General features: G+C 68.5%; 63 protein-coding genes and 1 pseudogene. 54 read left to right on the forward strand and 10 right to left on the reverse strand.

Annotated features, from left to right (window positions below):
* Positions 1 to 154 precede the first annotated feature (154 nt).
* The gene (locus ACFWYS_RS01045) at positions 155 to 1,540 is read right to left on the reverse strand and encodes a S41 family peptidase (protein ID WP_384761839.1); all 1,386 of its coding nucleotides are present in this window, start codon (positions 1,538 to 1,540) and stop codon (positions 155 to 157) included.
* A 560-nt stretch (positions 1,541 to 2,100) separates the two neighbouring features.
* Between ACFWYS_RS01045 and rpsJ the strand changes: the two genes are divergently transcribed.
* From rpsJ to ACFWYS_RS01220, 35 genes are all read left to right on the forward strand, one after another.
* Positions 2,101 to 2,409, forward strand: a complete 309-nt coding sequence (rpsJ, locus tag ACFWYS_RS01050; RefSeq protein WP_003948644.1) for a 30S ribosomal protein S10 — start codon at positions 2,101 to 2,103, stop codon at positions 2,407 to 2,409.
* Positions 2,410 to 2,426: 17 nt separating this feature from the next.
* Positions 2,427 to 3,071: a 50S ribosomal protein L3 gene (gene rplC / locus ACFWYS_RS01055; RefSeq protein WP_384761841.1), complete on the forward strand. Its 645-nt coding sequence runs from the start codon at positions 2,427 to 2,429 to the stop codon at positions 3,069 to 3,071.
* An 8-nt stretch (positions 3,072 to 3,079) separates the two neighbouring features.
* The gene (rplD, locus tag ACFWYS_RS01060; protein ID WP_384761843.1) at positions 3,080 to 3,736 is read left to right on the forward strand and encodes a 50S ribosomal protein L4; all 657 of its coding nucleotides are present in this window, start codon (positions 3,080 to 3,082) and stop codon (positions 3,734 to 3,736) included.
* A complete protein-coding gene (rplW, locus tag ACFWYS_RS01065; protein ID WP_384761845.1) occupies positions 3,736 to 4,155 on the forward strand; it encodes a 50S ribosomal protein L23 in 420 nt (139 codons plus the stop codon). The genes rplD and rplW overlap by 1 nt, the downstream gene beginning before the upstream one ends.
* 40 nt (positions 4,156 to 4,195) lie before the next feature.
* Positions 4,196 to 5,032 (forward strand): 50S ribosomal protein L2, encoded by an 837-nt coding sequence (rplB, locus tag ACFWYS_RS01070; RefSeq protein ID WP_059192905.1) that lies wholly within the window; start codon positions 4,196 to 4,198, stop codon positions 5,030 to 5,032.
* A gap of 12 nt (positions 5,033 to 5,044) precedes the next feature.
* Positions 5,045 to 5,326 (forward strand): 30S ribosomal protein S19, encoded by a 282-nt coding sequence (gene rpsS, locus ACFWYS_RS01075; RefSeq protein WP_019753092.1) that lies wholly within the window; start codon positions 5,045 to 5,047, stop codon positions 5,324 to 5,326.
* A gap of 44 nt (positions 5,327 to 5,370) precedes the next feature.
* Positions 5,371 to 5,718 carry a 50S ribosomal protein L22 gene (gene rplV, locus ACFWYS_RS01080; protein WP_030046377.1) on the forward strand — a complete coding sequence of 116 codons (348 nt, stop codon included), beginning with the start codon at positions 5,371 to 5,373 and terminating at the stop codon, positions 5,716 to 5,718.
* Complete coding sequence (gene rpsC, locus ACFWYS_RS01085) at positions 5,718 to 6,539, forward strand: 30S ribosomal protein S3 (protein ID WP_031477835.1); 822 nt, start codon at positions 5,718 to 5,720, stop codon at positions 6,537 to 6,539. The genes rplV and rpsC overlap by 1 nt, the downstream gene beginning before the upstream one ends.
* Before the next feature lie 5 nt (positions 6,540 to 6,544).
* Positions 6,545 to 6,964, forward strand: a complete 420-nt coding sequence (gene rplP, locus ACFWYS_RS01090; protein WP_030967307.1) for a 50S ribosomal protein L16 — start codon at positions 6,545 to 6,547, stop codon at positions 6,962 to 6,964.
* Entirely contained in the window at positions 6,964 to 7,188 is a 225-nt protein-coding gene (gene rpmC, locus ACFWYS_RS01095) for a 50S ribosomal protein L29 (RefSeq protein ID WP_003974259.1), read from the forward strand. The genes rplP and rpmC overlap by 1 nt, the downstream gene beginning before the upstream one ends.
* A complete protein-coding gene (rpsQ, locus tag ACFWYS_RS01100; RefSeq protein ID WP_007384073.1) occupies positions 7,188 to 7,475 on the forward strand; it encodes a 30S ribosomal protein S17 in 288 nt (95 codons plus the stop codon). Before rpmC ends, rpsQ begins: the two co-directional genes overlap by 1 nt.
* Positions 7,476 to 7,577: 102 nt before the next feature.
* Positions 7,578 to 7,946, forward strand: a complete 369-nt coding sequence (rplN, locus tag ACFWYS_RS01105) for a 50S ribosomal protein L14 (protein WP_003998823.1) — start codon at positions 7,578 to 7,580, stop codon at positions 7,944 to 7,946.
* Positions 7,947 to 7,948: 2 nt separating this feature from the next.
* A complete protein-coding gene (rplX, locus tag ACFWYS_RS01110; RefSeq protein WP_053674523.1) occupies positions 7,949 to 8,272 on the forward strand; it encodes a 50S ribosomal protein L24 in 324 nt (107 codons plus the stop codon).
* A complete protein-coding gene (rplE, locus tag ACFWYS_RS01115) occupies positions 8,272 to 8,829 on the forward strand; it encodes a 50S ribosomal protein L5 (protein WP_272112662.1) in 558 nt (185 codons plus the stop codon). The genes rplX and rplE overlap by 1 nt, the downstream gene beginning before the upstream one ends.
* A 5-nt stretch (positions 8,830 to 8,834) precedes the next feature.
* On the forward strand, positions 8,835 to 9,020 hold the full coding sequence (locus ACFWYS_RS01120; protein WP_003948630.1) for a type Z 30S ribosomal protein S14: 186 nt from the start codon (positions 8,835 to 8,837) through the stop codon (positions 9,018 to 9,020).
* Positions 9,021 to 9,233: 213 nt separating this feature from the next.
* The gene (rpsH, locus tag ACFWYS_RS01125) at positions 9,234 to 9,632 is read left to right on the forward strand and encodes a 30S ribosomal protein S8 (RefSeq protein ID WP_007384075.1); all 399 of its coding nucleotides are present in this window, start codon (positions 9,234 to 9,236) and stop codon (positions 9,630 to 9,632) included.
* Between the two features lie 24 nt (positions 9,633 to 9,656).
* Positions 9,657 to 10,196 (forward strand): 50S ribosomal protein L6, encoded by a 540-nt coding sequence (rplF, locus tag ACFWYS_RS01130; RefSeq protein ID WP_384761850.1) that lies wholly within the window; start codon positions 9,657 to 9,659, stop codon positions 10,194 to 10,196.
* Between the two features lie 3 nt (positions 10,197 to 10,199).
* Positions 10,200 to 10,583, forward strand: a complete 384-nt coding sequence (gene rplR, locus ACFWYS_RS01135; protein ID WP_007494754.1) for a 50S ribosomal protein L18 — start codon at positions 10,200 to 10,202, stop codon at positions 10,581 to 10,583.
* A 38-nt stretch (positions 10,584 to 10,621) separates the two neighbouring features.
* Positions 10,622 to 11,227, forward strand: coding sequence for a 30S ribosomal protein S5 (gene rpsE / locus ACFWYS_RS01140; RefSeq protein WP_016434633.1), 606 nt, complete (start codon positions 10,622 to 10,624; stop codon positions 11,225 to 11,227).
* Positions 11,227 to 11,409: a 50S ribosomal protein L30 gene (gene rpmD, locus ACFWYS_RS01145; protein ID WP_005481207.1), complete on the forward strand. Its 183-nt coding sequence runs from the start codon at positions 11,227 to 11,229 to the stop codon at positions 11,407 to 11,409. Before rpsE ends, rpmD begins: the two co-directional genes overlap by 1 nt.
* Before the next feature lie 2 nt (positions 11,410 to 11,411).
* Entirely contained in the window at positions 11,412 to 11,867 is a 456-nt protein-coding gene (rplO, locus tag ACFWYS_RS01150; RefSeq protein ID WP_003974249.1) for a 50S ribosomal protein L15, read from the forward strand.
* Positions 11,868 to 12,112: 245 nt separating this feature from the next.
* Positions 12,113 to 13,426 (forward strand): preprotein translocase subunit SecY, encoded by a 1,314-nt coding sequence (secY, locus tag ACFWYS_RS01155; protein ID WP_384761853.1) that lies wholly within the window; start codon positions 12,113 to 12,115, stop codon positions 13,424 to 13,426.
* Positions 13,426 to 14,088 (forward strand): adenylate kinase, encoded by a 663-nt coding sequence (locus ACFWYS_RS01160; protein ID WP_384761855.1) that lies wholly within the window; start codon positions 13,426 to 13,428, stop codon positions 14,086 to 14,088. The genes secY and ACFWYS_RS01160 overlap by 1 nt, the downstream gene beginning before the upstream one ends.
* A gap of 154 nt (positions 14,089 to 14,242) precedes the next feature.
* Positions 14,243 to 15,079: a type I methionyl aminopeptidase gene (map, locus tag ACFWYS_RS01165; RefSeq protein ID WP_384761857.1), complete on the forward strand. Its 837-nt coding sequence runs from the start codon at positions 14,243 to 14,245 to the stop codon at positions 15,077 to 15,079.
* Positions 15,080 to 15,328: 249 nt separating this feature from the next.
* Positions 15,329 to 15,550: a translation initiation factor IF-1 gene (infA, locus tag ACFWYS_RS01170; protein ID WP_003948620.1), complete on the forward strand. Its 222-nt coding sequence runs from the start codon at positions 15,329 to 15,331 to the stop codon at positions 15,548 to 15,550.
* A 59-nt stretch (positions 15,551 to 15,609) separates the two neighbouring features.
* Positions 15,610 to 15,723, forward strand: a complete 114-nt coding sequence (rpmJ, locus tag ACFWYS_RS01175) for a 50S ribosomal protein L36 (protein WP_003974245.1) — start codon at positions 15,610 to 15,612, stop codon at positions 15,721 to 15,723.
* Between the two features lie 191 nt (positions 15,724 to 15,914).
* A complete protein-coding gene (gene rpsM / locus ACFWYS_RS01180) occupies positions 15,915 to 16,295 on the forward strand; it encodes a 30S ribosomal protein S13 (RefSeq protein ID WP_062721749.1) in 381 nt (126 codons plus the stop codon).
* 66 nt (positions 16,296 to 16,361) lie between these two features.
* Entirely contained in the window at positions 16,362 to 16,766 is a 405-nt protein-coding gene (rpsK, locus tag ACFWYS_RS01185) for a 30S ribosomal protein S11 (protein WP_003956432.1), read from the forward strand.
* A gap of 148 nt (positions 16,767 to 16,914) precedes the next feature.
* A complete protein-coding gene (locus ACFWYS_RS01190) occupies positions 16,915 to 17,937 on the forward strand; it encodes a DNA-directed RNA polymerase subunit alpha (RefSeq protein ID WP_003966937.1) in 1,023 nt (340 codons plus the stop codon).
* A gap of 104 nt (positions 17,938 to 18,041) precedes the next feature.
* Entirely contained in the window at positions 18,042 to 18,536 is a 495-nt protein-coding gene (gene rplQ / locus ACFWYS_RS01195; RefSeq protein ID WP_384761859.1) for a 50S ribosomal protein L17, read from the forward strand.
* A gap of 141 nt (positions 18,537 to 18,677) precedes the next feature.
* Positions 18,678 to 19,544: a tRNA pseudouridine(38-40) synthase TruA gene (gene truA, locus ACFWYS_RS01200; RefSeq protein WP_384761861.1), complete on the forward strand. Its 867-nt coding sequence runs from the start codon at positions 18,678 to 18,680 to the stop codon at positions 19,542 to 19,544.
* Positions 19,545 to 19,776: 232 nt separating this feature from the next.
* Positions 19,777 to 21,399, forward strand: a complete 1,623-nt coding sequence (locus ACFWYS_RS01205; protein WP_384761863.1) for a glycosyltransferase family 2 protein — start codon at positions 19,777 to 19,779, stop codon at positions 21,397 to 21,399.
* Positions 21,399 to 22,424: a glycoside hydrolase family 26 protein gene (locus ACFWYS_RS01210; RefSeq protein WP_384761865.1), complete on the forward strand. Its 1,026-nt coding sequence runs from the start codon at positions 21,399 to 21,401 to the stop codon at positions 22,422 to 22,424. The genes ACFWYS_RS01205 and ACFWYS_RS01210 overlap by 1 nt, the downstream gene beginning before the upstream one ends.
* On the forward strand, positions 22,424 to 24,193 hold the full coding sequence (locus tag ACFWYS_RS01215) for a glycosyltransferase family 39 protein (RefSeq protein WP_384761867.1): 1,770 nt from the start codon (positions 22,424 to 22,426) through the stop codon (positions 24,191 to 24,193). Before ACFWYS_RS01210 ends, ACFWYS_RS01215 begins: the two co-directional genes overlap by 1 nt.
* Before the next feature lie 78 nt (positions 24,194 to 24,271).
* On the forward strand, positions 24,272 to 25,048 hold the full coding sequence (locus ACFWYS_RS01220) for a polyprenol monophosphomannose synthase (RefSeq protein WP_384761869.1): 777 nt from the start codon (positions 24,272 to 24,274) through the stop codon (positions 25,046 to 25,048).
* A gap of 108 nt (positions 25,049 to 25,156) precedes the next feature.
* Here ACFWYS_RS01220 and ACFWYS_RS01225 read toward each other — a convergent pair whose 3' ends face one another.
* Positions 25,157 to 26,044, reverse strand: coding sequence for a hypothetical protein (locus tag ACFWYS_RS01225; protein WP_384761871.1), 888 nt, complete (start codon positions 26,042 to 26,044; stop codon positions 25,157 to 25,159).
* A 73-nt stretch (positions 26,045 to 26,117) separates the two neighbouring features.
* Here ACFWYS_RS01225 and ACFWYS_RS01230 point away from each other — a divergent pair, with 73 nt between their 5' ends.
* From ACFWYS_RS01230 to ACFWYS_RS01250, 5 genes are all read left to right on the forward strand, one after another.
* Entirely contained in the window at positions 26,118 to 27,374 is a 1,257-nt protein-coding gene (locus ACFWYS_RS01230) for a glycosyltransferase 87 family protein (protein ID WP_384761873.1), read from the forward strand.
* Positions 27,375 to 27,580: 206 nt separating this feature from the next.
* The gene (gene rplM / locus ACFWYS_RS01235) at positions 27,581 to 28,024 is read left to right on the forward strand and encodes a 50S ribosomal protein L13 (protein ID WP_030046395.1); all 444 of its coding nucleotides are present in this window, start codon (positions 27,581 to 27,583) and stop codon (positions 28,022 to 28,024) included.
* Positions 28,025 to 28,066: 42 nt separating this feature from the next.
* Entirely contained in the window at positions 28,067 to 28,588 is a 522-nt protein-coding gene (gene rpsI, locus ACFWYS_RS01240; protein ID WP_030950653.1) for a 30S ribosomal protein S9, read from the forward strand.
* Between the two features lie 232 nt (positions 28,589 to 28,820).
* On the forward strand, positions 28,821 to 30,179 hold the full coding sequence (gene glmM / locus ACFWYS_RS01245; RefSeq protein ID WP_384761876.1) for a phosphoglucosamine mutase: 1,359 nt from the start codon (positions 28,821 to 28,823) through the stop codon (positions 30,177 to 30,179).
* A gap of 137 nt (positions 30,180 to 30,316) precedes the next feature.
* Positions 30,317 to 30,844 (forward strand): hypothetical protein, encoded by a 528-nt coding sequence (locus tag ACFWYS_RS01250; protein ID WP_384761877.1) that lies wholly within the window; start codon positions 30,317 to 30,319, stop codon positions 30,842 to 30,844.
* Here ACFWYS_RS01250 and ACFWYS_RS01255 read toward each other — a convergent pair.
* Positions 30,841 to 31,788 carry a DUF389 domain-containing protein gene (locus ACFWYS_RS01255; RefSeq protein ID WP_384761879.1) on the reverse strand — a complete coding sequence of 316 codons (948 nt, stop codon included), beginning with the start codon at positions 31,786 to 31,788 and terminating at the stop codon, positions 30,841 to 30,843. The genes ACFWYS_RS01250 and ACFWYS_RS01255 overlap by 4 nt on opposite strands.
* A gap of 31 nt (positions 31,789 to 31,819) precedes the next feature.
* Complete coding sequence (gene coaA / locus ACFWYS_RS01260; protein ID WP_384761881.1) at positions 31,820 to 32,788, reverse strand: type I pantothenate kinase; 969 nt, start codon at positions 32,786 to 32,788, stop codon at positions 31,820 to 31,822.
* Between the two features lie 201 nt (positions 32,789 to 32,989).
* On the opposite strand from coaA, the gene ACFWYS_RS01265 reads away from it, so the two are divergent.
* The 3 genes from ACFWYS_RS01265 (at position 32,990) to glmS (ending at position 36,783) form a co-directional block, all read left to right on the forward strand.
* Positions 32,990 to 34,018: an ATP-binding cassette domain-containing protein gene (locus tag ACFWYS_RS01265; protein WP_384761883.1), complete on the forward strand. Its 1,029-nt coding sequence runs from the start codon at positions 32,990 to 32,992 to the stop codon at positions 34,016 to 34,018.
* A complete protein-coding gene (locus tag ACFWYS_RS01270; RefSeq protein ID WP_384761885.1) occupies positions 34,015 to 34,830 on the forward strand; it encodes an ABC transporter permease in 816 nt (271 codons plus the stop codon). The genes ACFWYS_RS01265 and ACFWYS_RS01270 overlap by 4 nt, the downstream gene beginning before the upstream one ends.
* Before the next feature lie 105 nt (positions 34,831 to 34,935).
* Positions 34,936 to 36,783 carry a glutamine--fructose-6-phosphate transaminase (isomerizing) gene (gene glmS, locus ACFWYS_RS01275; protein WP_384761887.1) on the forward strand — a complete coding sequence of 616 codons (1,848 nt, stop codon included), beginning with the start codon at positions 34,936 to 34,938 and terminating at the stop codon, positions 36,781 to 36,783.
* On the opposite strand, the gene ACFWYS_RS01280 is transcribed toward glmS, so the two are convergent.
* Together ACFWYS_RS01280 and ACFWYS_RS01285 are read right to left on the reverse strand one after the other, a co-directional pair.
* Complete coding sequence (locus ACFWYS_RS01280) at positions 36,744 to 36,956, reverse strand: DUF397 domain-containing protein (RefSeq protein WP_384761889.1); 213 nt, start codon at positions 36,954 to 36,956, stop codon at positions 36,744 to 36,746. The genes glmS and ACFWYS_RS01280 overlap by 40 nt on opposite strands.
* Before the next feature lie 8 nt (positions 36,957 to 36,964).
* On the reverse strand, positions 36,965 to 37,801 hold the full coding sequence (locus tag ACFWYS_RS01285) for a helix-turn-helix domain-containing protein (RefSeq protein ID WP_384761891.1): 837 nt from the start codon (positions 37,799 to 37,801) through the stop codon (positions 36,965 to 36,967).
* Between the two features lie 199 nt (positions 37,802 to 38,000).
* Between ACFWYS_RS01285 and ACFWYS_RS01290 the strand changes: the two genes are divergently transcribed.
* Positions 38,001 to 38,411: an ATP-binding protein gene (locus ACFWYS_RS01290; protein WP_384761893.1), complete on the forward strand. Its 411-nt coding sequence runs from the start codon at positions 38,001 to 38,003 to the stop codon at positions 38,409 to 38,411.
* 80 nt (positions 38,412 to 38,491) lie between these two features.
* The gene (locus ACFWYS_RS01295; RefSeq protein ID WP_384761895.1) at positions 38,492 to 39,436 is read left to right on the forward strand and encodes a hypothetical protein; all 945 of its coding nucleotides are present in this window, start codon (positions 38,492 to 38,494) and stop codon (positions 39,434 to 39,436) included.
* A 10-nt stretch (positions 39,437 to 39,446) separates the two neighbouring features.
* On the opposite strand, the gene ACFWYS_RS01300 is transcribed toward ACFWYS_RS01295, so the two are convergent.
* From ACFWYS_RS01300 to ACFWYS_RS01310, 3 genes are all read right to left on the reverse strand, one after another.
* The gene (locus tag ACFWYS_RS01300) at positions 39,447 to 40,628 is read right to left on the reverse strand and encodes an FAD-dependent monooxygenase (RefSeq protein ID WP_384762220.1); all 1,182 of its coding nucleotides are present in this window, start codon (positions 40,626 to 40,628) and stop codon (positions 39,447 to 39,449) included.
* A 51-nt stretch (positions 40,629 to 40,679) separates the two neighbouring features.
* Positions 40,680 to 42,116 (reverse strand): NAD(P)H-hydrate dehydratase, encoded by a 1,437-nt coding sequence (locus ACFWYS_RS01305; protein WP_384761897.1) that lies wholly within the window; start codon positions 42,114 to 42,116, stop codon positions 40,680 to 40,682.
* Between the two features lie 93 nt (positions 42,117 to 42,209).
* A complete protein-coding gene (locus ACFWYS_RS01310; RefSeq protein WP_384761899.1) occupies positions 42,210 to 42,581 on the reverse strand; it encodes a holo-ACP synthase in 372 nt (123 codons plus the stop codon).
* A 99-nt stretch (positions 42,582 to 42,680) separates the two neighbouring features.
* Here ACFWYS_RS01310 and ACFWYS_RS01315 point away from each other — a divergent pair, with 99 nt between their 5' ends.
* From ACFWYS_RS01315 to ACFWYS_RS01335, 5 genes are all read left to right on the forward strand, one after another.
* Positions 42,681 to 43,751, forward strand: a complete 1,071-nt coding sequence (locus ACFWYS_RS01315) for a L,D-transpeptidase family protein (RefSeq protein WP_384761901.1) — start codon at positions 42,681 to 42,683, stop codon at positions 43,749 to 43,751.
* 72 nt (positions 43,752 to 43,823) lie between these two features.
* Positions 43,824 to 44,990, forward strand: a complete 1,167-nt coding sequence (gene alr, locus ACFWYS_RS01320) for an alanine racemase (protein WP_384761903.1) — start codon at positions 43,824 to 43,826, stop codon at positions 44,988 to 44,990.
* Between the two features lie 201 nt (positions 44,991 to 45,191).
* Positions 45,192 to 46,433: an alpha/beta fold hydrolase gene (locus ACFWYS_RS01325; protein ID WP_384761905.1), complete on the forward strand. Its 1,242-nt coding sequence runs from the start codon at positions 45,192 to 45,194 to the stop codon at positions 46,431 to 46,433.
* Positions 46,399 to 46,911, forward strand: a complete 513-nt coding sequence (tsaE, locus tag ACFWYS_RS01330) for a tRNA (adenosine(37)-N6)-threonylcarbamoyltransferase complex ATPase subunit type 1 TsaE (protein WP_272112692.1) — start codon at positions 46,399 to 46,401, stop codon at positions 46,909 to 46,911. The genes ACFWYS_RS01325 and tsaE overlap by 35 nt, the downstream gene beginning before the upstream one ends.
* Before the next feature lie 175 nt (positions 46,912 to 47,086).
* Entirely contained in the window at positions 47,087 to 47,275 is a 189-nt protein-coding gene (locus ACFWYS_RS01335; protein WP_384761908.1) for a hypothetical protein, read from the forward strand.
* Between the two features lie 88 nt (positions 47,276 to 47,363).
* Here the strand turns inward: ACFWYS_RS01335 and ACFWYS_RS01340 are convergent, their stop codons facing one another.
* The gene (locus ACFWYS_RS01340; RefSeq protein WP_384761910.1) at positions 47,364 to 47,918 is read right to left on the reverse strand and encodes a hypothetical protein; all 555 of its coding nucleotides are present in this window, start codon (positions 47,916 to 47,918) and stop codon (positions 47,364 to 47,366) included.
* Between the two features lie 125 nt (positions 47,919 to 48,043).
* Between ACFWYS_RS01340 and tsaB the strand changes: the two genes are divergently transcribed.
* The 4 genes and pseudogenes from tsaB to ACFWYS_RS01360 form a co-directional block, all read left to right on the forward strand.
* Complete coding sequence (tsaB, locus tag ACFWYS_RS01345; protein WP_384761912.1) at positions 48,044 to 48,700, forward strand: tRNA (adenosine(37)-N6)-threonylcarbamoyltransferase complex dimerization subunit type 1 TsaB; 657 nt, start codon at positions 48,044 to 48,046, stop codon at positions 48,698 to 48,700.
* Positions 48,701 to 48,726: 26 nt separating this feature from the next.
* On the forward strand, positions 48,727 to 49,224 hold the full coding sequence (rimI, locus tag ACFWYS_RS01350) for a ribosomal protein S18-alanine N-acetyltransferase (protein ID WP_384762222.1): 498 nt from the start codon (positions 48,727 to 48,729) through the stop codon (positions 49,222 to 49,224).
* Positions 49,217 to 50,323 carry a tRNA (adenosine(37)-N6)-threonylcarbamoyltransferase complex transferase subunit TsaD gene (tsaD, locus tag ACFWYS_RS01355; RefSeq protein WP_384761914.1) on the forward strand — a complete coding sequence of 369 codons (1,107 nt, stop codon included), beginning with the start codon at positions 49,217 to 49,219 and terminating at the stop codon, positions 50,321 to 50,323. The genes rimI and tsaD overlap by 8 nt, the downstream gene beginning before the upstream one ends.
* Positions 50,320 to 50,515 (forward strand): annotated as a pseudogene (locus ACFWYS_RS01360) (hypothetical protein); the annotation flags it as partial. The gene tsaD and the pseudogene ACFWYS_RS01360, both read left to right, overlap by 4 nt.

Here is a 50,515-nt window from a genome sequence, read left to right on the forward strand (position 1 = left end):
GTGCGCTTTTTTTTTGTATTATACCCAACAAAAAAAAAAAAATATTTTTTTTTTTTTTGTCCTTGTGCCCCCCCCGGCCCGCCCGGGGGGGGCCCCCTATCTTTTTGGGCGCCCCGGCCCCCCTTTGCCATGTGCCGGCCCGCCCTGTGCCGCCCTAGTGGCCGCGCAGGATGTTCACCGCCCGGTCGAAGGCCGAGTCCCGCTTCTTGGCGAACTCCTCCTTGGTGAAGACCGGTTCGGACAGGTGGGGCGGGATCCCCGTGCCGTCGAAGGTGCGGCCGGTGCGGGTCAGGTACTCCTCGTTCGGGAGCCAGGCGGCCATGCCGTTCGGGAGCCCCCGCTGCATGACGTCCGAGAAGACGCCCTGGGTGGGCTGTCCGATGCGGATCGTGCGGCCGGGGCGGTCCATGAGGGCCTGGGTGAAGGTCTCGCCGGCGCTCACGGTCGAACCGCCGGTCAGTACGGCGACGGGGCCGGTGTAGCGGGGTGCGGCGGCCGGCCTGACGGGGACGGGCTCCGGGCGGGTGTGCCGGGCCGGGTCGGCGGGGTCGTTGCGGGCGCGCTTGGCGTAGGCGATGTACGGGGTGTCGGTGAGGCGCTCGGCGATACGCAGGGCGAGGGCGTCGGAGCCGCCGCCGTTGACCCGGAGATCGATGATCAGGCCGGTGAGGCGCCGGGTGCGCTCCGGGGTGAGGACGGTGTCCAACGCCCGGTCGAGTACGGCGAGTTGGGTGGCGTACGACGCCGGCTCGGCCGTATAGCCGTCGAAGCCGGAGATCCGGAGGTAGCCCTGGCCGCCGTGCCGGAGGTCCGCATAGGTGATGCGGCCATTGGCGAAGTCCCGACGGTAGGGGGCGTCCTTCAGATCGCGGGCGGTGATGTACTTCTTGACCTTGGCGTCCAGTTCCTCGGTGGGGACCTCGGTGCCGGGGCGGACCTGGGCGAAGACGCGCTCGCCGTCCTGGACGGCGACATGGGCGTCGTGGAGCGGGCGCACCATGTCACTGAAGAGGGCGAAGAGCTCCTGGCGGGTGGTGTCCCGGTGCACCTTGGGGCGGTACTGCTCCCGCACGGCGTGCCAGTCGACGCCCTTCGCGGCGAAGAACGGGTAGTTCTCCTCGAACGACTGCCAGAACACATCGAACGCGGTGCGCGGGTCCTTGGGCGCCGGGCGGGTGCACTCGTCCGGCAGCGCCGGGACGCGCCGCAGATTCCGGTGACCCACGGAGCTGTCCGCGCTCAGCGTGGCGTTGCCGCCGTCGGGGCCGGGGCGGAGGGTGAAGACGATGCCGTCGGCCGTGTAGGTGTGGGGGCCCGACTGGCGTGCGGTGCCGCCCTCCAGACAGCTCACGGACGTCGTTTGGTACTCCCGCAACACACCGTCGTCGAGGCTGAGGACAGTGCCGTAGCCGTCCGTGCGCCAGACGCCGTCGGTACTCGCCCCGCCGGCGGGTACGGCGGCCATCGCACCCCCTGCGGCGCCCGCGGCGAAGGCCAGGGCCACAGCGGTGGCGGTGACGATACGGACGGTCCTGTCCATGGGGTTGCCCTCCCGTTGCGTGACTGCACAGAGCTGCACGTGCCACCACGGTGACCGGTCGGGCGGGGCTCGGACCATCCGGCAGGCCGGTGCTTCGGGGCGGGGGAGAGCACCAGTTCCGCTCAACATGCTCTGGCCCACGGACGCCCGGGTTTGACCTACGTCACGCTCGGGGTATTCTCTCCGGCTCGATTGGCCAGGCCCCTGCCCCGTATGGCAGACTAGCGGGGTTGCTCGGTCGAGTGTTGATGCTGCGCGCCTCCCGCCGGGAGGACCGGAAGCGAGTCCCACAGTACTCGTCGCCCTAACTGCCACAAGGCAGCGCTGGGGCGGACGTACGGGAATCTTTCGGGAAGTGTCAGTGCGGCGCCGGCCAGGCACCCGGTGGGCCTCCAGCCCCCGGCTTGCGGTTCCGGAAGGGCCGTGCTCCCAGGCAGGGGATGTTCGAACAAGGGGCATCTATGTCAGCGAGAGCGCGACACGCCCGACCGCGTGGGTCGGAGGATGACAAGGGAACACCGGGTTCCGGAGCGTAAGAGAGACAGGACTACTGAGTAGCCATGGCGGGACAGAAGATCCGCATCCGGCTCAAGGCCTACGACCACGAGGTCATCGACTCCTCGGCGAAGAAGATCGTCGAGACGGTGACTCGCACTGGTGCGTCGGTCGCGGGCCCGGTGCCGCTGCCCACTGAGAAGAACGTGTACTGCGTCATCAAGTCGCCGCACAAGTACAAGGACTCGCGCGAGCACTTCGAGATGCGCACGCACAAGCGCCTGATCGACATTCTCGACCCGACGCCCAAGACCGTTGACTCTCTGATGCGACTCGACCTCCCGGCCGGTGTCGACATCGAGATCAAGCTCTGAGGGTCGGTGATCTGAGAATGGCTAAGCAGATCAAGGGCATCCTGGGCGAGAAGCTCGGCATGACGCAGGTGTGGGACGAGAACAACCGTGTTGTTCCGGTCACCGTCGTCAAGGCCGGCCCCAACGTCGTCACCCAGGTCCGTACCAACGACGTCGACGGTTACGAGTCCGTCCAGCTCGCCTTCGGCGAGATCGACCCGCGCAAGGTGAACAAGCCCCTCAAGGGCCACTTCGCGAAGGCCGACGTCACCCCCCGTCGTCACCTCGTCGAGATCCGCACCGCTGACGCCTCCGAGTACACGCTCGGCCAGGAAGTCACGGCCGAGGTCTTCGAGGCCGGCGTGAAGGTCGACGTCACCGGCAAGAGCAAGGGCAAGGGCTTCGCCGGTGTCATGAAGCGTCACAACTTCAAGGGCCTCGGCGCCGGTCACGGCACCCAGCGCAAGCACCGCTCTCCCGGTTCCATCGGTGGCTGCGCCACCCCGGGCCGTGTGTTCAAGGGCCTCCGCATGGCGGGTCGCATGGGCAACGAGCGGGTCACCACCCAGAACCTGACCGTCCACGCCGTTGACGCGGAGAAGGGTCTGCTGCTCATCAAGGGCGCGGTTCCCGGTCCGAACGGCGGCCTCGTCCTGGTCCGCACCGCGGCCAAGGGGGCCTGAGGTAACCGATGAGCACTGTTGACATCCTTTCGCCTGCCGGCGACAAGGCCGGTTCCGTCGAGCTCCCCGCGGAGATCTTCGACGTAGAGAAGATCAGCGTTCCGCTGCTTCACCAGGTCGTTGTCGCCCAGCTGGCCGCTGCCCGCCAGGGCACGCACAAGACCAAGCGCCGCGGTGAAGTCCGTGGTGGTGGCAAGAAGCCTTACCGCCAGAAGGGCACCGGTCGCGCCCGTCAGGGTTCGACCCGCGCGCCGCAGTTCGCCGGTGGTGGCGTCGTGCACGGTCCCGTGCCGCGTGACTACTCGCAGCGGACCCCGAAGAAGATGAAGGCCGCGGCCCTGCGCCACGCCCTCACCGACCGGGCCCGCAACAACCGCATCCACGTCGTCTCCGGCGTCATCGAGGGCGAGACCCCGTCCACGAAGGCCGCCAAGACGCTGTTCGGCAAGATCTCGGAGCGCAAGAACCTGCTCCTGATCGTCGAGCGCGCCGACGAGGCCGCGTGGCTGTCCGCCCGCAACCTGCCCCAGGTCCACATCCTGGAGCCGGGCCAGCTGAACACGTACGACGTTCTCGTCTCGGACGACGTGGTCTTCACCCAGGCCGCTTTCGAGTCCTTCGTGTCTGGCCCCAAGGCCGCTGACACCGAAGGGAGCGAGGCCTGATGGCTACGCGTCACCCGAGCATTGCCTCGAAGGCTGCGAAGGCCGCCAAGGCCGCGCGCGTCGCCAAGGCGCGTCGCCACGCCGCCGAAGGCAAGAACACCGTCGTCACCCCGGCCAGCAAGGCGTACACGGACCCCCGTGACGTGCTGCTGAAGCCGGTCGTGTCGGAGAAGAGCTACGCGCTCCTCGACGAGAACAAGTACACGTTCATCGTCGACCCGAACGCCAACAAGACCCAGATCAAGCAGGCCGTCCAGGCGGTCTTCGACGTCAAGGTCACTGGGGTCAACACGATCAACCGCGCCGGCAAGCGCAAGCGGACCCGCACCGGGTTCGGTCAGCGTGCCGCCACCAAGCGCGCGATCGTGACCCTCGCCGAGGGCGACCGTATCGACATCTTCGGCGGTCCGACCGCCTAAGGGCGGTCCGGATCGTCCGATATCGGACGAGGACTGAGAAATGGGAATCCGCAAGTACAAGCCGACTACGCCGGGCCGTCGTGGTTCCAGCGTTGCCGACTTCGTCGAGGTCACGCGGTCCACGCCGGAGAAGTCGCTGGTCCGCCCGCTGCACAGCAAGGGCGGCCGTAACAACGCCGGTCGTGTGACCGTTCGCCACCAGGGTGGCGGACACAAGCGCGCCTACCGAGTGATCGACTTCCGTCGTCACGACAAGGACGGCGTGCCGGCGAAGGTCGCGCACATCGAGTACGACCCCAACCGCACCGCGCGCATCGCGCTGCTGCACTACGCCGACGGCGAGAAGCGCTACATCCTCGCCCCGCGCAACCTGCAGCAGGGTGACCGCGTCGAGAACGGTCCCGGGGCCGACATCAAGCCGGGCAACAACCTGGCGCTCCGCAACATCCCGGTCGGTACCACGATCCACGCGATCGAGCTCCGTCCCGGTGGCGGTGCCAAGTTCGCCCGCTCCGCCGGTGCCTCCGTGCAGCTGCTCGCGAAGGAGGGCCAGATGGCCCACCTCCGCATGCCGTCCGGTGAGATCCGCCTGGTCGACGTGCGCTGCCGCGCCACCGTCGGCGAGGTCGGCAACGCCGAGCAGAGCAACATCAACTGGGGCAAGGCCGGCCGTAAGCGCTGGCTGGGCGTGCGCCCGACCGTTCGCGGTGTGGCGATGAACCCGGTTGACCACCCGCACGGTGGTGGTGAGGGCAAGACCTCCGGTGGTCGCCACCCGGTCTCCCCGTGGGGTCAGAAGGAGGGTCGTACTCGTTCGCCGAAGAAGGCTTCGAACAAGTACATCGTCCGCCGCCGCAAGACGAACAAGAAGCGCTAGGAGCGGGTTTAGATGCCGCGCAGTCTCAAGAAGGGGCCCTTCGTCGACGACCACCTGATCAAGAAGGTGGAAGCCCAGAACGAAGCCGGCACCAAGAACGTCATCAAGACCTGGTCCCGTCGCTCCATGATCGTGCCGGCCATGCTCGGCCACACGCTCGCGGTGCACAACGGCAAGACCCACATCCCGGTGTTCGTCACCGAGTCGATGGTCGGCCACAAGCTCGGCGAGTTCTCGCCGACGCGCACCTTCCGGGGCCACGTCAAGGACGACCGGAAGTCGAAGCGCCGCTAGTAGCGGATCGCATTCAGACACGTAAGTAACTGAGAGGGACAACCATGGAAGCCAGGGCCCAGGCGCGGTACATCCGCGTTACGCCCATGAAGGCCCGCCGCGTGGTGGACCTTATCCGTGGCATGGATGCCACGGAGGCTCAGGCTGTTCTGCGATTCGCTCCGCAGGCAGCCTCCGTGCCCGTCGGCAAGGTGCTCGACAGCGCCATCGCCAACGCCGCGCACAACTACGACCACCCGGACGCCACCTCGCTGTTCATCAGCGAGGCGTACGTCGACGAGGGCCCGACCCTGAAGCGGTTCCGTCCGCGTGCCCAGGGCCGTGCCTACCGGATCCGCAAGCGGACCAGCCACATCACCGTGGTCGTCAGCAGCAAGGAAGGAACCCGGTAATGGGCCAGAAGGTTAACCCGCATGGGTTCCGGCTCGGTGTCACGACCGACTTCAAGTCGCGTTGGTACGCCGACAAGCTGTACAAGGACTACGTCAAGGAAGACGTCGCCATCCGTCGGATGATGACGTCCGGCATGGAGCGCGCCGGTATCTCGAAGGTTGAGATCGAGCGCACCCGTGACCGCGTGCGGGTGGACATCCACACCGCTCGTCCGGGCATCGTCATCGGCCGCCGTGGCGCCGAGGCCGACCGCATCCGCGGCGACCTTGAGAAGCTCACGGGCAAGCAGGTCCAGCTGAACATTCTTGAGGTCAAGAACCCCGAGACGGACGCTCAGCTGGTTGCTCAGGCCGTTGCCGAGCAGCTCTCCTCCCGCGTCTCCTTCCGTCGGGCCATGCGTAAGAGCATGCAGTCCGCCATGAAGGCCGGCGCCAAGGGCATCAAGATCCAGTGCGGTGGCCGCCTCGGTGGCGCCGAGATGTCCCGCTCGGAGTTCTACCGCGAGGGCCGTGTGCCCCTGCACACGCTCCGCGCGAACGTGGACTACGGCTTCTTCGAGGCCAAGACGACCTTCGGCCGCATCGGTGTGAAGGTCTGGATCTACAAGGGCGACGTCAAGAACATCGCCGAGGTCCGCGCCGAGAACGCCGCTGCCCGTGCGGGTAACCGCCCGGCGCGCGGTGGTGCCGACCGCCCGGCCCGTGGTGGCCGCGGTGGCGAGCGGCGCGGTCGCAAGCCGCAGCAGGCTGCCGGTTCCGAGGCCCCCAAGGCCGAGGCTCCCGCGTCCGCTCCGGCTGAGAGCACCGGAACGGAGGCCTGACCGAAATGCTGATCCCCCGTAGGGTCAAGCACCGCAAGCAGCACCACCCGAAGCGCTCCGGCGCGGCCAAGGGTGGCACGACGGTTGCGTTCGGCGAGTACGGCATCCAGGCGCTGACCCCGGCGTACGTGACGAACCGTCAGATCGAGGCCGCTCGTATCGCCATGACGCGTCACATCAAGCGTGGTGGCAAGGTCTGGATCAACATCTACCCGGACCGTCCCCTCACCAAGAAGCCTGCCGAGACCCGCATGGGTTCCGGTAAGGGTTCTCCGGAGTGGTGGATCGCCAACGTCAAGCCCGGACGCGTGATGTTCGAGCTGTCGTACCCCAATGAGAAGATCGCCCGTGAGGCGCTGACTCGTGCGGCCCACAAGCTGCCGATGAAGTGCCGGATCGTCAAGCGCGAGGCAGGTGAAGCGTGATGTCGGCCGGTACCAAGGCGTCCGAGCTGCGCGAGCTGGGCAACGAGGAGCTTCTTGCGAAGCTTCGCGAGGCCAAGGAAGAGCTGTTCAACCTCCGCTTCCAGGCGGCGACCGGTCAGCTCGAGAACCACGGTCGGCTCAAGGCCGTCCGTAAGGACATCGCGCGGATCTACACCCTGATGCGTGAGCGCGAGCTGGGCATCGAGACGGTGGAGAGCGCCTGATGAGTGAGAGCAACGTGACTGAGCAGACTGCAGAGGCCCGCGGCTTCCGCAAGACCCGTGAGGGTCTCGTCGTCAGCGACAAGATGGACAAGACCGTCGTCGTCGCTGTCGAGGACCGCGTCAAGCACGCGCTGTACGGCAAGGTCATCCGCCGTACGAACAAGCTCAAGGCGCACGACGAGCAGAACGCTGCGGGCGTCGGCGACCGTGTCCTCCTCGCGGAGACCCGGCCGCTGTCCGCGACGAAGCGCTGGCGCGTCGTCGAGATCCTCGAAAAGGCCAAGTAATTTCCTGCGGGGCAAATCCCGCAGGTCAGTTCCGCCAGGCTCCGGGTGGGTGTGTAACTTGCACACCCGCCCGGGGAACCGGCAGACAAACAGGAGATAGACGTGATCCAGCAGGAGTCGCGACTGCGCGTCGCCGACAACACTGGTGCGAAGGAAATCCTTTGCATCCGTGTGCTCGGTGGCTCCGGTCGCCGCTACGCGGGCATCGGTGACGTCATCGTCGCCACCGTCAAGGACGCGATCCCCGGTGGCAACGTGAAGAAGGGTGACGTCGTCAAGGCGGTCATCGTTCGCACCGTCAAGGAGCGCCGCCGTCCGGACGGCTCGTACATCCGCTTCGACGAGAACGCCGCCGTCATTCTGAAGAACGACGGCGACCCTCGCGGCACCCGCATCTTCGGCCCGGTCGGCCGTGAGCTGCGCGAGAAGAAGTTCATGAAGATCATCTCGCTCGCGCCGGAGGTGCTGTAAGCATGAAGATCAAGAAGGGCGACCTGGTCCAGGTCATCACCGGTAAGGACAAGGGCAAGCAGGGCAAGGTCATTGCCGCTTACCCGCGCGACGAGCGTGTCCTGGTCGAGGGTGTCAACCGGGTCAAGAAGCACACCAAGGCCGGCCCGACCGCTCGCGGTTCGCAGGCCGGTGGCATCGTCACGACCGAGGCGCCGATCCACGTCTCCAACGTCCAGCTGGTCGTTGAGAAGGACGGCAACAAGGTCGTCACGCGTGTCGGTTACCGCTTCGACGACGAAGGCAACAAGATCCGCGTTGCCAAGCGGACGGGTGAGGACATCTGATGACGACCACCACCAGCCCGCGTCTGAAGCAGAAGTACCGCGAGGAGATCGCGGGCAAGCTGCGTGACGAGTTCAAGTACGAGAACGTCATGCAGATCCCCGGCCTCGTCAAGATCGTGGTCAACATGGGTGTGGGCGACGCCGCCCGCGACTCCAAGCTGATCGAGGGCGCCATCCGCGACCTCACCACGATCACCGGTCAGAAGCCGGCCGTCACCAAGGCCCGCAAGTCCATCGCGCAGTTCAAGCTGCGTGAGGGTCAGCCGATCGGTGCCCACGTCACGCTCCGTGGTGACCGCATGTGGGAGTTCCTGGACCGCACCCTGTCGCTCGCGCTGCCGCGCATCCGCGACTTCCGTGGTCTGTCCCCCAAGCAGTTCGACGGCCGTGGCAACTACACCTTCGGTCTCACGGAGCAGGTCATGTTCCACGAGATCGACCAGGACAAGATCGACCGTACCCGGGGTATGGACATCACCGTGGTCACCACGGCGACCAACGACGCTGAGGGCCGCGCGCTCCTTCGTCACCTCGGCTTCCCGTTCAAGGAGGCGTGAGCGAGATGGCGAAGAAGGCTCTGATTGCCAAGGCTGCTCGCAAGCCCAAGTTCGGTGTGCGTGGCTACACGCGCTGCCAGCGCTGCGGCCGTCCGCACTCCGTGTACCGCAAGTTCGGCCTGTGCCGCGTGTGCCTTCGTGAGATGGCTCACCGTGGCGAGCTGCCGGGCGTGACCAAGAGCTCCTGGTAATCCCTGTTTTTTAGGGATTCCTGAAGCTCTCGGTAAGCATCTGGGTGGACAGGGGCCCACCCCCGCATGGCTTAGGCTTGTGGGGTTGGGCGCCTGTCGCGCCCGTACGACTTACTACGCCGTAGGTCCACCGCGCCGCACCCGTCCCGTCTCGGATCGGGGAGAGGGATGGCGCACCAGGAAACCCCGGCGAGAGAGGCCGAAGGCCAATTCATGACCATGACTGATCCGATCGCAGACATGCTTACGCGTCTGCGGAACGCGAACTCGGCATACCACGACTCCGTGACGATGCCGGCGTCCAAGATCAAGTCTCACATCGCGGAGATCCTCCAGCAGGAGGGCTTCATCACGGGCTGGAAGGTCGAGGACGCCGAGGTCGGCAAGAACCTCGTCCTGGAGCTGAAGTTCGGCCCCAACCGTGAGCGCTCCATCGCGGGCATCAAGCGGATCTCCAAGCCCGGTCTCCGGGTGTACGCGAAGTCCACCAACCTGCCCAAGGTCCTCGGTGGCCTCGGCGTGGCGATCATCTCCACGTCGCACGGTCTCCTGACCGACAAGCAGGCCGGCAAGAAGGGCGTGGGTGGGGAAGTCCTCGCCTACGTCTGGTAGCGGAAGGGAACGGAGGAAACAGCTATGTCGCGTATTGGCAAGCTCCCCATCACGGTTCCCGCCGGCGTGGACGTCACCATCGACGGCCAGACGGTCTCGGTCAAGGGCCCCAAGGGCACGCTGACCCACACCGTCGTGGCGCCGATCGAGATCGCCAAGGGTGAGGACGGCGTCCTGAACGTCACCCGCCCCAACGACGAGCGTCAGAGCAAGGCCCTGCACGGCCTGTCCCGCACGCTGGTGGCGAACATGATCACCGGCGTGACCCAGGGTTACGTGAAGAAGCTCGAAATCAGTGGTGTCGGTTACCGCGTGACCGCCAAGGGTTCGAACCTTGAGTTCGCCCTCGGTTACAGCCACCCGATTCTGGTCGAGGCCCCCGAAGGCATCACCTTCAAGGTCGAGGCGCCCACGCGTTTCTCGGTCGAGGGCATCGACAAGCAGAAGGTCGGCGAGGTTGCGGCCAACATCCGCAAGCTGCGCAAGCCCGACCCGTACAAGGCCAAGGGCGTCAAGTACGAGGGCGAAGTCATCCGCCGCAAGGTCGGAAAGGCGGGTAAGTAAGCCATGGCATACGGACAGAAGATCCTCAAGGGCGACGCCTACAAGCGCGCCGCGATCAAGCGCCGCCACATCCGGATCCGTAAGCACATCAACGGAACGGCGGAGCGTCCGCGTCTGGTCGTTACCCGCTCGAACCGCCACATCGTGGCCCAGGTGATCGACGACATCAAGGGTCACACCCTTGCGTCGGCGTCCACCCTGGACACCTCGATCCGTGGTGGCGAGGGCGACAAGTCCGCGCAGGCCAAGCAGGTCGGCGCCCTGGTCGCCGAGCGCGCCAAGGCCGCGGGCGTCGAGGCCGTCGTATTCGACCGTGGTGGCAACCAGTACGCCGGGCGCATCGCCGCCCTGGCGGACGCCGCCCGCGAAGCCGGGCTCAAGTTCTGAGCCGCTTCCGTAGCTAGCGGAAAGAGAGAGGTAATCCAATGGCTGGACCCCAGCGCCGTGGAAGCGGTGCCGGTGGCGGCGAGCGGCGGGACCGGAAGGGCCGTGACGGCGGCGCTGCTGCCGCCGAGAAGACCGCGTACGTTGAGCGCGTCGTCGCGATCAACCGCGTCGCCAAGGTTGTGAAGGGTGGTCGTCGCTTCAGCTTCACCGCGCTGGTCGTGGTGGGCGATGGTGACGGCACCGTGGGTGTCGGTTACGGCAAGGCCAAGGAGGTGCCGGCCGCCATCGCCAAGGGTGTTGAGGAGGCCAAGAAGCACTTCTTCAAGGTCCCCCGTATCCAGGGCACCATCCCGCACCCGATCCAGGGTGAGAAGGCTGCCGGCGTCGTGCTGCTCAAGCCCGCGTCCCCCGGTACCGGTGTTATCGCCGGTGGCCCGGTGCGTGCCGTGCTTGAGTGCGCCGGTATCCACGACATCCTGTCGAAGTCGCTCGGCTCCGACAACGCGATCAACATCGTGCACGCGACCGTGGAGGCCCTCAAGGGCCTGCAGCGTCCTGAGGAGGTCGCGGCCCGCCGCGGTCTGCCGCTTGAGGACGTCGCCCCCGCGGCTCTCCTGCGTGCGCGTGCCGGGGCTGGTGCGTAATGGCGCAGCTCAAGATCACGCAGACGAAGTCGTACATCGGCAGCAAGCAGAACCACCGTGACACCCTGCGTTCCCTTGGTCTCAAGGGCATCAACACGCAGGTCGTCAAGGAGGACCGCCCCGAGTTCCGCGGCATGGTGCACACCGTCCGCCACCTCGTGACGGTCGAGGAGGTCGACTGATCATGGCGGAGAACAACCCGCTCAAGATCCACAACCTCCGTCCCGCCCCGGGCGCCAAGACCGCCAAGACCCGTGTGGGTCGTGGTGAGGCGTCGAAGGGTAAGACGGCCGGTCGTGGTACCAAGGGTACGAAGGCCCGTTACCAGGTTCCGGAGCGCTTCGAGGGTGGGCAGATGCCCCTCCACATGCGTCTTCCGAAGCTGAAGGGCTTCAAGAACCCGTTCAAGACCGAGTTCCAGGTCGTGAACCTCGACAAGCTGGCCGCTCTCTACCCCGAGGGTGGCGAGGTCACCGTCGAGGGTCTGGTGGCCAAGGGTGCCGTTCGCAAGAACAGCCTCGTCAAGGTCCTCGGCCAGGGCGAGATCTCCGTGGCGCTGCAGGTGACGGTCGACGCCGTCTCCGGCTCCGCCAAGGAGAAGATCACCGCCGCCGGCGGCACCGTCACCGAGCTCGTCTGAACGCAACAGGCGTCTCGATGACTTGAACGATCCCGACCGGGGATACCCCACAAATGGGGTATCCCCGGTTGGTCGTTCCAAGGGGGGCAGTCTCGCCGGTATGGTGGCCTGCACTGCCCACTTTTACTGAGTGCTTCTTGTGGGGCACTCTGAGCGGCAGTTGACCGTTAGCTAAGTCGTTCCTATTAGTCGAACCTCAAGACCGTCACCCTTGACGCAGTAGCGCGGGGGTCGCAGGAGGCACCGTGCTCACCGCGTTCGCCCGGGCGTTCAAGACGCCCGACCTGCGCAAGAAGCTGCTCTTCACGCTCGGCATCGTCGTGATCTATCGGGTCGGCACACATGTTCCGATCCCCGGTGTCGACTACAGGGCCGTCCAGACCTGCATCGACCAGGCGAGCACCAACACAGGCCTGTTCGGTCTGGTCAACATGTTCAGCGGCGGCGCACTGCTCCAGATCACGATCTTCGCGCTCGGCATCATGCCGTACATCACGGCGAGCATCATCCTTCAGCTGCTGACCGTGGTGATCCCCCGCCTGGAAGCCCTCAAGAAGGAGGGCCAGGCCGGTACGGCGAAGATCACCCAGTACACCCGTTACCTGACCGTGGCGCTCGCCATCCTGCAGGGCACCGGCCTGGTGGCCACCGCCCGCAGCGGCTCGCTCTTCCAGAACTGCCAGGTGGCCAGCCAGATCGTGCCGGACCGCTCGATCTTCACCACCATCGTCATGGTGATCACCATGACCGCCGGTACGGCCGTCGTCATGTGGCTCGGTGAGCTGATCACCGACCGCGGTATCGGCAACGGCATGTCGATCCTGATGTTCATCTCGATCGCCGCGACCTTCCCGTCCGCACTGTGGGCCATCAAGCAGCAGGGCTCGCTGGCCGACGGCTGGATCGAGTTCGGCACCGTCATCGCCGTCGGCCTGGTCATGGTCGGCTTGGTGGTCTTCGTCGAGCAGGCCCAGCGCCGTATTCCGGTGCAGTACGCAAAGCGCATGATCGGCCGTCGTTCCTACGGCGGTACGTCGACGTACATCCCGCTCAAGGTGAACCAGGCGGGTGTGATCCCCGTCATTTTCGCGTCGTCGCTGCTCTACATCCCCGCATTGATCGTGCAGTTCACCAACTCGAACGCGTCATGGGCCACTTGGATCAAGGACAACCTGGCTTCCACCTCGGCGCCCGTTCACATCGCTCTCTACTTCTTCCTGATTGTCTTCTTCGCGTTCTTCTACGTGGCCATCTCGTTCAACCCCGAGGAAGTCGCGGACAACATGAAGAAGTATGGTGGCTTCATCCCGGGCATCCGGGCTGGCCGACCGACCGCTGAGTATCTTTCCTATGTGCTCAACCGGATCACCTGGCCGGGCTCGCTGTACTTGGGTCTGATCGCTCTCGTGCCGACGATGGCGTTGGCTGGTTTTGGGGCAGACCAAAACTTCCCGTTCGGCGGGACCAGCATCCTGATCATCGTGGGTGTGGGTCTTGAGACGGTGAAGCAGATCGAGAGCCAGCTCCAGCAGCGCAATTACGAAGGGTTCCTCCGCTGATGCGTATCGTCCTCGTCGGGCCGCCGGGTGCCGGCAAGGGAACGCAGGCCGCGTTCCTCGCCAAGAACCTGTCGATCCCGCACATCTCCACGGGCGACCTGTTCCGCGCCAACATCAGCCAGCAGACGGAGCTCGGGAAGCTCGCGAAGTCCTACATGGACGCGGGCAACCTGGTGCCGGACGAGGTCACCATCGCGATGGCCAAGGACCGCATGGAGAAGCCGGACGCCGCGGGTGGCTTCCTGCTGGACGGCTTTCCGCGCAATGTGTCCCAGGCCGAGGCGCTCGACGAGATGCTTCAGAGCGAGGGCATGAAGCTCGACGCGGTGCTGGACCTTGAGGTCCCCGAGGAAGAGGTCGTCAAGCGGATCGCCGGGCGGCGGGTCTGCCGCAGGGACTCCAGCCACGTCTTCCACGTCACGTACAGCCAGCCGAAGAAGGAAGGCGTCTGCGACGTCTGCGGCGGCGAGCTGTACCAGCGGGACGACGACTCCGAGGAGACCGTGCGCAAGCGGCTGGAGGTCTACCACACGCAGACCGAGCCGATCATCGACTACTACAAGGCGCAGGGACTGGTGGTCACCATCTCCGCGCTCGGCAAGGTCGAAGAGGTCACGGCGCGCGCCATGGAGGCGCTCCAGCGCGACGAGGACGCCAAGTAGGAGCTTTCACAGCTCGTACGTAGCTCAGGCCGCGGTTCCCGATCAGGGGGCCGCGGCTGCTGCGTGGGGTGGGGCGTACAGGCTCCGCCCTTATGGTTGATGCAGTCCCCTCATATCCAGCCCGATATCCAGCCCGAGAAAGGCGCTCGTCCCCATGGTGCAGATCAAGTCCCCCGAGCAGATCGCCAAGATGCGTGAGGCGGGGCTGGTCGTCGCCGCCATTCACGCGGCCACGCGTGAGGCCGCGGTGCCCGGGGCCAGCACCAAGGATCTGGACGAGGTCGCCCGCAAGGTGCTCGCGGAGCACGGCGCCAAGTCGAACTTCCTCGGGTACGGCGGGTTCCCGGCGACGATCTGCACCTCCGTGAACGAGGTCGTGGTCCACGGCATCCCGTCCGACGACGTCGTCCTCAAGGATGGCGACATCATCTCCATCGACGCCGGCGCCATCATCGACGGCTGGCACGGCGACGCCGCGTACACCGCCTTCGTGGGCTCCGGTCACGCTCCGGAGCTGGTCGAGCTCTCCCGGGTGACCGAGGAGTCGATGTGGGCCGGTATCGCGGCCATGAAGCAGGGGAGCCGTCTGGTCGACGTCTCCCGGGCCATCGAGACGTACATCCGCCGGCAGCCGAAGCCGGGCGGCGGTCGCTACGGGATCATCGAGGACTACGGCGGCCACGGCATCGGCACCGAGATGCACATGGACCCGCATCTGCTGAACTATGTCGAGCGGCGGCGGGGCAAGGGGCCGAAGCTGGTCCCGGGGTTCTGCCTCGCGATCGAGCCGATGGTTTCGCTGGGGACGCCGAAGACGGAGGTCCTGTCGGACGACTGGACCGTCATCACCACCGATGGCACGTGGTCGTCGCACTGGGAGCACTCGGTTGCGTTGACCGAGGAGGGGCCGTTGGTGCTCACGTCTCCCGACGGGGGGGCGGCGAAGCTGGCGGAGTACGGGATCGTCGCTGCTCCGGATCCGTTGGCCTGAGTGCCCACCGGGGAGCGGCTCGCGGTTGTGCGGCGGCTGCGGGTCGGTGGGGGCTGGTCGCGCAGTTCCCCGCGCCCCTGGGTCGGCTGTGCTTAGCGATCTTCCCAGTAGGGCAGACTCCCCCGATTCGTCTTTCCGGGTGCGCTGACGTAGACTGACTCGTCGGCTCTCGTGCATCCGCATGCCTGCATGCGCCCGTAAGGGACGCAAAGGGAGTCGATCAAGGTAGTCGATTCCGAAGGGCGAAGCGTGGCCAAGAAGCAAGGTGCCATCGAGATCGAGGGCACTGTCGTCGAGTCTCTGCCGAACGCCATGTTCAAGGTCGAGCTCCAGAACGGCCACCAGGTCCTGGCACACATCAGCGGCAAGATGCGTATGCACTACATCCGTATCCTCCCTGACGACCGGGTCGTGGTGGAGCTGTCTCCGTACGACCTGACGCGTGGCCGGATCGTCTACCGGTACAAGTAGATCTTGCCCGCGCCCCGGGCCTCCCGGGGTGATGGCACTGACCCGGAGAACCTCACCCAATGAAGGTCAAGCCGAGCGTCAAGAAGATCTGCGACAAGTGCAGGGTGATCCGCCGTCACGGTCGGGTCATGGTCATCTGCGACAACCCGCGCCACAAGCAGCGCCAGGGCTGACGCACGACCATTCCCTCTGCATCTCTATCGCAGAGTTTTCGCGCGACGCGAGCTGAATATGTTCATACGCAGAACCCAGACCTTCGGGTCTGACACCCCCGGTTCGGAGGCCGGGGACCCAGTTCGTACCTGGTACGGCGGCTGGGAGTCGGTTCTGTGGAAGACCTCCGAAGATCACCAGGAGCCATTGAATGGCACGCGTTTCCGGTGTTGACATCCCGCGCGAAAAGCGCGTGGAGGTCGCCCTCACCTACGTGTTCGGCATCGGCCGGACCCTTTCGCAGCAGACGCTGGCTGCCACCGGCGTCGACCCGAACACCCGCGTTCGCGACCTCTCCGAGGAGCAGCTCGTCGCGATCCGCGAGTACGTGGACAACAACATCAGGACCGAGGGTGACCTCCGTCGTGAGATCCAGGCCGACATCCGCCGCAAGGTGGAGATCGGCTGCTACCAGGGTCTGCGTCACCGCCGCGGTCTCCCCGTCCGCGGTCAGCGCACCAGCACCAACGCCCGCACCCGCAAGGGCCCGCGTCGCGCCATCGCCGGCAAGAAGAAGCCGGGCAAGAAGTAGTCCACAGCGGACTTCGCCGTTAAGCGGTCTTCGCTGTAGGACCGACCACCTCCCGTAGGAGTACAGATGCCCCCCAAGGGTCGTCAGGGCGCTGCCAAGAAGGTGCGCCGCAAGGAAAAGAAGAACGTCGCTCACGGCCACGCGCACATCAAGAGCACGTTCAACAACACGATCGTCTCCATCACGGACCCGTCCGGCAACGTGATCTCCTGGGCCTCCGCCGGCCACGTCGGCTTCAAGGGCTCCCGGAAGTCCACGCCGTTCGCCGCGCAGATGGCCGCCGAGTCGGCTGCCCGCCGCGCCCAGGAGCACGGCATGCGCAAGGTCGACGTGTTCGTGAAGGGCCCGGGTTCCGGTCGTGAGACCGCGATCCGTTCCCTGCAGGCCACGGGTCTTGAGGTTGGCTCCATCCAGGACGTCACCCCCACCCCGCACAACGGCTGCCGTCCGCCGAAGCGTCGTCGCGTCTGACGCACGGCCGGTTGGCTTCGGGTACTCGGGCGGTACGGCTCTGCAGGGCCGTATCGCCCGTACCCTTGCATTACCCGTCCTTTTCGTCGGGGCGGTTCCGTCGGGCGTCAAATAGCGGGCGTCCACGAAAGAAGGATCTGATCCACACATGCTGATCGCTCAGCGTCCCTCGTTGACCGAAGAGGTCGTCGACGAGTTCCGCTCCCGGTTCGTGATCGAGCCGCTGGAGCCGGGCTTCGGCTACACCCTCGGCAACTCGCTTCGCCGGACCCTCCTGTCCTCGATCCCGGGTGCGGCGGTCACGTCCATCCGTATCGACGGCGTGCTGCACGAGTTCACCACCGTGCCGGGCGTCAAGGAGGACGTCACCGACCTGATCCTCAACATCAAGCAGCTCGTCGTGTCGTCCGAGCACGATGAGCCGGTCGTGATGTACCTGCGCAAGCAGGGCCCGGGTCTGGTCACCGCCGCCGACATCGCGCCTCCGGCCGGTGTCGAGGTGCACAACCCCGACCTGGTCCTCGCCACGCTCAACGGCAAGGGCAAGCTGGAGATGGAGCTGACGGTCGAGCGTGGCCGTGGTTATGTCTCCGCGGTGCAGAACAAGCAGGTGGGCCAGGAGATCGGCCGTATCCCGGTCGACTCCATCTACAGCCCCGTGCTCAAGGTCACGTACAAGGTCGAGGCGACCCGTGTCGAGCAGCGCACCGACTTCGACAAGCTGATCGTCGACGTCGAGACCAAGCAGGCGATGCGTCCGCGTGACGCCATGGCCTCCGCCGGTAAGACGCTGGTCGAGCTGTTCGGTCTCGCCCGTGAGCTGAACATCGACGCCGAGGGCATCGACATGGGCCCGTCCCCCACGGACGCCGCCCTTGCCGCCGACCTGGCGCTGCCGATCGAGGAGCTGGAGCTCACCGTTCGGTCGTACAACTGCCTCAAGCGTGAGGGCATCCACTCCGTGGGTGAGCTGGTCGCGCGCTCCGAGGCCGACCTCCTGGACATCCGTAACTTCGGTGCGAAGTCCATCGACGAGGTCAAGGCGAAGCTGGCCGGCATGGGCCTGGCCCTGAAGGACAGCCCGCCCGGATTCGACCCCACGGCCGCTGCCGACGCCTTTGGCGCCGACGACGACGCGGACGCGGGTTTCGTGGAGACCGAGCAGTACTGAGCAGTACCAGGCAGTACTGACCGGTTGTTGCCGGTGAGCATCCGCTCATCGGGTTCCTGACCCCGGTACCTGACACGGCCGGGGCAGACACACAGGAGAAAGAAATGCCGAAGCCCACCAAGGGTGCCCGTCTGGGCGGCAGTGCCGCGCACGAGAAGCTGCTCCTCGCGAACCTCGCGAAGGCGCTCTTCGAGCACGGCCGTATCACCACCACCGAGGCGAAGGCCCGCCGTCTGCGGCCGTACGCCGAGCGTCTGGTGACCAAGGCGAAGAAGGGTGACCTTCACAACCGCCGTCAGGTGCTCCAGGTCATCACGGACAAGAGCGTCGTCCACACGCTCTTCACCGAGATCGGCCCGCGGTACGAGAACCGTCCGGGTGGTTACACCCGTATCACCAAGATCGGTAACCGCCGTGGCGACAACGCGCCCATGGCTGTCATCGAGCTGGTCGAGGCGCTGACGGTCGCGCAGGAGGCCACGGGCGAGGCCGAGGCCGCCACGAAGCGGGCTGCCAAGGACGCCGAGGTTGCTGAGACCACGGTCGACACGACCAAGGTCGACGACGAGGCTGCGGCCGAGGAGTCCAAGGACGCCTAAGCGTCTGCCGGGTGGCTGTTGTCGGGCGGCTGCGGTTTGCCGTGGTGGTTCGCGCAGTTCCCCGCGCCCCTTGAGGGCGATTGCGGGCCCGTTCCCTTTCGAGGGGCGGGCCCGCTTTTGTGTAGCTGAGAGGATCTGTGTGTGAGTGATGAAGTAGCAGCCGGGCATGTTCGTATCCGCCTTGATCTGTCCTATGACGGTGCCGGGTTTCACGGCTGGGCCAAGCAGGCCGGTGGTAAGCGGACCGTGCAGGGGGAGATCGAGGACGCGTTGCGGACCGTCACGCGGTCCGGGGGTACGACGTACGAGTTGACCGTGGCCGGGCGTACCGATGCCGGGGTGCATGCGCGGGGGCAGGTGGCGCATGTCGATCTGCCGCGTGAGGTGTGGGCGCAGCACAGCGAGAAGTTGCTCAAGCGGCTCGCCGGGCGGTTGGACAAGGACGTGCGGGTGTGGGCGCTCAGGGAGGCGCCCGGTGGATTCAACGCGCGGTTCTCGGCGGTCTGGCGGCGGTACGCGTATCGGGTCACCGACAATCCCGGCGGGGTCGATCCGCTGCTGCGCAGTCACGTCCTGTGGCATGACTGGCCCCTTGATGTCGATGCCATGAACGAGGCCGCCGGGCGGCTGCTCGGGGAGCATGACTTCGCGGCCTACTGCAAGAAGCGGGAGGGGGCCACCACGATCCGTACGCTGCAGGAGCTGAGCCTGGTGCGGGGCGACGACGGGATCATCACCGCCACCGTTCGGGCCGATGCATTCTGCCACAACATGGTGCGGTCGCTGATCGGGGCGTTGCTGTTCGTGGGGGACGGACACCGGCCCGCCGACTGGCCGGGCAAGGTGCTCGCCGCCGGGGTCAGGGACTCCGCCGTGCATGTTGTACGGCCTCATGGGCTGACCCTCGAAGAGGTGGGGTACCCCGCCGACGAGTTGCTCGCCGCTCGGAACAAGGAAGCGCGAAACCGGCGAACCCTGCCCGGGGCGTCCGGGTGCGAAACCTGTTAGTTGCCTGACATTTCGCAGTAGATAGCGCCCATGCCTGGACTTACGGGGCGTAAGCCCCGTGATGCCTCTTACGACCTTCTTACCTCTCGTATAGCCTTTCGTCGCTCGGCCACTGGTTCGAGCCACTCGGCCATTGTTCGGATGCTCGAACATGCGGCATCTCGACATGGGGAAGGCCGAGTGAGGGTGGGGGTATCAACGGGCCGTTTCCGGGTCCGGGGGTGGGTTTTGCATGAGTTCAGTTGGTCCTGCGCGGACTGGGGGGCGCCGTGCCGCGCGCCAGAACAACGGAGGCGGGCGGCGCAAGGCGGGACGGGGTGACGGGGCTCCGCTGGGGCTGCTGCCGTTGCCACCGTCGGACAGGGAGAAGTACTCCTACGCCAGACGGCATCTGTGGATCCTGACGATCAGTTCGCTGATCAGTTTCTGCTGTCTGGTGGTGAGCCAGTTCAAGCTGGCCCAGTCGTCGCCGGTGCTGTGGATCTACACGCCGCTGCTGGTGTTCACGGTGCTGTACTACCTGGTGTCGCTGCGGGTGAACGGTTTGACCCGGGACTTCGACATCGCGCACCACAAACGGCTGGTGCACGACTGGCGGCCCGAGGTGTATCCGACGGTCGACGTCTTCCTGCCGGTGTGCGGCGAGCCCATCGAGGTGCTGCACAACACCTGGCGGCATGTGCGGGAGATGGCCGACCGGTATCCGGGGGTCTGTGTCCCGTTCGTGCTCGATGACGGGGCCAGCCCTGAACTGGCCGCCATGGCCCGGGACTTCGGGTTCCGCTACGGCACCCGGGAGAACCGCGGCTGGTTCAAGAAGGCCGGCAATCTGCACTTCGGGTTCGGGCGGTCCGACGGCCAGTACATCCTGATCCTGGACGCCGACTTCACCCCGCGCGCCGACCTGCTCCAGGAGCTGCTGCCGTATCTGGAGGCGGACCCGCGCATCGGGATCGTCCAGTCGCCGCAGTACTTCCGGGTGCTGGACTCGCAGAACTGGATCGAGCGCGGCGCGGGTGCGGTGCAGGAGCTGTTCTACCGGTCCGTGCAGGTGTCGCGGCAGGGGAGCGACGGTGCGATCTGCGTCGGCAGCTGTGCTGTGTACCGGCGGGCGGCGCTGGAGACCAACGGCGGTACGACGCTGATCGAGCACTCCGAGGACGTGCACACCGGGTTCGACCTGCGGGGGCTCGGCTGGGATCTGCGGTATGTGCCGGTCGCGGTGTCGACGGGGGTGTGCCCGGACAGCGCGGGGGCCTTCTTCAACCAGCAGTACCGCTGGTGCTCCGGCTCGATGAGCCTGCTCGGCAGCCGGAAGTTCTGGCAGGCGAGGATCCGGCTCTCCAGCCGTCTGTGCTACATGTCCGGCTTCTTCTACTACATCCACACGGCGCTGTTCACCTTCGCCGCCCCGGTCATCCCGATCGTGCTGCTGCTGATGATGCCGGAGAAGCTCATGGTCGAGCATCTGGCGCTGGTGCTGCCCAGCATCGTCTACACCACGATCGTCTTCCCGATGTGGCACAAGGCGCCCTACCGCCTGGAGGCCTGGGCGGCCCGCATGATGTACGGCTGGGCGCATGTCTTCGCCATCTGGGACATCCTCCGCAAGAACCGCATGGGCTGGCAGCCCACCGGCTCCTCCGGCGCCAAGAGGAACAAGACCCGGCGCTTCTGGATCGGCATGTGGGCCTGGAGCGGCGGCACCGCGCTGATCTGGGTCGTGGGAGCGGTCTACCGGTCGTTCACCATGGACGCCCCGGACTTCGCCCTGATCCTGTCCTCGGGCCTCTTCTACGCCCTGGTCGTGGGCCGGGTCCTGGTCCAGCCGCGTGAGAAGGCGGTGGCTGCCTGATGCGGACGTTCACCCGTTTCCGTACGGCGCTGTCGGCCTGTCTGTTCAGCGGTGTGCTCGCGCTCAGCGGCTGCTCGGTCCTCGGCGGCGAGGCGTCGGACGGCTCCTCGCAGAGCGGGCGGCAGGGCGAGGCCGGCACCGATGCCGGCGCGAGCCCCGCGGCCGACGTGCCCTACGACGTCGTACCCCTGCTGAAGCCCGGCAAGAAGTACTTCGGCGCCGCCGTCGAGGGCGCCCCGACCTCCATGAAGGGCGTCGACACGTACACGAGGATGGTCGGCAAGCAGCCGAACCTCATCGAGTACTACGCCGGCTGGGGCGACGGATTCGACGCCACCGGTGTGCGCAACGCCTGGCGTGCGGGCGCCATGACGCTGATGTCGTGGGAGCCCTTCGACACACCGGTCGCCGATATCGCGGGCGGCGAGTCGGACGCGTACATCAAGGAGTACGCGACGGCGGTCCGCAGGCTGAACCTGCCCGTGGTGATCTCCTTCGCCGACGAGTTCAACGGGCACTGGGAGAAGTGGGGCACGAAGGACGTGACCCCCGCGGACTACGTGGCCGCCTGGCGGCACATCCACCAGACCTTCGTCGACGCCGGCGCCTCGAACGTCATCTGGGCCTGGTCGCCCAACATCGTCAACCCGGTCAGGAGCGTCCTGCTCAAGCCGTACTACCCGGGCGACGCCTACGTCGACTGGGTCGGTCTGATCGGCTACTGGACGATCGGGGAGGACAGCGCCTTCGACAGCGTCTTCGGGCCGACCCGGGACCAGGTCCGCACCTTCACCGAGAAGCCGATGATCCTGCTGGAGACGGCCGCGATGGCCGGTGAGCGGCGGCGCGCCGACATCCGCAGTCTGTTCGCGGGCGTCCAGGCGGACGACGACATGCTCGGCTTCGTCTGGTTCAACCACAAAAAGCGTGCCGACTGGCGACTTGAGGCGAGCCCGCTGGCGCTGAAGGAGTTCAAGCGACTGGCCGCCGACGACAGCTTCGGCTTCGACGTACGGAAGCCGTGATGACCTCCCGACACGACCACTACACGCCCCAGCCCTACGATCCGTACGCCGACGGCGAGTCCACCTGGTTCAACTCCGACGGTCAGCCGGAGCAGTACCAGCAGTACCAGCAGTACCAGCAGTACGACCAGTACGCCGCCGGTGTCCCGCAGCAGCCGCAGGGCCAGCACGAGGACCAGCCGACGTACGCGCTGCGCACGGTGCGGTACCAGCAGGTGCCGGACGAGCCCGAGTACCGCATCCCCGAAACGCCGGAAGCCGGCTGGGAGATGGCGGCGAGCAGACGGCGGGCCTGGGTCAGCCGGATCGTGCTGCTGTGCATCATGGCCATCCAGGCGGCGCTGTCGCTGCGGCTGTCCAACACCGCCTTCCAGGACGAGGCGCTGTACCTGGCGGCCGGCCATGCCGAGCTGGACCATCTGCTGGGCGGCACCGAGCTGCCCCGCGACTACGCCGCGTACTTCTCCGGCTCGCCGCAGCTCTACCCGGTGCTCGCCGCGCTCGTGGACGCGAAGTTCGGGCTCGCCGGGGCGCGGACCCTGAGCCTGCTCTTCATGCTCTGCACGACCGGGCTGCTGTACTCGTTCTCGCGGCGCCTGTTCAACGAGCGGGCCGCGCTGGCCGCCGCCGCGCTGTTCGCGGTGCTCCAGTCCACGGTCGTCATGGGCTATTTCGCCACCTACGACGCGGCCGCGGTGTTCCTGCTGGCCCTGGCCACCTGGATCGTCGTCCGCACCGACCGGGCACCCGTGGTCGCCGTACTACTGGCCGCGCCCGTCGGGGTGCTGGCGGTCGGGGTGAAGTACGCGTCCGCGCTGTATCTGCCGACCATCGTGGTGCTCGCGCTCCTGACCGCGTGGCCGCACAAGGGCAGCCGGGCCTTTGTGCGGATGGTGCTGCTGGCGCTCGGTATCGGCGGTCTGCTGGCGGCGGGGATGTACACCACCGACCTGATGGCCGGTGTCCGGCAGACCACGACCGACCGGGCCCACGGCACCGACTCCACCGAGTTCCTGCTGGAGCAGACCGTCGACTGGGGCGGGCTGATGTTCCTGGCCGCCGTCGGCGGTGCCGTCTCGTACGTGCGGCGCAGCCGTATGAACGAGTCGCCGCTTGCCCTGCGCCTCGGCAGTCCCGGCCGGCGCCGGCGGGCCCTGCTCGGTCTGGTGCTGTGCGGCACGGCCGTGCTGGCACCGGCGTACCAGATCCATCTGGGGACCGTGGTCTCGCTGTTCAAGCACGTCGGCTTCGGTCTGCTCTTCGCGGCGCCGATGGCCGGTGTGGGGGTGACCCGGCTGGTGGGTGCGCACTTCCGCTATCCCCAGCTCGGCATCATGCTCTGGACGGCGGTGCTCTGCCTCGGCATCCAGCAGGCGGACCGGCGTTTCGACATCTGGCCGGACTCCACGAAGATGATCAACGCCATCGAGCCGCATGTGGACCGCAAGGGCAACTACCTGGCCTCGACGCCCGAGGTGCCCGTCTACTACCTGTACGACCAGTCGAGCCACGGCCAGTGGCACAGCCTCTTCGGCATGGAGTACAAGGACGAGAAGGGCAAGTACTACGGCGGCGACGAGGCCTACAAGGCGGCGGTCAAGGACGGCGACTTCGACCTGATCGTGCTCGACGGGCTCACCAACCCGAGGATGGACGACATCGTCGCCGGCGCCGTCCAGGGCAACTCGCACTACCGGCTGCTGGCCGAGATCCCGTTCCGCAACGCGAACGGCACGAGCGCGTACCGCATCTGGATCAAGACCTCCTGAGCGCATCCGCGCTGCAGCGAGCGTGCCCGTTGGGGAGGGCCTCCGGTAGGGGCGCCCAGGGGAGGGAAAGAGAAAGCCATGACGGAACTCGACGGGTACGACAGACACCCGGGCGTCCCGGTCACCGTGGTGATGCCCACGTACAACGAGGCCGCGAACCTGCCGCGGATGGCCGAGCTGGTGCTCGGGCTGCCCATCGACGGGCTGCACCTGAAGATCGTCGACGACTCCAGTCCGGACGGCACCGGGCGGATCGCCGAGGAGCTGGCCGAGAAGTACAACGCGGACCAGCCCGCCGGGCGGCGCCGGATGAGCGTGCTGCACCGGACCGGGAAGGACGGTCTGGGGCGGGCGTACGTCGCGGGCATGAGCGCCGCGCTGGAGGAGGGGGCCGCGTACGTCGTCCAGATGGACGCCGACGGCAGCCACCCGGCGGAGGCGGTGCCGCGCATGCTGGGGACGGCGGTGGCCTCGGGGGCGGGCCTCGTCATCGGCAGCCGGTATGTCGAGGGCGGCTCGCTGGACGAGGACTGGGGTGTGCACCGGGTCCTGCTGTCCCGGTTCGCCAACCGCTACGCCCGGGCCGTGCTCGGCACGAAGATCCGGGACATCACGGCCGGGTTCAACCTGTGGTCGGCGGCGACACTGCGCGACCTCGACCTGGGCACCCTGGACAGCGCCGGGTACAGCTTCCAGGTCGAGCTCAAGTACAAGGCCGTGCGGGCCGGGTGCAGCGCGGTGGAGATCCCGATCCGGTTCGGGGAGCGGACCGAGGGTGTGTCGAAGATGACACTGAGGACGCAGTTGGAGTCGGCGGTAGTGCCCATCCGGTTGCGTCTGAAGCACAGGGCCTGAAGTGGAGGGCCTGAGGAAGAGGGCCTGAAGCAGAGGTGAGCCGGGGGCGGCGGCTGACTGTTCGTCGGCCGCCGCTGTTCCTGGCCGGTGTCGCTCGCTCGCGGTCCGTTACTCGTTGGCCGCGGCCGACGCCTGCACCTCGCCCCGCTTGTACAGCTGGCTGCGGGCGAAGTCCTTCAGGTTGTTGCTGACACGGTAGGCCGCCGTGTCCTTCTCCGTCATGTCCTTGCCGTTGGTGAAGCCGGTGATGGTGAAGTAGACGTAACGGCCGTAGGCGTTGGCGGTCGAGAGGCAGACGGCGGACGTGCAGAAGTCCTTGACGCCCTTGCCCGAGAGCGACCTGATGCTGTCCTTCTGGGTGTTGACCTTGCCGGTGACCTTGGCGGCCTGCCCGGCGGTGTCGAACACGGCCACGCCGACCGTCGCCGCGGTGCCGCCCGTGACGTACGAGACGCGCAGGAAGCGGGTGCAGCCGCTGTCGGTGACGATCTTCGGGAGCCCGCCCGCGGTGACCGCGGAGCAGCTCTTCGTGTCGTCCGTGGCGCCCTTCTTGTACACCGTGTCGCCCACGGTCAGCTGGGTGCCCGGAAAGAGGAGCTGGGCGCCGAGCGGGGCGGTGTCCTTGGCCTTGCTGGAGATGAAGTCGACCGGGTTCAGCGGCGGCGGAGCGCTCGTCGACTCGAACGACGGGGCCGGGCCGGTGGTCTGACCCGGCAGGTTCGAGTTGCCGGGGACGCCGGCGGCCGGCTTGTTCGAGGCGGGGTTGCCGTCGTTCGCGGACACCACGGCCACGGCGACGGCCGCGCCGATCGCGACGGTGGCGAGCGCGCCGCCGCCGATGAACAGCAGCCGGCGCCGTTTGTTGCGCGTCTCGGACGCCTCGGCGAGAGCGGCCCAGTCCGGGGTCTCGTCGGCGCCGCCGTTCCACGGCTGCTGGGAATGCGGTTTCCAGGGATCCCACTGGGACTGGGGTTCCCCCTGCTGCCCGTAGCTCATGGGGCGCATCTTAGACGGGTCGCGGGTGTGCCGCTCCGCCTCAAGAAGCCCATGGGCCCCTAGCGTTCAGTTGATGAGCGAGCACAAAAGCGACATCTCCGGGTGGTTGGTACGGCGGGCGACCTGGCATCTGTGGGTGGTGGTCGTGGCCGTGCTGGGGGCGCTCGCGGGGCGTACCGCGCGTGTGACCTCGGACGGGGGGATGGACAACGCCATCGTCGTGCGGGCGGCGCGGGGCTGGCTGGCGGGGAGTTCGCCGTATGACGACCCCCACTTCCTCTATTTGCCGAGTGCGGTGCTGGCGGCAGTTCCTCAGGTGCTGGTTCCGCCGGGGGTGCTCGGTGTGCTGGTGCCGGTGGGGGTGGTCGGGTGTCTGGTGGGGGGCTGGGTCTGCGCGCTGCGGCTGCACGGTGTGGCCCTGCGCAGCCGCTTCGCGGCTCTCGGTCTGATCGGGCCGGCGGTCGGGTTCGCGCCGTTCGCGCACCTCGTTCTGCTGGGGAACTGGACGGCCACGGCTGCGCTCGCCCTGCCGTTGGGGTTGCTGCTGGCCGGGCGGGGGCGGTGGGTGGCGGCGGGAGCGGTGCTCGGGGCGGCGGTCGCGTTGAAGCCGTTGCTGGCGCCGGTGGGCTTGCTGTTCGTGTTCGCGGGGCGGTGGCGGGCGGCGGGGGTGATGGCCGGGGTGCCGGTGGTGGCGTCCGTGGGGGCGGCGCTGGTGCTGCCGGACCCTGCGGGGTTTCTCACGCGGACGCTGCCGTTTCTGTTGCGGGGCGACGACGGGTTTGTGCGGCTGTACGAGGCGTCGCCGGTTGCCGTGCTGCCGCGGGTGGGGGTGCCGGTGGCTGTGGCCGGTGGGATCGGGATGGTCGCGGCGGCGGCGGGGGTGGGGTGTGCGTATCTGCGGTGGCGGCGTGGGGGCGGCGGGCCGCTGAGGCTTTCGGAGACCGCGGCGATGCTGATGCTCTCGGCGTTCCTGGTCTCCAGGCCGTCGTACGACCACTATCTGCTGGTTGTCGTGCCGCTGCTGCTGGGCGGGGCGCTTGAGGCGGGCTCGGTGGCCCGGGAGCCCTGGTTCTGGCTGGCGCTGGTGCCGCAGCTGGCGGGGGTGACCTGGCCGTATCTGGAGGCGGGGGAGCGGCGGGCCTTCCGGGACGCCGTGACGCTGTGCGTGCTGGCGGTGACGCTGGCCGCACACTGCCGCCGGACCGCGGGGCGCGGGAATGACGTCGGTCACTCGGCGGGGCCGGGGCGGGGGCTCGTGGCCGTGATGTCCGGGACGGGCGGTTGCGCTGGGGGGAGACAGCAGGGGGCGTCCCAGGGCAACCCGTTTTGACCCGGCCGTGGCGCCGCAGGTATCCTGCGTGTTCATTGTGTATTGGCTCGCTCATTCTCACGGGAGTGGCCTCTACCTAGGTTCCCTGGAGCAGTTACCAGTGGGCGGCATACGGGCAGCGTCCCCGGCATTGTCGTCCCCAGCTGCACGATCGCTTCAGTGATGCCATGTGTCAGCACCCATCCACTGAAGAAGAAGGCTGCGAAGTGCGTACGTACAGCCCTAAGCCCGGCGATGTGACTCGCCAGTGGCACGTCATTGACGCTCAGGACGTCGTCCTGGGTCGTCTCGCCAGCACCGCCGCTTCCATCCTGCGCGGCAAGCACAAGCCGATCTACGCGCCCCACGTCGACACCGGTGACTTCGTCATCATCATCAACGCCGACAAGGTGCACCTCTCCGGCAACAAGCGGACCCAGAAGATGGCGTACCGCCACTCCGGCTACCCGGGTGGTCTGCGCTCCGTCCGCTACGACGAGCTCCTCGACAAGAACCCCGAGAAGGCCATCGAGAAGGCCGTCAAGGGCATGCTCCCCAAGAACACGCTGGGCCGTCAGATGCTCTCGAAGCTGAAGGTCTACAAGGGTGACCAGCACCCGCACGGCGCGCAGCAGCCGCAGCCGTACGAGATCACCCAGGTCGCGCAGTAAGTCCGGCCACCCCCTAAGACTGAAGAGAATCTGAGGAGAATCGTGGCCGAGACCACCGTTGAGCAGCCGGTCGAAGAGACTGAGCTCGTCGACATTGACAGCTACACCACCGAGTCCGAGGTTCCGGTGGAGGGTGAGTACACCTCCGAGTCCCTCGCCTCGCGTTTCGGTGAGCCCCAGCCCGCCGCGGGCCTGGGCCGCCGCAAGAACGCCATCGCCCGCGTCCGGATCGTTCCGGGCACCGGCAAGTGGAAGATCAACGGCCGCACCCTTGAGGACTACTTCCCCAACAAGGTGCACCAGCAGGAGGTCAACGAGCCGTTCAAGGTTCTTGAGCTCGAAGGCCGCTACGACGTCATCGCCCGTATCGCCGGTGGCGGTGTCTCCGGCCAGGCCGGCGCGCTGCGTCTCGGTGTCGCCCGTGCGCTGAACGAGGCCGACGTCGACAACAACCGCGGCCCGCTGAAGAAGGCCGGCTTCCTCAAGCGCGACGACCGTGCGGTCGAGCGCAAGAAGGCCGGTCTGAAGAAGGCCCGCAAGGCCCCGCAGTACAGCAAGCGCTAAGCGCAAGCTGCCTCTGCTGGTACTCCGGTACTCCGAACGCCCCGGCGGCACGCCACAGTGCCGCCGGGGCGTTCGTTTTATCCCCGGGCTCGGGCGTATAACGGCACAAGACGTTCAAAGGCTTGTGTGATCCGATGCCCCGGCATGGAATGCCTGGGAGGCGGGAGCCTCCGGCGGCGCAACACGCACGCCGGCTCCGCTTCTCGGAACTGATGTTTCCTCAGGAGGACAAGTGGGACGACTCTTCGGCACGGACGGCGTGCGCGGCGTCGCCAACGCGGATCTGACGGCCGAGATGGCGCTCGGTCTCTCCGTGGCGGCGGCGCACGTACTGGCCGAGGCGGGCACCTTCGAGGGCCACCGGCCGACCGCGGTGGTCGGACGGGACCCGCGTGCGTCCGGGGAGTTCCTGGAGGCCGCCGTGGTGGCGGGCCTGGCCAGCGCGGGTGTCGATGTGCTGCTCGTCGGTGTGCTGCCGACGCCCGCCGTGGCGTATCTCACCGGCTCGCTCGGCGCCGACCTCGGCGTCATGCTCTCCGCCAGCCACAACGCCATGCCCGACAACGGCATCAAGTTCTTCGCCCGCGGCGGTCACAAGCTCGCCGACGAGCTGGAGGACCGTATCGAGACCGTCTACGACGAGCATCGGCACGGTGAGCCGTGGCAGCGGCCGACGGGGGCGGCTGTCGGGCGGGTGCGGTCGTACGGGGAAGGGTTCGGGCAGTACGTCGAGCATCTGCTGAGTGTCCTTCCGAACCGGCTCGACGGGGTGAAGATCGTCCTCGACGAGGCGCACGGCGCCGCGGCCGGTGTTTCGCCGGAGGCCTTCTCGCGGGCCGGGGCCGAGGTCATCACCATCGGGGCCGAGCCGGACGGGCTCAACATCAACGACGGGTGCGGGTCGACCCATCTGGGGCTGCTGAAGGCCGCCGTCGTCGAGCACGGCGCGGCTCTCGGTATCGCGCATGACGGGGACGCCGACCGGTGCCTCGCCGTGGATCACACCGGCGAGGAGGTGGACGGCGACCAGATCCTGGCCGTGCTCGCGCTGGCCATGCGGGAGCGGGCCGAGCTGCGGTCCGACACCGTGGTGGCGACCGTGATGTCCAACCTCGGCTTCAAGCTGGCCATGGAGCGTGAGGGCATCGCGCTGGTGCAGACCGCGGTCGGTGACCGGTATGTGCTGGAGGAGATGAAGGAGCGCGGGTACGCCCTGGGCGGCGAGCAGTCCGGGCACGTGATCATCCTTGATCACGCGACCACCGGTGACGGTACGTTGACCGGGCTGCTGCTGGCGGCTCGGGTCGCGCAGACCGGTCGTACGCTCAAGGACCTCGCCTCCGTCATGGAGCGGCTGCCGCAGGTGCTGATCAATGTGCCGGACGTGGACAAGGCGCGGGTGAAGACGTCCGGAGAGCTTGCGACGGCGGTCGCCGAGGCGGAGCGGGAACTCGGGTCCACGGGGCGGGTGTTGCTGCGGTCGTCCGGGACCGAGCCGCTGGTGCGGGTGATGGTCGAGGCCGCCGACATCGACCAGGCCCGGTCGGTCGCCGGACGGCTGGCCGATGTGGTGAAGTCGGCGCTGGGTTAGTCCCGCGGGACCTCGGACATCACTCGACCGTCACTCGACGTACGTAACAAAGAGTGCGTGTCTGATCGCTGGTTGTTTCACTTTCGTCGAGGGGGGCTCTGCCTGGCGCCCTGCCTCGACGGAAGTGAGACAGCAGTATGAAGATCGCGAGCAGCAGAAATCTGAAGCGAGCAGTCGGTCCGGTTCTGGCCGCCGGTCTCGTCGTCACCGCCCTCGCCACGCCGGCCGCGGCCCAGACCCCCGGCTCCACCGCGTTCCGCCTCTTCGGCGGCGCCTACCTCAGTGCGCGTGCGGGTGCGCAGAACCAGATGTCGGCCAGTGTCTCCGGCGGTCGGCTGATCCTCACGGACACCTCGGGCGTCGCGCTCGGGCCGGGGTGCGTCCGGGTGTCCGCCACCAGCGCCGACTGCGGCGCCGTCGCCACCGTCGGGAGTATCTCGATCGGGATGGGCGACCTGAACGACAGCTTCCAGTCGAGCCTCGCGCTTCGTACCGTCGTCGACGCCGGCACGGGCACCGACACCGTGGCGACCGGTGGCGGCAACGACACCATCGGCGTGAGTGACGGCGCGCCCGGCGACACGGTGACCTGTGACGGCGGCGCCGACACGGTGTTCCGTGACGTCGGTGACAGCATCGCCGCGGACTGCGAACGGCGCTTCTAGGCGCTGCCCGTCCTCGCCGAACGTTCGCGCTGTCTGGCCCACATCCACTTCTGGGCCAGGAGCGTGAGCGTGCCGGCGAGGATGATGCCCAGCAGATTCAGCAGCAGCTGGCCGGTTGAGAGCCAGGTCTGTTTCGCGTCGCCGTAGATCAGGGCCACGGCCGCGTTCGCGGCGGCCGGGACCGTCGTCACCGAGATGGCGACGCCGACCAGGGCGCCGGACTTGGCGGATGTCAGGGACAGCGTGCCCGCGGCGCCGGCGAGGACCGCGACGACGAAGGAGAACCAGTCGGGGGCGTAGATGAAGCCGGTGTTGGGCCGGTCGGCCTCCAGTTTGGCCTCGGTGAACAGGCCGACGGCGTCCATGAAGTAGCTGAAGCCCACCGTCACCGCCATCGCCACGGCGAAGCCCACCAGCAGGGCGATCAGCGAGCGCAGCGCCAGGCGGGGCGCCCGTTGCACTACGGCGGTGCAGATGCCCGCCAGCGGTCCGAACTCCGGGCCGACCGCCATCGCGCCGACGATCAGGATCGCGTTGTCGAGTACGACGCCGCAGGCCGCGATCATCGTGGCCAGCGTGATGAAGGCGACGTAGGTGATGGAGAGGGTCGACTCCTCGTGCGTCGCGTCCGCGAGGTGCTCCCACAGCACCGCGTCCGCGCCCTCGCCGGGTGCCTCGTCCTCGGCCTTGTCGGCGCGCTTGGACAGGGACAGGTCGATGTTCTCGACGGCGATGGAGCCGTGGTCCTCGATGCCCAACCGCTGTAGTCCGGTGAGGAGTTCGTCGCCCGCCTCGCGTGCGACGTCGCACAGGACGACATCCCCGGAGGGGTTGCGGGCGGCGTCCGGCAGCACGACGAGGTGCGTGGTGCCGACCGTCTTCTCGATCAGGCGGACCACGTCGTCCGTCCGGTCGCTGGGCGTGATCAGGCGCAGATGCAGCATGACGGCTTTCTAACAGACGCCTCTTACGGCCCTACAGCTTGCGCAGGCTCAGGCGTTGCACCTTGTGGTCCGGGCCCTTGCGTACGACGAGGGTGGCCCGGCCGCGGGTGGGGGCGATGTTCTCCACCAGGTTGGGCTTGTTGATGGTGCGCCACATCGTGCGGGCGTAGTCGAGGGCCTCCTCCTCGGACACCTGGGTGTACTTGCGGAAGTAGGAGGACGGGTTCTGGAAGGCGGTCTCGCGCAGCCGCTTGAAGCGGTTGAGGTACCAGGTCTCGATGTCCTCGGTGCGGGCGTCGACGTACACGCTGAAGTCGAAGTAGTCGGCGAGGCCGACCCGGGTGCGGCCGTCCTTGCCGGGGAGGGCGGGCTGCAGGACGTTCAGGCCCTCGACGATCAGGATGTCGGGGCGGCGGACCGTGAGCTTCTTGTCCGGGACGATGTCGTAGATCAGGTGGGAGTAGACGGGGGCGGTGACCTCGTCCTTGCCCGCCTTGATGTCGGCGACGAAACGGGTGAGCGCGCGGCGGTCGAAGGACTCGGGGAATCCTTTCCTCGACATCAGGCCGCGGGCTTGGAGCTCCTTGGTGGGCAGCAGGAAGCCGTCCGTGGTGACCAGCTCGACGCGCGGGTGCTCGGGCCAGCGGGAGAGCAGGGCCTGGAGGAGGCGGGCGACCGTGGACTTTCCCACGGCGACCGAGCCGGCGACTCCTATGACGAACGGGGTGCCGGACTGGGATCCCTGTTCGCCGAGGAAGGTGTTCAGGGCGCCTCTGAGGCCGTCGGTGGCACCGACGTAGAGGTTGAGCAGGCGGGAGAGCGGGAGGTAGATGTCCCGCACCTCGTCGAGGTCGATGACATCGCCGAGGCCGCGCAGCTTCTCGACCTCCTCCGCGGTGAGCGGCAGAGGGGTCTTGTCGCGCAGCGCGCTCCACTCGGCGCGGGTGAGGTCGACGTAGGGAGTCGCCTCCGGCCGCTGCCGGTGGGCGCTCCGGGGCATCGAGGAGACCGGAGAGATCACAGTCCATTGTTACGGGAGTACGAACAGACGGTGAGGTGGGATCCGTCACGCGGGTCCCGGTCTCGTTCAATTTCGGGAGGAAGCGGGACAAGGCGGGGAATGTCAGTGCTGTGCGTCACAGTTGTCGGAGAGGTGGGCCCGGGCCGGGGCCCGCCGGTCCGAACCCCCGAGGGGTGACCCATGACGTATGCGATAGAGGCGGAAGGTCTGGTCAAACGGTTCAAGGAGACCGAGGCGCTGGCCGGTGTCGATCTCGGGGCCCGCAAGGGCTCGGTGCTCGGACTGCTGGGGCCCAACGGGGCGGGGAAGACGACCGCGGTACGGATCTTCGCGACGCTGCTCCGGCCCGATGCCGGCCGGGCCCGGGTGGCCGGGCACGACGTGGTCCGGGAGGCCGGGGTCGTACGCGCCATGGTGGGGCTGACCGGGCAGTACGCGGCGGTGGACGAGAACCTGACCGGAACGGAGAACCTGCTGCTCATCGGGCGGTTGCTGGGATTGCCGAGGAGGCAGGCCAGGGCTCGGGCGGGTGAGTTGCTGGAGCGGTTTCAGCTGACGGACGCGGCCGGGCGGGCCGTGAAGACCTTCTCCGGCGGTATGCGCAGGAGGCTGGACCTGGCGGCGAGCCTGGTGGGCCGGCCCAGCATCCTCTTCCTCGACGAGCCGACGACCGGCCTCGACCCGCACAGCCGGGGCGAACTGTGGGATCTGCTGCGGGGGCTGGTCGCGGACGGCGCCACGGCGCTGCTGACCACGCAGTATCTGAACGAGGCCGATGTGCTGGCCGACGACATCGTGGTGATCGACAAGGGGCGGGTGATCGCCGAGGGCACTCCGGACCAGTTGAAGTCCCAGGTCGGAGGGCAGGTGCTGGAGCTGCGGCCGGTGCTGGGGGAGGACCTCGCGCGGGCCCATCTGCTGGTGGCGGGGGCCGCCGGTGCGCAGGCCCGGATCGAGGGGGAGATGATCACCGCGCCGGTGAAGGATCCCGAGCTGATGCCGGCGGTCGTACGGGCGCTGGACCGGGAGGGGATCGCGGTGGGGGAGCTCGCGCTGCGGCGTTCGTCGCTCGACGAGGTGTTCCTCGCGCTGACCGGTCACCGTGCCGAGCCCGGGGCGCCGGAGGGCGACGGGGGCGCGGCCGTCCGGGAGGACGAGGGCGACGGCGACGGCGCCAGCGAGCTTCAGAAGGCGGTGAGCCGGTCATGACCGCCGCGGTGACGACCGTTACGGCGCCGGCCACCGCGTCGGGCCGGGTGCGGGCGCTCGACGGGACGCGGCAGACGTTCACGATGGCCTGGCGGAGTCTGGTCGCGGTCAAGCACAACCCGCTGGAACTGGTCGACTACAGCATTACGCCGATCATGTTCGTGTTCCTGTTCACCTATGTGCTGGGCGGGCAGATGGCCGGGTCGCCCGAGGCGTATCTGAAGTACGCGTTGCCCGGGATCATCGTGCAGAACACCCTGTTCATGACGATGTACACGGCCATGGCGCTCAACACCGACCTCACCAAGGGCGTCTTCGACCGGCTGCGCAGCCTGCCGATCGCCCGCTCGGCCCCGCTCATCGGCCGCATCACCGCGGACCTCGCCAAGCATGTCTGGGCCCTGCTGCTGATGATCGGCCTCGGCCTGCTGCTCGGCTTCCGGATCACCGGCGGGCTGGACGGGTTCCTGCTCGGGACGCTGCTGGTGGTGGTGTTCGCGGCGGCGGTCTCGTGGTGCGCGGTGCTGATCGGGATGCTCGCCGGGGACTCGGAGAAGGTGCAGGCCTTCGCCTTCACCATCATCTTCCCGATCACCTTCACCAGCAGCGCGTTCGTCGACGTGAACACCATGCCGGGGTGGTTGCAGGCGTGGAGCGACGTGAATCCGGTGACGCATCTGTCGGACGCGTTCCGGGGGTTGCTGCTGGGCGGGGCCGTGGCCGAGCCGGTGATGTGGTCCTTGGTGTGGGCCGCGGGGATCGCGGTGGTGTTCTATCCGGTGGCCATGCGGGCTTATCGGGCGAAGACCTGACCCCCGGCTCGACCACTCCGAGTGGGCCGAGAATTTCCGAAATCGGGCACGCTGCGGCCGTTCTCGATCGGGTTTTGGGCAAGGTTCGGTCGTAGGCTGCCCCGCATGTGCGGAATCGTGGGATACGTGGGGTCGCAGTCGGCGCTTGAGATCGTGATGGCCGGGCTCAAGCGGCTGGAGTACCGGGGGTATGACTCGGCGGGGGTCTCCGTCCTGGCGGACGGGGGGCTGGCCGGCGCCAAGAAGGCCGGGAAGCTGGGGAATCTGGAGAAGGAGCTCGCGGACCGGCCGCTGCCGAGCGGGAGCACCGGGATCGGGCATACGCGGTGGGCCACGCACGGGGGGCCCACGGACCGCAACGCCCATCCGCATCTCGACAACGCCGGGCGCGTTGCCGTCGTGCACAACGGGATCATCGAGAACTTCGCCGCACTGCGGGCCGAGTTGGCGGAGCGCGGGCATGAGCTGGCCTCCGAGACCGACACCGAGGTGGTCGCGCATCTGCTGGCCGAGGAGTTCTCCGGCTGCGCCGATCTCGCCGAGGCCATGCGGCTTGTCTGCCGTCGGCTGGAGGGGGCGTTCACGCTCGTCGCCGTACATGCCGACGAGCCCGACGTGGTGGTCGGGGCTCGGCGGAACTCGCCGCTCGTGGTGGGCGTTGGGGAGGGTGAGGCCTTTCTCGCCTCGGACGTCGCCGCGTTCATCGACCACACGCGGTCGGCGATCGAGCTGGGGCAGGACCAGGTCGTCGAGCTGCGGCGCGACGGGGTGACGGTCACCGGGTTCGACGGGCGGCCGGCGGATGTGCGGCCGTATCGGATCGACTGGGATGCCGCCGCCGCGGAAAAGGGGGGCTATGACTACTTCATGCTCAAGGAGATCGCGGAGCAGCCCAAAGCTGTCGCCGACACCTTGCTCGGACGTATCGACGCCGGTGGCTCACTGACGCTGGACGAGGTGCGGATCAGCGCCTCCGAGCTGCGGGAGGTCGACAAGGTCGTCATCGTCGCCTGCGGCACCGCCTTCCACGCCGGGTTGATCGCCAAGTACGCCATCGAGCACTGGACCCGGATTCCGTGCGAGGTGGAACTGGCCAGTGAGTTCCGGTACCGGGATCCGATCCTGGGTGCGCGCTCGCTCGTCATCGCCATCTCCCAGTCCGGGGAGACGATGGACACCCTCATGGCGCTACGGCACGCCCGTGAGCAGGGCTCCAAGGTGCTGGCCATCTGCAACACGAACGGGTCGACCATTCCGCGTGAGTCGGATGCGGTGCTTTACACGCATGCTGGGCCGGAGGTCGCGGTTGCGTCCACCAAGGCGTTCCTGACACAGCTCGTGGCCTGCTATCTCGTCGCCCTGTATCTGGGGCAGGTGCGGGGCACCAAGTGGGGGGACGAGATCCATGCCGTGATTCGGGATCTGGCGGATATCGGAGGCGATGTCGAGCGGGTGCTGGAGACCATGGAGCCGGTGCGGGCGCTGGCGCGGTCGCTCGCGCACAAGGGCACGGTGCTCTTCCTCGGGCGGCATGTGGGGTATCCGGTGGCGCTGGAGGGCGCGCTCAAGCTCAAGGAACTCGCCTATATGCACGCCGAGGGCTTTGCCGCGGGCGAGTTGAAGCATGGGCCCATCGCCCTCATCGAGGACGATCTGCCGGTCGTCGTGGTCGTTCCCTCGCCTCGGGGGCGCTCCGTACTGCACGACAAGATCGTCTCCAACATCCAGGAGATCAGGGCGAGGGGTGCGCGGACCATCGTCATCGCGGAGGAGGGGGACGAGGCGGTGGTGCCGTATGCGGATCACCTGATTCGGATTCCGGCCACGCCGACGCTGCTTCAGCCGCTTGTGGCCACGGTGCCGTTGCAGGTGTTCGCTTGTGAGCTGGCCACGGCTCGGGGGAACGAGGTGGATCAGCCTCGGAACTTGGCCAAGTCGGTGACGGTGGAGTAGTCGTTCTTCACGCCGTCGAGGAAGGCTGCGAAGGCTCCGGTCGGGAAGGTGAGGGTTGCCCTGACCGGGGCCTTTGTGTCGCGGACGGCGACGTGGTGGTCCGAGTTCGCGATCTCTACGCAGGCGTTGCCATCGTCAGGGCCTGAGTAGGACGACTTCCGCCAGTTGTCCATCGGGTGTCTCACAGCTCTTTCGCCAGCCGGTTGATGAAGTCACGCGACCGTTCCGGGTCGAGGGACACAGCTTCCACTTTACGGAAGCGCGTTCGAAAGGCGCTGAGCTGGGCTTCGGAGTCGATGAAGGCCGAGCCGTGGGGTACGTCGCGCACGACGGTGTCCAGTTTGGGGAGCGGACCGTCCACGTACGTCATGGTGCTGGCTGCCCTGTTGAAACCGTCCAGGTCGAACGGGATGACACGCACGGTGATGTTGTCGGATTCGGACAGTTCCACGAGTTTGACGAGTTGAGCCTGGGAGGCGGCCCGGTCGCTGACTCTGATGCGCAGGGCGCACTCGTGGATCACCAGCTCATAAGGGGTGGTGGTCTGTTGGCGCCGCATTCGGTGCTGCAGGCGCAACTCAAGTTCCTCGTCGGTGAGTTCGGGCACCCTGGCGGAAAAGACGCTGCGGGCGTAGTCCTCCGTCTGCAGCAAACCCGGAACGTACAGGACCGCTACCTCGCGCATGGATGTGGCGTGGTGTTCCAGTTCCGCGAGGTCCAGGAATGACGTGGGTAGCAGCCCTCGGTACTCCTCCCACCAGCCGCGCGTGCGGTCCGTGGCCATGGCGACCAGGGCGTCAAGGAACTCCTCGTCCGTGCAGGCGTAGTGCGATGCGAGACGGCGAAGTCGTTCCTCGCTCACTCCCGAGAGGCCGGACTCGATGTGGCTGATCTGGACGGCGTTCACGCCGAGCAGTGCTGCCGCTTGGCGCGCGCTGAGTCCGGCCGCATCGCGAAGCCTGCGCAACTCGACCGCCAGGCGCATCTGGCGTGCTGTTGGTTCGCGCCTGGTCGTCATCAACTGCTCCTTGGTGCACCGCGGTTGAAAGCGTGACTCGTTCGGGGTCAGATTACGCGACCGGCTTGCTCGACCGAAACATTATCCCCTACCGTCGGTGATGTAGCGCATACATAGCGGAAGCGCACCGCCCCGTCCTGCCGTGACGGCCGCGGCACTGCCACCGCACAACTCCCTTACACCCGAACGGAGTTCACGCATGCCTGAAACGGAACCCTGGGAGTACACGCTCTACATCCCGAACGACGTCCGATCCGTCACCGTCTCCCGCCGCACCCTCCGCCTCATCCTCACCATGCACGGCCTCATCGGCATCGTGGACACTGCCGAACTTCTCGCGACCGAGCTGGTCGCCAACGCCGTACGCCACACCAAAGGCCCCGCGGCCCTGCGGGTGCGCTGGTCGGCCGGTGTGCTGCGGATCGGGGCGTGGGATGCCGATCCCGAACCGCCTCAGCCGCCGCAGGAGTTGGAGAAGCTCGGGGAGGCGGAGGAGGGGCGGGGGCTGGAGCTGGTGCGGGCGTGTGCCGATCTGTGGGGCTGGCAGCCGCTGACCAGGCATGGAACCCGGAGCAAGTACGTGTGGTGCGAGCTGACTTCGGCGGCGTGAACGTTTGCTCGCTGCTCGAAAGAGTGAACGTATCCCGATCTTCTGGATCTTCGGTCCATCAAGTCATCAAGGTTGCACACATGGTCACATCAGCTCACGAGGGCATGCACCGCATCTTTCAGGAGCGGCCCGAGGTCCTGGCTCCCGTCTTCGGGGTGCTGGGTGTCCCGTTATCCGCGAAGGCGACGGTGGACGCCGTCACCACGGACGTGACGGAAGCCCGGCCGCTGGAACGTCGCGTGGACACCGTGCTGCGCATCGGCCCGTCCGACGGTGAGGACTTTCTGCTTGCAGTCGAGTCACAGTCGGGCAAGGTCGCCGGCAAGGAGTGGAGTTGGGCGTACTACATCGGCTACCTCCAGGCGAAGTACGCACTGCCCGTGCTGCTTCTCGTCGTCTGTCAGGACCGGGCCACGGCCAAGTGGGCGGCCGGTCCCTTCGACTGCGGTACGAGCGGCTGGACGGCTATGCGGACGTATCCGCTGGTCGCCGGGCCGGACAACCTACCGGTGATCACCGACGCCCGGACCGTGGCGAAGAACCTCCCACTGGCCGTGCTCTCCGCCCTGGCACACGCCCGTAGCCGCGACGGCGACGCCATACTGGAGGCCATCAGCAGCGCCCTTCAGGAACTCCTGGAAACCGACCCTGCCACCGCCAAGTACTTCTTCGACTTCCTCGAAGTCACCCTGGGCAATACTCCAGCCGGAGAGAAATGGAAGGCAATCATGTCGACGTTCGTCAGCTACTTCCCCGGTCGGGGGACGGTCCGTGAGACGGCCTACCTGGAAGGCGTGGCCGACGGTGAGGCCAAGGGCAAGGTCGAAGGCAAGGCCGAAGGAATCCTGCTCGTGCTGGAGGTGCGTGGCATCGCTGTGCCGGACAGTGTGCGTGAGCGCGTCACCAGTTGCACTGATCTCGTTCGCATGGATGCCTGGCTGGAGCGTTCCCGTACGGTCGAGCGGGCCGAGGACCTGTTCGCCGAGGATCCGGACCTTCCGGGTGCTGGTTCTGGAGAGGCCTGAGATGCGCCGCTCATAGCTCCTGCTTCTCCTCCAGCACGTCCGTCCTCCACGCCGTCGCCTGAGGCATGAACCTGTGCTCGGCCGCGTGGGCTGACATTCGGGCGTTCCGGGCCTGTGCCTCCGGGCCGTCCGGCAAGTGGAATTCGCTGCCTGCCTGTGCTGAACGGGCCTGCATGCTCGTGGCGCCTGCCAGCCGTCGGCGGACGTAGCGGTCCAGGGCGTCGGGAACGCCGCCCGGAGTCGCGTCCGCCAGGACGTCGCCGAGCACCGCCGCGTCCAGGATCGCCTGGGCCGCGCCCTGCGCCTGGAACGGGACCATCGCGTGGGCGCTGTCGCCGAGGAGGGTCACGCGGCCGACGTTCCAGTGGGTGAGGGGCGTGCGGGTGTAGATGCCGTAGCGGAATACCTGGCCCGCGCGCCGCAGGACCTTCAGGACCCGGGAGTCCCAGCCCGTGAACTGGCGTAGTTGTTCGCCGGGTTCCGCCTGTGCCGTCCATGACTCCTGTGCGGCCGCTTCCGTGCTGAACACGGCCACCACGTTGAGCAGTTCGCCGCGTCGGACCCAGTAGTGGACGAAGTGGCGGTCCGGGCCCAGCCAGGCGGCCAGCGGGGGGAGGTCCAGGTCGGCCACTTCGTCGGCGGGGAGAAGGGCCCGGTAGGCGGCGGTTCCGGAGAACACCGCCTCGTCCTTGCCGAACAGCCACTGGCGGGCCGAGGAGCGGATGCCGTCGGCGGCCACCACCAGGTCCGCCGTCAGGCGCTCGCCGGTCGCCGTCGTCACATGGGCGGAGTCGTCGTCCTGGTCGATTCCTACGACCGTCGTGCCCAGGCGCACCGACTCGGGCGGTACCGCCGCGGCCAGCGCCCGGTGCAGATCGGCTCGGTGGACGACCAGGTACGGCGCCCCGAACTCGTCCGCGGCCTCGCGGCCCAGCGCGTAGCGGCAGATCTCCGATCCGTCCGACCAGGTGCGGAAGCTGACGTGGGCGGGGTGGGCGGCCTGTGCGGCGACCGCGTCCAGGACGCCCAGCCGGCGCAGCACCCGCGTCGCGTTGGGCGCGAGCTGGATTCCGGCGCCGACCTCGGTGAAGCGGGGCGTCTGCTCGACCAGGGTCACGTCGACACCGGCGCGGCGCAGGCTGAGCGTTGCGGCCAGTCCGCCAATGCCCGCTCCTACGACGATTGCCCTCAGGCAACACCGCGGCTGCTGTGACCCCGTGCTCTCCTCGGCCCCGCCCATCGATCAGCCCCGTACATCCCGCCAAGCCCCCGGAATCCCCTCGGCCACGTCATGCGCCCCCACCGGCGCCCCGTCCGCCGCGAATCTCGCCGAGAGGCCGTGGAGATACGCCGCCACGCTCGCGGCGTCCACCGCGCGCAGCCCCGCCGCCAGCAGTGATCCCGCCAACCCCGACAGCACGTCCCCGCTGCCTGCCGTGGCCAGCCATGACGTGCCCGTCGGGTTCACCCGGACCGGGCCCGTGCCCCCGGCGTCGGCCACCAGTGTCGTCGACCCCTTCAACAGCACGGTCGCCGCATAGCGCGCCGCCAGCTCCCGCACCGAAGCCAGCCGGGCCCCCTCGACCTCCTCGCGGGAGACACCGAGCAGCGCCGCCGCCTCCCCGGCGTGCGGGGTCATCAGGGTCGGTGCCGTACGGCCCCGTACCGCCTCCGCGTCCGCCAGCCGCAGCCCGTCCGCGTCGATCAGCACCGGTACGTCCGTCGCCAGCACCTCCGCCACCGTCGCCGCGTCGTCCCCGGCGCCCGGGCCGACGACCCACGCCTGCACGCGGCCCGCCTTCTTCGGCCCCCGGTCCGACACCAGCGTCTCGGGGAACCGGGCGATCACCGCGTCCGCGGCCGGACCGACGTACCGCACGGCCCCGGCGCCGCCCCGCAGCGCCCCGGCCACGGCCAGTACGGCCGCGCCCGGATAGCGGGCCGAACCCGCGGCGATGCCCACGACTCCGCGCCGGTACTTGTCCGTGTCCGCCGCGGGCAATGGCAACAGCCTTGCCACGTCCGCGTGTTGGAGCGCCTCCAGCTCGGTCGCCCCGGACGGCAGCTCCAGGCCGATGTCCACCAGCCGCACCACACCGGCGTACTCCCGCGCCGGATCGATCAGCAGCCCCGGCTTGTGGGTGCCGAAGGTGACCGTGAGGTCGGCCCGCACCGCGGTGCCGCGCACCTCGCCCGTGTCCACGTCCACGCCGCTCGGCAGGTCCACGGCGACCACGGCCGCCCCGGCCCGGTCGGCCGCCTCGGCCAACGGTGCCGCCTCCGGCCGTAGCCCGCCCTTGCCGCCGATGCCGACGATGCCGTCCACCACCAGGTCCGCGCGCTCGATCAGGTCCTCGGCCGCGTCGACGCCGGCCGAGCGGCCGCCCGCCCGGCGCAGCGCCGCGAGGCCGCCGGTGTGCGCCCGCTCCGGTGTCAGCAGCACCGCCGTGACTCCCGCTCCGCGCCTGGCCAGTCGGGCCCCGGCGTACAGGGCGTCGCCGCCGTTGTCGCCGCTGCCGATCAGGAGGACGACGCGGCTGCCGTACACCCGGCCCAGCAGATCCGCGCAGGCGGCGGCGAGTCCGGCCGCCGCCCGCTGCATCAGCGCACCGTCGGGGAGCCGTGCCATCAGCTCCCGCTCGGCCGCCCTTACCGTCTCCACGCCGTACGCAGTCCGCATGCGTTCGAGTCTCCCGTACGAGGCGAGACGCGTCGCCTCCATCGAGGCTTTGCCGTGCCTTTGCCAAACTCGCCGGCCCCCAGCCCTCGTGGCTCAGCCCTCCGCCACCACCACCGCCGACGCCACCCCGGCGTCATGGCTCAGCGACACGTGCCAGGACCGGACGCCCAGTTCGGCCGCCCGCGCCGCCACCGTCCCGGTCACCCGCAGGCGCGGACGGCCGCTGTCCTCGACGTAGACCTCGGCGTCCGTCCAGAGCAGGCCCGCCGGTGCGCCCAGCGACTTGGCTAGGGCCTCCTTCGCCGCGAAACGGGCCGCCAGTGAGGCGACGCCCCGGCGTTCGCCGCTGGGCAGCGTCAACTCGCTCTCCAGGAACAGCCGGTCCGCCAGACCGGGTGTGCGCTCCAGTGCCGCCCCGAACCTGTCGATCTCGGCCACGTCGATACCGACCCCGATGATGCTCATGCCGAGCACCCTATGGGTCCTCAAAAGATGGGTGCTCAAAAGAGTGACCCCGCCGCGCGGCACCTCCCACGCGGCAGGCCCTCACGTTTCCCTGTGGCCATGATCAGCGGACGTATCGCATGTCGGAGCATCGCCGTGCTGCTGGCCGGGGCCGCCCTGCTGCCCGTCGGCAACGCCACGGCGGACCCGGTGGACCCCGTACCCCCGGCTTCCGGGCCGCAGGCCGAGCCCGAGGCCACGGCTTCCGGGACCAAGGCCGAGCCCGAGACCTCGGCTTCCGGGACTCAGAGCGCCCCCGCGGCTTCGGCTTCCAGGCCCCAGGCCGACCCCACCGCCTCGGCTGCCGAGCCGCAGGCGGAGCCCGTACCTCCGGCTTCCGGGTCGCAGGTCGCCGGGCTCGTGCCCGGCCTCCCCCTGAACAACCTGCTTCCGCTCTGGCAGCAGATGGACACGCCCGACCAGGCGCTGCCGCCGAAGGTGTACAAGCCCAGCAGCGAGGAGGACGCCGTCGAGCCCCAGGACCCGCCGGAGGGGGCGTACGACCTCAACGAGGAGGTCGACCCCATCGACGCCCTAGGCGGCGTGAAGTGCAGCGAGGAGACGGGCCCCCGGCAGACGCAGGTCGAGCGGTGGCTGAAGCGGACGGCGGACGGGGAGCAGTCGGCCGGCGACTGCCGGGCCATCCGCAAGTTCCAGAAGAAGCACCGGATCAAGCCCGCCATCGGATACGCCGGGCCTGTGACTTGGGCCACCATGCAGCTCGTCACCGCCCAGAAGAACCCGAACGCCGCCAAGAAGTGCCCGGTGCGTCCCTACCGGGTCGCCTGTGTCGACCTCGACCGGCAGCTGGCCTGGGTGCAGGACAGCAAGGACGTCGTCTTCGGGCCCGTGTTCATCCGGAGCGGGCGGGAGGGGTACGGGACGCGGACCGGCTGGCACGCGGTCTACTGGCGGCACAAGAACCATGTGTCGACGCTGTACAAGAGCCCCATGCCGTACTCCCAGTTCTTCAGCGGGGGCCAGGCCTTCCACGGGATCTACGGCAACATCTTCACCCCCGTCGGATCGATGGGCTGCGTCAACATGACCCTGCACGACGCACGGCAGCTGTGGCGGGTGCTGAAGAAGGGCGACCGGGTGTATTCGTGGGGGCGCAAGGTGGAGGAGTAGGACACCGGAGGGACAGGTCATGGCGCCCGGCGCGGAGGCGTTGTCGGACCCCTCTGAGACACTGGGGGCGCGATGACAGAAACAGCAGCCCTGCGGACCGCGCCCCTGCGAGCCCGCGCCGAGATCGATCTGGCCGCCCTGCGGGCCAATGTGCGGACCCTGCGCGCCCATGCGCGGGGCGCGGCCCTGATGGCCGTCGTGAAGTCGGACGCGTACGGCCACGGGGCGGTCCGGTGTGCCCGAGCGGCCGTCGAGGCGGGCGCCGACTGGCTGGGCACGGCCACGCCCGAGGAGGCCCTCGTCCTGCGGGCCGCCGGGCTGCACGGCGTACGGATCATGTGCTGGCTGTGGACGCCGGGCGGGCCCTGGCGGGAGGCCATCGAGGCCGACCTCGACGTCTCGGTGAGCGGGATGTGGGCCCTGCGCGAGGTCACCGACGCCGCCCGGCAGGCCGGTGCCCCCGCGCGCGTGCAGCTCAAGGCCGACACCGGGCTCGGTCGGGGCGGCTGCCAGCCGGGTGAGGACTGGGCCGAGTTGGTCCGTGCGGCCCTGCTGGCCGAGGCCGAGGGGCTGATCCGGATCACCGGGCTCTGGTCGCACTTCGCCTGCGCCGACGAGCCGGGGCATCCGTCCATCGCCGCCCAGCTCGACCGATTCCGGGAAATGGTCGCGTACGCCGAGGGACAGGGCGCGCGGCCCGAGGTGCGGCACATCGCCAACTCGCCCGCCACGCTCACCCTTCCGGAGAGCCACTTCGACCTGGTGCGCACCGGGATCGCGACCTACGGCATCTCGCCCAGCCCCGAGCTGGGCGGCCCCGCCGACTTCGGGCTGCGGCCGGTGATGACGCTCTCGGCGTCCGTCGCACTGGTCAAGCATGTGCCGGGCGGGCACGGTGTCAGTTACGGGCATCGCTATGTCACCCCGGGCGAGACCACCCTCGGCCTCGTCCCCCTCGGCTACGCCGACGGCATCCCGCGGCACGCCTCCGGCGCCGGGCCCGTCCTGGTCGGCGGCAAGTGGCGGACGGTCGCGGGGCGGATCGCGATGGACCAGTTCGTCGTCGACCTGGGCGGTGACGAGCCCGAGCCGGGCGCGGAGGCCGTACTGTTCGGGCCCGGCGACCGCGGCGAGCCCACCGCCGAGGACTGGGCGCAGGCCGCGGGAACCATCGCGTACGAAATCGTCACCCGGATCGGAACGCGCGTTCCGCGCGTCTATAGGGATGCGGCCATGTGATGCGTCTTCGTGACGCGGCTATGTGACGAGGGCAATGTGATGCGTCCGCCCGGATGCGGTTATGTGAACTGGTAACGAGACGGGTTACCCGTACCGGGCACCGCACCGGACCACCGAACCACGACCGAACCACCACCGAACCACTGGAACACCGGCACCACAGAGCAGCACCCAGCATTACCCAGCGAAGAGGAGCGGTACGTGAGCGAGAGCAGCGCGGAGGCCGTCGCGGCCGTCGCCTCCGCCACGGGGGCGGCCGCGAACTGGCGCAGGGCCACCGGCTTCGCCGGTGCGGCGATAGGCGTGATCGCGGCAGGGGCGGCCGCGGGCGTCGCCATAGAGCGAATGACGGTGGGCCGCGGCATGCGGCAGAAGGCCCGCCTCGCCCTGGACTCGGCCGGACCGTACGGCTCACTGCGCGGCACACCCGGCAAGGCGTACGCCGACGACGGCACCGAGCTGTACTACGAGGTCGACGACATCGACCCCGAGGCCGCTCCCGCCCTCACCCCGCGCCGCCGACGGCTCTTCGGCCGCAAGGCGCCGGCCCCCGTCACCGTCGTCTTCAGCCACGGCTACTGCCTCAACCAGGACTCCTGGCACTTCCAGCGCGCCGCGCTCCGGGGCGTCGTGCGCACCGTGCACTGGGACCAGCGCAGCCACGGCCGGTCCGGGCGGGGCGTCGCGCAGACGCAGGAGGGCACACACGTCGACATCGAGCAGCTCGGGCGCGACCTGAAGGCCGTCATCGACGCGGCCGCGCCCGAGGGGCCGCTCGTGCTGGTCGGGCACTCCATGGGCGGGATGACCGTCATGGCGCTGGCCGACCAGTTCCCGGAGCTGATCGGCGACCGGGTCGTCGCCACCGCCCTCGTCGGTACGTCGTCCGGGAAGCTCGGCGAAGTCAACTTCGGGCTGCCCGTCGCGGGAGTGAACGCGGTGCGGCGCGTGCTGCCGGGCGTGCTCAAGGCGCTGGGGCAGCGGGCCGATCTGGTGGAGCGGGGGCGCCGGGCCACCGCCGACCTGTTCGCGGGGATCATCAAGCGGTACTCGTTCTCGTCCCGGGACGTCGACCCGGCCGTCGCCCGGTTCGCCGAGCGGATGATCGAGGGGACGCCGATCGACGTCGTCGCGGAGTTCTACCCGGCCTTCACCGACCACGACAAGACCGAGGCGCTCGCCCACTTCACCGACATGCCGGTGCTCGTGCTGGCCGGGGTGGGCGACCTCGTCACGCCCAGCGAGCACAGCGAGGCCATCGCCGACCTGCTGCCGGACGCCGAACTGGTGCTCGTGCCGGACGCCGGGCACCTGGTGATGCTGGAGCACCCCGAAGTGGTCACCGACCGGCTGGCCGACCTGCTCACCCGGGCGGGTGCCGTGCCGGCAGGGGCTACCGTAAGTGGCTATGGAAGCACCAGCAGCACCGCACAACGCGGGTGACATCGAGCTCACCGTCACTTCTCCCGACCAGATGCGGGAACTGGGCCGCCGCCTCGCAAAGCTGCTGCGCGCCGGCGACCTCCTGATGCTCAGCGGGGAGCTCGGCGCGGGCAAGACGACGCTGACGCGGGGGCTCGGCGAGGGCATGGGGGTCAGAGGTGCGGTCACGTCGCCGACCTTCGTGATCGCCCGTGTGCATCCCTCCCTCGGGGACGGGCCGCCGCTCGTGCACGTCGACGCGTACCGGCTGTCCGGCGGCCTGGACGAGATGGAGGACCTCGATCTCGACGTCTCGCTGCCCGAGTCGGTGATCGTCGTGGAGTGGGGCGAGGGCAAGGTCGAGGAGCTCACCGAGCAGCGGTTGCAGGTCGTGATCCATCGGGCCGTCGGGGACACGACGGACGAGGTGCGGCATGTGACGGTCACCGGGCTGGGGGAGCGGTGGGCCGCGGTGGATCTCAGCGTGCTGTCCGCGTGAGCGGTGGGGGCTGTCCGGCTGAGCGGCGCGTGCTGTCCGGCTGATCGGCGCCGGTGAACATTCCGACAAGACGTCGGCAAAATGTTGCATTCGTGGTCTTGCGCGTGGTCACATGGTAGCCAGTCCGTGGTTAGGTCTACCTAACTACGTCCGCCCCCGGCCCCAGGAGGCGTCCATGTCGGCATCGGAGAAGTCGGAGACGACGGCTTCGCAGAGCGAGGTTCGCCCGCGGCCGTATGCGCCGGTTGCCGGGGTGTCGATGCGTGATCTGCTGGCTGCCGGTGTGGCCGCGAACGCGATCTCCACTCCGCCGCGTGAGCCGGACGCCGGACTGTCGGTGGAGCGGCACCGCGAGGCGGCGTGAGCGTCGTCGGTTGTTGGTCGGCTGCTGCGCCGTTGTGGCTGGTCGCGCAGTTCCCCGCGCCCCTTGGGGACGCTGCCGAACCGTCTGCTCAAGGGATCACCGCTACCGCTCTGCCGATCGTCGCGAAGTCCCACATCGCGGTGCCGTCTGTTCGGGACTCGCGGATGCCGCCCGTTTTCACCGACGGGTTGGGCGGGAGCGTCGAGCCGTCGACGGCCGCGCTGAAGCCGATGGTGATGCCCTCGACGCTGGTGAAGCGGACCACGTGCTCGACGGGGGCGCCGTCGCTGCCGGTGATCGTGTTGGAGCGGGACGTGACCGCGTAGACGCCCGGCGCCGGGTCGACCGATCCGGGGGTCACGCGGAACGTGCGCTTGACCGTGTCGCCCTCGCCGACCAGCCACACCCGGTCCCCGCCCATCGAGTACACGACCCGTACCCCCGTACCGGATCCGGCGGGCAGCGCGGCCCGCTCCTTGCCGTCACGGGGTTTCTTGGCGGCGCTCACCGCGGGCGAGCCGCTCGTGCGGGGCGCGGACAGGTCGGCCGGGACGGTCGCCGAGGCCTGGTAGCCGAGGAAACCGACCGTCGCGAGGGCCGCCACGGTCAGTGCCGCCACGAATCCGGAGCTGCTGCCTGCCACCCTCGCCACCTCCACGTTCGCGTCATATGTCTAGATCTACGTATTGATCCAGGCCGACCGTAGCAGTCGTCAAGCGCCCGACCGGGGCGGCGCTTCCTGCGCTCCGGGCGCCGTAGGCTGTTTGCGTGCTCTTGCTCGCTCTGGATACCGCCACCCCCGCCGTCACCGTCGCGCTGCACGACGGTACGGACGTCATCGCCTCGTCGAGCCAGGTGGACGCGCGCCGGCACGGCGAGCTGCTGCTGCCGGCCGTCGACCGGGTCCTCGCCGAGGCCGACGTGAAACTCGACGCCGTCACCGGCATCGTCGTAGGCATCGGACCCGGCCCCTACACCGGGCTGCGCGTCGGTCTCATGACCGCCGACACCTTCGGGCTCGTCCTCGGCGTCCCCGTGCACGGCGTGTGCACGCTGGACGGCCTCGCCTACGCCGCCGACATCGCGAAGGGCCCCTTCGTCGTCGCGACCGACGCCCGCCGCAAGGAGGTCTACTGGGCGCGGTACGCCGACTCCCGCACCCGGCTGACCGACCCGGCGGTCGACCGTCCCGCCGACATCGCCGACCAGGTCGCCGGGCTGCCCGCCGTCGGCGCGGGCGCGCTGCTGTACCCCGACACCTTCCCCGGAGCCCATGAGCCCGAGCATGTGTCGGCGGCGGCGCTCGCCGCGCTGGCCGCCGAGCGGCTGGCGGCCGGGGAGGAACTGCCCGCGCCCCGGCCGCTGTATCTGCGCCGGCCCGACGCCCAGGTCCCCAAGAACTACAAGGTGGTCACCCCCAAGTGACACAGGTGACAGCGGTGTTGCGCGAAATGCGCTGGTGGGACATCGACCCCGTGCTGGAGCTGGAGAAGGACCTCTTCCCCGAGGACGCCTGGTCCCGGGGCATGTTCTGGTCCGAACTGGCCCACTCGCGCGGGCCCGAGGCGACCCGGCGCTATCTCGTGGCCGAGGACGGCGGACGGCTCGTGGGCTACGCCGGACTCGCCTCCGCCGGGGACCTGGCCGACATCCAGACCATCGCCGTCTCCCGCGACCACTGGGGGACCGGGCTCGGCGCGAATCTGCTCACCGAACTGCTGCGCGCCGCGACCGACTTCGAGTGCGCCGAGGTGATGCTGGAGTGCCGTGTGGACAACGTCCGCGCGCAGAAGCTCTACGAGCGCTTCGGCTTCGAGGCCATCGGCTTCCGGCGCGGCTACTACCAGCCGGGGAACGTGGACGCCCTGGTGATGCGACTGACCACGAAATCCAACAGCGGCACCGCCGCGGGTTCACCTTCCGTACAAGGAACCGAGACCAATGACTGACTCGCGCGACGTTCCCCTCGTCCTCGGCATCGAGACCTCCTGTGACGAGACCGGCGTCGGCATCGTCCGCGGCACCACGCTGCTCGCCGACGCCGTCGCCTCCAGCGTCGACGAGCACGCCCGCTTCGGCGGCGTCGTGCCGGAAGTCGCCTCACGGGCCCATCTGGAGGCGATGGTCCCGACCATCGACCGCGCGCTGAAGGAAGCGGGGGTGAGCGCGCGGGACCTGGACGGCATCGCGGTGACCGCCGGTCCGGGACTCGCGGGCGCGCTGCTGGTCGGCGTATCGGCGGCGAAGGCGTACGCCTACGCGCTGGGCAAGCCGCTCTACGGCGTCAACCACCTCGCCTCGCACATCTGCGTGGACCAGCTGGAGCACGGGGCGCTGCCGGAGCCGACGATGGCGCTGCTGGTGTCCGGCGGCCACTCGTCGCTGCTGCTGTCGACCGACATCACCTCGGACGTACGGCCGCTCGGCGCGACCATCGACGACGCGGCCGGCGAGGCCTTCGACAAGATCGCCCGGGTGCTGAACCTCGGCTTCCCCGGCGGCCCGGTCATCGACCGCTACGCCCGTGAGGGCGACCCGGACGCCATCGCCTTCCCGCGCGGACTGACGGGCCCGCGCGACCCGGCGTACGACTTCTCCTTCTCGGGGCTGAAGACGGCGGTGGCCCGCTGGATCGAGGCCAAGCGGGCGGCGGGGGAGGAGGTGCCGGTGCGTGATGTGGCGGCCTCCTTCCAGGAGGCGGTCGTGGATGTCCTGACCCGCAAGGCGGTCCGCGCCTGCAAGGACGAGGGCGTCGACCACCTGATGATCGGCGGCGGCGTGGCCGCCAACACCCGGCTGCGGGCGATGGCGCAGGAGCGCTGCGAGGCGGCCGGTATCCGACTGCGGGTGCCGCGGCCGAAGTTGTGCACGGACAACGGCGCGATGGTGGCGGCGCTGGGCGCGGAGATGGTGGCCCGCAACCGGGCCGCGTCCAGCTGGGACCTGTCGGCGGACTCCTCGCTGCCGGTGACCGATCCGCATGTGCCGGGCACCGGCCACTCCCACGACCATGTGCACGAGGTCAGCAAGGAGAACCTCTACTCGTGACGGTCGCGCTGATGTGGGAGGCGCGGGCGGTGCCCGGGCGCGGGGAGGAACTGCTCGCCTGGGCCCGGGCGCAGGAGCTGGCCGTACGGCCGCGGGGGGGGGGGGAGTGGGGCAGCCCAGCACCACGCCCACCACGGAGAGCCACAACGGTGTGGGGAGAGAGTGCAGGCGCGGACCCCCCCGAACCCCCCC

This window comes from Streptomyces sp. NPDC059010, assembly GCF_042740355.1.
Lineage (GTDB): Bacteria > Actinomycetota > Actinomycetes > Streptomycetales > Streptomycetaceae > Streptomyces.

Coding starts and splice junctions, on each gene's coding strand:
- ACFWYS_RS01045 (WP_384761839.1), bottom strand. CDS start 1,540: ATGGACAGGACCGTCCGTATCGTCACCGCCACCGCTGTGGCCCTGGCC.
- rpsJ (WP_003948644.1), top strand. CDS start 2,101: ATGGCGGGACAGAAGATCCGCATCCGGCTCAAGGCCTACGACCACGAG.
- rplC (WP_384761841.1), top strand. CDS start 2,427: ATGGCTAAGCAGATCAAGGGCATCCTGGGCGAGAAGCTCGGCATGACG.
- rplD (WP_384761843.1), top strand. CDS start 3,080: ATGAGCACTGTTGACATCCTTTCGCCTGCCGGCGACAAGGCCGGTTCC.
- rplW (WP_384761845.1), top strand. CDS start 3,736: ATGGCTACGCGTCACCCGAGCATTGCCTCGAAGGCTGCGAAGGCCGCC.
- rplB (WP_059192905.1), top strand. CDS start 4,196: ATGGGAATCCGCAAGTACAAGCCGACTACGCCGGGCCGTCGTGGTTCC.
- rpsS (WP_019753092.1), top strand. CDS start 5,045: ATGCCGCGCAGTCTCAAGAAGGGGCCCTTCGTCGACGACCACCTGATC.
- rplV (WP_030046377.1), top strand. CDS start 5,371: ATGGAAGCCAGGGCCCAGGCGCGGTACATCCGCGTTACGCCCATGAAG.
- rpsC (WP_031477835.1), top strand. CDS start 5,718: ATGGGCCAGAAGGTTAACCCGCATGGGTTCCGGCTCGGTGTCACGACC.
- rplP (WP_030967307.1), top strand. CDS start 6,545: ATGCTGATCCCCCGTAGGGTCAAGCACCGCAAGCAGCACCACCCGAAG.
- rpmC (WP_003974259.1), top strand. CDS start 6,964: ATGTCGGCCGGTACCAAGGCGTCCGAGCTGCGCGAGCTGGGCAACGAG.
- rpsQ (WP_007384073.1), top strand. CDS start 7,188: ATGAGTGAGAGCAACGTGACTGAGCAGACTGCAGAGGCCCGCGGCTTC.
- rplX (WP_053674523.1), top strand. CDS start 7,949: ATGAAGATCAAGAAGGGCGACCTGGTCCAGGTCATCACCGGTAAGGAC.
- rplE (WP_272112662.1), top strand. CDS start 8,272: ATGACGACCACCACCAGCCCGCGTCTGAAGCAGAAGTACCGCGAGGAG.
- ACFWYS_RS01120 (WP_003948630.1), top strand. CDS start 8,835: ATGGCGAAGAAGGCTCTGATTGCCAAGGCTGCTCGCAAGCCCAAGTTC.
- rpsH (WP_007384075.1), top strand. CDS start 9,234: ATGACCATGACTGATCCGATCGCAGACATGCTTACGCGTCTGCGGAAC.
- rplF (WP_384761850.1), top strand. CDS start 9,657: ATGTCGCGTATTGGCAAGCTCCCCATCACGGTTCCCGCCGGCGTGGAC.
- rplR (WP_007494754.1), top strand. CDS start 10,200: ATGGCATACGGACAGAAGATCCTCAAGGGCGACGCCTACAAGCGCGCC.
- rpsE (WP_016434633.1), top strand. CDS start 10,622: ATGGCTGGACCCCAGCGCCGTGGAAGCGGTGCCGGTGGCGGCGAGCGG.
- rpmD (WP_005481207.1), top strand. CDS start 11,227: ATGGCGCAGCTCAAGATCACGCAGACGAAGTCGTACATCGGCAGCAAG.
- rplO (WP_003974249.1), top strand. CDS start 11,412: ATGGCGGAGAACAACCCGCTCAAGATCCACAACCTCCGTCCCGCCCCG.
- ACFWYS_RS01160 (WP_384761855.1), top strand. CDS start 13,426: ATGCGTATCGTCCTCGTCGGGCCGCCGGGTGCCGGCAAGGGAACGCAG.
- map (WP_384761857.1), top strand. CDS start 14,243: ATGGTGCAGATCAAGTCCCCCGAGCAGATCGCCAAGATGCGTGAGGCG.
- rpmJ (WP_003974245.1), top strand. CDS start 15,610: ATGAAGGTCAAGCCGAGCGTCAAGAAGATCTGCGACAAGTGCAGGGTG.
- rpsM (WP_062721749.1), top strand. CDS start 15,915: ATGGCACGCGTTTCCGGTGTTGACATCCCGCGCGAAAAGCGCGTGGAG.
- rpsK (WP_003956432.1), top strand. CDS start 16,362: ATGCCCCCCAAGGGTCGTCAGGGCGCTGCCAAGAAGGTGCGCCGCAAG.
- ACFWYS_RS01190 (WP_003966937.1), top strand. CDS start 16,915: ATGCTGATCGCTCAGCGTCCCTCGTTGACCGAAGAGGTCGTCGACGAG.
- rplQ (WP_384761859.1), top strand. CDS start 18,042: ATGCCGAAGCCCACCAAGGGTGCCCGTCTGGGCGGCAGTGCCGCGCAC.
- ACFWYS_RS01205 (WP_384761863.1), top strand. CDS start 19,777: ATGAGTTCAGTTGGTCCTGCGCGGACTGGGGGGCGCCGTGCCGCGCGC.
- ACFWYS_RS01210 (WP_384761865.1), top strand. CDS start 21,399: ATGCGGACGTTCACCCGTTTCCGTACGGCGCTGTCGGCCTGTCTGTTC.
- ACFWYS_RS01215 (WP_384761867.1), top strand. CDS start 22,424: ATGACCTCCCGACACGACCACTACACGCCCCAGCCCTACGATCCGTAC.
- ACFWYS_RS01220 (WP_384761869.1), top strand. CDS start 24,272: ATGACGGAACTCGACGGGTACGACAGACACCCGGGCGTCCCGGTCACC.
- ACFWYS_RS01225 (WP_384761871.1), bottom strand. CDS start 26,044: ATGAGCTACGGGCAGCAGGGGGAACCCCAGTCCCAGTGGGATCCCTGG.
- ACFWYS_RS01230 (WP_384761873.1), top strand. CDS start 26,118: ATGAGCGAGCACAAAAGCGACATCTCCGGGTGGTTGGTACGGCGGGCG.
- ACFWYS_RS01250 (WP_384761877.1), top strand. CDS start 30,317: ATGAAGATCGCGAGCAGCAGAAATCTGAAGCGAGCAGTCGGTCCGGTT.
- ACFWYS_RS01255 (WP_384761879.1), bottom strand. CDS start 31,788: ATGCTGCATCTGCGCCTGATCACGCCCAGCGACCGGACGGACGACGTG.
- coaA (WP_384761881.1), bottom strand. CDS start 32,788: ATGCCCCGGAGCGCCCACCGGCAGCGGCCGGAGGCGACTCCCTACGTC.
- ACFWYS_RS01265 (WP_384761883.1), top strand. CDS start 32,990: ATGACGTATGCGATAGAGGCGGAAGGTCTGGTCAAACGGTTCAAGGAG.
- ACFWYS_RS01270 (WP_384761885.1), top strand. CDS start 34,015: ATGACCGCCGCGGTGACGACCGTTACGGCGCCGGCCACCGCGTCGGGC.
- glmS (WP_384761887.1), top strand. CDS start 34,936: ATGTGCGGAATCGTGGGATACGTGGGGTCGCAGTCGGCGCTTGAGATC.
- ACFWYS_RS01280 (WP_384761889.1), bottom strand. CDS start 36,956: ATGGACAACTGGCGGAAGTCGTCCTACTCAGGCCCTGACGATGGCAAC.
- ACFWYS_RS01285 (WP_384761891.1), bottom strand. CDS start 37,801: ATGACGACCAGGCGCGAACCAACAGCACGCCAGATGCGCCTGGCGGTC.
- ACFWYS_RS01290 (WP_384761893.1), top strand. CDS start 38,001: ATGCCTGAAACGGAACCCTGGGAGTACACGCTCTACATCCCGAACGAC.
- ACFWYS_RS01295 (WP_384761895.1), top strand. CDS start 38,492: ATGGTCACATCAGCTCACGAGGGCATGCACCGCATCTTTCAGGAGCGG.
- ACFWYS_RS01305 (WP_384761897.1), bottom strand. CDS start 42,116: ATGCGGACTGCGTACGGCGTGGAGACGGTAAGGGCGGCCGAGCGGGAG.
- ACFWYS_RS01310 (WP_384761899.1), bottom strand. CDS start 42,581: ATGAGCATCATCGGGGTCGGTATCGACGTGGCCGAGATCGACAGGTTC.
- ACFWYS_RS01315 (WP_384761901.1), top strand. CDS start 42,681: ATGATCAGCGGACGTATCGCATGTCGGAGCATCGCCGTGCTGCTGGCC.
- alr (WP_384761903.1), top strand. CDS start 43,824: ATGACAGAAACAGCAGCCCTGCGGACCGCGCCCCTGCGAGCCCGCGCC.
- tsaE (WP_272112692.1), top strand. CDS start 46,399: ATGGAAGCACCAGCAGCACCGCACAACGCGGGTGACATCGAGCTCACC.
- ACFWYS_RS01335 (WP_384761908.1), top strand. CDS start 47,087: ATGTCGGCATCGGAGAAGTCGGAGACGACGGCTTCGCAGAGCGAGGTT.
- rimI (WP_384762222.1), top strand. CDS start 48,727: ATGCGCTGGTGGGACATCGACCCCGTGCTGGAGCTGGAGAAGGACCTC.
- tsaD (WP_384761914.1), top strand. CDS start 49,217: ATGACTGACTCGCGCGACGTTCCCCTCGTCCTCGGCATCGAGACCTCC.